This window comes from Colwellia sp. MB02u-6 (assembly GCF_014077095.1).
Taxonomy (GTDB): Bacteria; Pseudomonadota; Gammaproteobacteria; order Enterobacterales; family Alteromonadaceae; genus Cognaticolwellia.
Genome location: NZ_JACGVG010000025.1, coordinates 1 through 57,671, shown reverse-complemented (window position 1 = coordinate 57,671; position 57,671 = coordinate 1). Strand labels below are relative to the sequence as shown.

Genomic DNA, 57,671 nt, shown 5'->3' with positions numbered 1-57,671 from the left:
CGCACTAAATGGAGAACTTACCTTAACAGTATCGTAAAAAAATATAATATGAATTCGATAAACGGAAAGTTTATTCAGTTCAATAACAGCTAAAGGGAAGCTCGCTGCTCTTTGACATCGACGCACAGTGATGTACTCATGCCATGGAGCAATGGATGCCTAGAAACGGCCATGTGATCGCAGCATACCGCTCGTCCTGAGCATCACTGCTCTTTCACATCCATGTGATCGCAGCATACCGCTCGTCCTGAGCATAAAAAAGCCGACTTATGTCGGCTTTTTAAAGATATTTTGTTAATTACATCGCTTAGTGCTGATGACCGCCAGCGCCGTGGGCGTGACCATGCTCGACTTCTTCAGCCGTTGCTTCACGTACGTCAGTAACGTCTAAATCAAAAGTCAGTACTTTACCTGCTAATGGCGGATTAATATCAACGGTAACCATAAATTTACCCGCTTTAACCACAGTCACTTGGCGTTGACCATCGTCAGTGTTAACTACAGCTGTCATGCCCGCTTTCCATTTAGCACTTGGCGAGACTAAACCTTGCATATGTTTTACCGGCACACGTTGAATAGCGTCTTCTTTACGCTCACCATAAGCCTCTTCAGGCTGTAAGGTCACTGAAAATTTATCACCAGTTTCTTTGCCTGTTAAAGCGTTTTCTACGCCGACTAACATATTTTTGTAACCGTGTAGGTAAGCTAGTGGCTCATTAGCATATGAATTTTCTATTTCTACACCCGTTTCATCTTTAAGTATATAGTGAAACTGAACAACGCTTTTATCGGTAATTTTCATTTTATTTCCAAACAAGTATTTAACATTAAACTGCCATCATAAAATGGCAAAAAATTGTGTATGAGTTTTGTCAAAGAGTTTAACAAAATAGTCATACCAATTGAATTAATGAATTGAACACTGAGCGAAAATTATTTCAATGGCTATATTTCAGCTTTGAAATAAGATTACCGTTCACATCTTAGCATTAGGTTAAGCAGACGTTAGAACGGCGACTACGTTGGGATAAATTAATTCAATATTTTCTCTCTAGCGTCATGGTGAATGACAATAACCTTCAGTTTACCGCGAAAAGTTGAATTTTTACTGATAGTTACAGAAAAAGACCACTACATACGGCACATATTTAGCACCCTAGCAAAGCTGTATTAGCACAATCAAATGTGCGTTAAAAATTAAACAGCAAGGGATCAAAAGTAACCAGATACTTTGAAGTAATCACGACAATAGCTAAGGCTGTGGTCCACAGAATAAACGCTCCAGAAAGTAATTCCAGTCTTATAAATCGCTCTTATTTTTAAAAGAAACTGTGTTGATTTACTGATATAATTCAAAGAGTAAATATTTAAATTAACTGGATCTCTATGATTAAGCCTCAATTCCCTAAAAATGAAGCCGAGCGACTACATGCGCTGAGAACGTTAAAAATCCTTGATACATCACATGAAGAGCGATTTGATCGTGTGACTCGTATGGCTAAGCGCATGTTTGGCGTATCCATTTCACTGGTCAGTATAATTGATGAAGACCGTCAGTGGTTTAAGTCTGGCCAAGGACTTGACGCTTCAGAAACGCCTCGTGATATCTCATTTTGTGGACATGCTATTAATCAAGATGGATTATTTATCGTTCCAGATACTTCTGAAGATGAACGGTTTTTTGACAACCCTCTTGTTACTGAAGCGCCAAACATTCGTTTCTACGCCGGTTATCCTTTAAAGCTTAGCCAAGGAATTAATATTGGTACTTTATGTCTTATCGATACTAAACCTAAAAATCTTGACGAAGAAGATCAGCAGTTACTTAAAGATCTAGGCGCTATGATTGAGCAAGAAATTAAATCTATTCAACTCGCTACGTTAGATGAATTAACCCTGATTTCTAACCGACGGGGATTTATGACTATGGTCGAATATAGTTTAAAAGTATGTCGACGTAATCAAATATCCATGTCATTTATATTTTTTGATCTAAATAAATTTAAGAATATTAATGATGAATATGGTCACCATGAAGGCGATTTTGTCTTAATCACCTTTGCACAAATAATGCTGAATTCATTCCGTGACTGTGATTTGATCGGACGCCTAGGTGGGGATGAGTTTATTGCTATGCTGAGTGACACTGACAAAGACAAGGCTGATCTAGCGTTAGAGCGATTTGCTATCGCTATTGATAAAGCCAATGAAGCCTTAAACAAACCGTACAAAATTGAGTACAGTGTCGGTGTAAGAGATTTTAAGCATGACACAGATAGATCGATAGAAGAAATGATCCGAGATGCCGATGCAGCTATGTATGAGCACAAAAAAAGTAAAGTTCGATAGCTCTAACGCTATAATACACACAGTAAATTAAAAAAATAATAAATGAACATAATTTTTTGTGCCTAAGTGAGCTCTTGTACGGCTAACTTTAAACACCAAAAAACCACTACTTTTGATATGTATTGGCTGAGGCACAGGCACCTGAGATATCTTGTATTTTTTGTTGGTATAGTTTCCTTCTACCATTAATTTGACATATTGTAGCTTTTGATTAGGACGGTAACTAATTTCCCCCCTAGTCATTTGAATACCTTTAAGATTTTACTTATTTTAAGCTATAAATCCTTCCAGTTTTATTAAACCATTACAGTTTAACTAAACGATTAAATGCCGGTAATACAGAAAATAAAACAATTTCTCACAGACTGGTCTAACCTGTTGATACTTCATCAATAACAAGGTAGTTTAATAACAACTAAGTCACCATAGTCACTTTTATGCTCAAATTACACTGCTTAAATGGTTATATTCAAAATATTTATCTCGCTGAGTACCCAGATAAGCTGCTATTGCTTGATGGTTGCTGCCGAGCTGATGTTGATATTTTAGAACACTTTATCCTTAACGAACTTAAACGTTCGATGTCGGATATTGCCTTAATTGTTGTTACGCATATGCACCCAGATCACGCAGGAGCGGCAAAGCTATTACGTAAAAAATATGGTTGTAAAATAGCGGCGGCGAATGTGCCAGGGCAATGGTATTCAGGAGTTGACGGTAAGTTAATGCACTTAACCGATATGTTATTGACTTTGTGGGTTGCGGGTCGTCATAAAAAAGCTAAAAAGTTTATCTATTATTCAAGCTCGCTGATACCGAATTATTATCTTATTAATCAGGCAGTTTTACCTGGTTTTGAAGACTGGCAAGTGCACTTTACCCAGGGTCATACTGACCGAGATATATCTTTGCATCATCAAATAAGTGATCAAATTTATGTTGCTGATTTAATGGTTAAAGTCAGGGGGGAATTTATTCCACCCTACCCAGTTTTTTACCCTAATCGCTATCATAAATCTCTGATAAAAATTAAAGCCTTGAAAGTTGAATCTGTACTTTTAGCGCATGGCGCAAAAGTTCAATTAACTGAACAGCAATGGCAACATTTGATAGCGCTAGCACCAACTCAACCTGTTACGCATTGGCGTTCAGTAAAAACAAAACTCAAACGGGTGTTACTAGGTAAGGATAACTCTGGTTAAGTAGGTTTGACTTTCTAGCTTTGGTAAATCCAAGCTAGAAATGATTTTGACTCATTTACGTTGGTAAATGAAATCAGTTTTGTACCGTTTTTATCAGTCACTGCGACATTATTTTTGTTAACAGAAATTGATCGAACGGGTGATGCGATCGAATAGATCGTACCTTGGTATGTATAAGACATAATAAACTCTTTTAAAGTGCGCTTAAACGCATGAACAAAAGCTATATTATTGTATCGTGGAACTTTTTTATTTGAAAAAATAACTACTTTTTGCGATAAAAAACTCGAAAAATCAGACAATAATTTAAGCTTAATAAATTAAGTGATGACTAACTGTGAAAGGGAAAGGCAAAACGCGATTTTATAAACAATCGGTTAAATAGACTAGATGTGAATAATTAACGTTAAGAATATATCTTTAACAATTAGTAAAGTAAAGCTTTATTTTAAATTTTTATGATTACTTTTTATAGTCCCCTAGCTTAACTAGCACCACTGGGAAATACTTTAAGAGGAGCGTTTAAAGTAATAACTTTAGCGGATAGTTGAGCAGATAACACCAAGACCCTAGATGGCCGTTCATAACAAAAGTCGCTAAGCGGTCAATAGCTCTAATGCCAGCTAAATTAGTAGTTAGTCATTAAATCTGTCAATGCCACCGCCAAGTGATGAGTGGCTTTCATAGCGCGAGTACTTAACTTAGTGACTGAAATAAAACCATGCATGCAGTCATCATAATGTTCGTGATAGGTTTTAATACCTGCAGCTTTTAGTCGTTCTGCATAAGAAATACCAGCATCCCTAAGCGGATTATATCCTAGGATTAATATATAACTTGTTGGTGACTCACTAATATTTTTGTTTGCAGGGGGCTAACTAGTGCCAAAGTCACTTCATCTGGGGCATTGACATAATGGCAGATAAAGTAATCCATCAAATCTCGGGTTAACATTAAATCCTTATTAATTTATCTCGTAAGGCTTTATCTTTTATACTCAAGGTTAAGTTAACTTGATACAAAAAATTCAGTACATTTGTTGTATCAAGTGCCCTGTGACTGCTTTGATAAAATATGCTCTAAAAAGAATTTCCCTGCATTATGATGCATTTTTGTCATAACGGGATAGCGAGTCATGAGTTTTTGCATGGTAATTGAAAAATTAAAGTTGGATAAATGCATTATCCATTGTGGTATGCGCTGCAAAACACAAACTTTGGCGCCAGCTTTAATTAGCTCAGAGATGGCTTGCGCCGCCCTTGAGCCAGTGCAGATAACGCCAACACGAGTTGCCTCAGATATATTGACCTTGTGATCCCACTGAGCAGTATGAAACTTAGCACTTTTGAAGTCATCTATGCCGGGGCCGTCTGGACAATTTAGGGTGATGTAGAATACAGGTCGCACAAATAATAAAATTAGCAATATAGCTCTTATCTTTACTGCTTTTGACAGCCTATTTACATTTACTATATTTTCCGTCGGTAACTTCTTCGTTAAAGCGTATGTCACGTTTCACGTCAACTTGTCAGCCACGTGCTCAAAATATTGCTTTATTTCTGGTCGACAAGAAAAAGATCGGCTCCAATTTGGATTCGCTTCAAATGAATAGATATACATATGAGCCGGTATATCACAAGCGGCACCAGGATAGGTTTCCCCCCACCATGTGCCGCCATAGCATCTTTGTTTGCTCAAACAATAATATCGTTAATGTCGGCTTGGCGTAGCTTAATGGTCATTAATATACCAGTCATACCTACGCCAACGATGACAACCGACGGATTTAGTTTCACTTGGCTCACGGGGCACCTAAGCTATTGTTATCTTAGTGGTTCCCCCTAGTTGACAGTACTACTTTAGCTTTAATAACAATACAGTTTTAACCACCAAGATAGCGATAACAATCCGCTAATTCACTCAAACCCAAGCCACTTTGTTTCTTCACTTCTATCTGCACGTCAATGCGTTTTTTTAAGGCATCAACATGGCTTATAACGCCGATCATTTTGCCACTCGCGTTTAATGAATCAAGCGCAGACAGTGCTATTTCTAGGGTGTCGTTATCCAAGGTGCCAAAACCTTCATCAAGAAATAATGAATCAATACTAGTTTTTGCGCTCACCAAATCTGATAAAGCCAGTGCTAACGCTAAACTAACTAAAAAACTTTCACCGCCCGATAAAGTTTTAGTGTCACGCACACTATCGGCTTGCCAAGTATCAAGCACTTCTAATGCTAAGTTGTCAGATTGCTGACGTTGTAATTGGTAGCGACCATGCAAGCGATTAAGCTGCTGGTTGGCTAAATAAACTAGATGAGACAGTGTTAAGCCTTGGGCGAAACGTCTAAATTTAGCACCATCAGCCGCGCCAATTAAACCATTCAGGTGAGCAAGATCGTCAAGCTCATTTTGTTGCTTAAGCATTTCATCAAGTAATGTTTGTTGTTCATAACGCTGTTGTTGGTCTTGGCTGATTTGTTGGCTTAATTGTCCTTGGCGTATTTGTAATTGCTTTAAGGTGTTAGAACAAATAATGGCTTTATTATCAAACTCAGCAACCTCTAAGTCATCGTCTATTACTACGTTTGCACCAAAGATTAAATCTTTTAGTAGTAGCTCATTATTGCAGGCTAAATCTTCACCCATTTCAATAGCGCTGACCAGCTGCTTAGTTTGCGCTTGCAGCTGGTTTTTATCTTCGCCAAGTTGTGATAATTGTTGTTGCACTTGCTGTAGTTGTGCCTTGGCTTGTTGAGTTTGTTGCTCAATAGTTAACGCTTGTGCTTTCAGGGTCTTGCGCTGTTCTTGTGTTAACAATGCCGCTTTAAAGTCGTCTTCAGTGTCAAAATCACTAGCCGCTAATTGCTTTTGCCAAGTTTGCTTGGCCGCTTGCTGTTGTGGCATTAAACGCTTAATCGCTTCAATATTGCCGTTTAGCTTACCCGCAATATTTTGTTGGCGGTTTTTCTGCTCATTAACAGCATTTTGCCACTTAACAAGTAGCTGCTCTTGACCTTGTTGCTGTTGTTTTAATTGTTGGCGTATTTGTTGAACATCTTGCGCGGCGAATAAGCTTTCGCGCTGCACTTTAGCGTCATTATGCTGTTTTTCTAGCAGACTTAAATCCGCTATTATGCTTTGCTTAGACACACTCAGTTGTTCGAATTTACTGTGCATTACCGCCAGTTGTTGTTGTACTTGTTGCAGTTGTTCATGATCTGTCGCCACGGCAGACAAGGCGGCTTGATAAGCATGACTTTGTTGCTCAAGTTCATTTAGCCAAGCTTGTTGTAATGGCACAAGATCAATAAATTTGTCAGGCGTAATAATATGATTGGGTGCGTTAATATCGATAATATCCGTATCTGTATCACTATCTGTATCTACTTGATTAAAAACAGTGAAGCATGCTGGCATAACTAACTGACACCTTTGCATAAACATCGTTAACTTTTGCCACTCTTGCGTTATTTGCGCAAGTTTATCGATAAGGTTTTGCTTATTTTGCACGATTTGTTGTTGAATTTGACTTAACTGCACCGTTTTATTTTGGCTCAAGTTCACTAAGTTGACTAACTGTTTTTCTAGCCTCGAAACTAATTCAGCTTGCTGTTGCTGCCCTTGTTTTAATTGCTGCAATTGGTTATTAACATTATTTAACTGCTCAAAATTTTGTCGCCGTGTTTGTATGTCTGCTGTTATTTGCTCAAATGCTGATAATTCAACAGCCATGTTTAATAACTCACGCTGCGCTAACCACTGCTGAGTTAAATACTGCTGTTCTTGTTGTTTTATTGCTTTATTTTCAGTGACTAAGTTAAACCTTTCTTTTAAGCGCTCTTGCTCTGAAGATAATTTTTTACCTTGCAGTTCAAGTTGTTCTAAGTCAATAGTGAGTTGTTTTAAGCGCTGCTGATGTTCACTTTCCACTGAATCATCATCACTTAGGGCCTGATAATCAGCAATGGCCGGGTGTTGCTCTGAGCCACATAAGGGACAAGCTTCATTGGCATGTAAGTTTGCTCTATGGGCACTAAGTGACATAATAGTTTTTTGTTGATCTACGATTAACTGCACGTCAATCAAGGCTGTTTTTTGCTTTTTATAATGTTCACGCAAAGGCGTTAACTGCTCAGCTAGGTGGGTTAATTTTTGATTATCTGTATTAAGTGTTTTATCAATATCCTGCAATTCAGCGCTTAGAGTTTGATAACGTTGGGCGTTAAGTAGTGCTTGTGCTTGCTCATTAATAGTGGCTTGCATGCCATGTAAATGCTGACTGAGTGCTTGCTCATTTTGACACTGAACTTGCTGTAATAGCTGGGTTATATCGCCCTCTTTCGCACTAAGGCTTACTTGCTGTTGTTTACATTCAGCTTCAAGTTCAACTAATTGCTCTTGCTCTTTAGTCAGTTCATTAGTCAATAAGTTAGCTTGTGTTTGCAAGTTTTTATTTTGCGTGATCAGCTCAAAACTAAGCTGTTTATCATTGACCATTTGAGCCAGTATATTGCGCCATAATGGCAAATGCTCAGGCAATGTTGCCAAATGCCCTTGTTGCTCAATAATGCCTTGCGCGTGGTTGATTTTATCTCGCTGCAATTGCTGTTGTGCGGTTAACTGTGCGCTTTGCTCTGTTGCTTGCGTTAGCACTTCGTTGGCGGCACTTGCTCGTGCACTTTGTTGAATTTTTTGCTCGCTCAGTTGACTGATTTTGCTATCAAGCGGTAGCACTTGCTCAACAATTAATTGCTCAGTTTTATCTTGCTCGGCAAGCAGTTTTTCATGGCATAACAAAAAATCTGTTAGTGACTGCTCAGCATGTTCAACATGGCTTTTACTATCGTTAACATCAACCTCAAGCAAGGTCGCTTGTTCATTGAGCTCAACAAGCTGTTGATTAACATAATTGTGCTGTTGGTAATCAGCCCGTAAATTTTCAGCTGGCTCTGACAAAGCTAACGCTTGTAACTCTGTAGCATGGTGGTGCTGTTTTTGCTGTGCTGATGCTTGTTGTTGCTCAGCAAGTAATTTTTGTTCATTGGTTTGTTGCACGTTTATCAACCAACTGCGAATTTGCTGCCAATGGGCTATTTGTGCTTCAAAAGGTTGCTGCTGCAAAGTTACCATGTTTAGCTCAGCATTAATTTGCTGTTGTTGCTCGACGCTTAATAGTTGCATACCCGTGCTTTTAGCCTGCAATAATTTTAACTCGTTACTGGCCTCTTTATGTTGTTCAAATACCGTTTTTGAAATATCGCCATAAATTTCACTACCCGTTAGCTCTTCTAAAAGATCGGCACGTTCATTCGCCGGTGCATTTAAAAAGGCAGCAAACTCCCCTTGCGATAGCATCATAGATTTTCGAAAGCGAGAAAAATCCAAACCGGTTAATCGCGCTATTTCTGTACGAATATCAGAAACTTTAGTGGCAATAACTTCGGCTTCACCTAAGGTTATACCACTGTTACCTTCGCTATTAAGTTCACCTGTAGTGATTAACTTTGCCAACTCGGCAGTTGGTTTTTGTAGATTGCCTTCGACACTATTTTTGGCTCGGCGCTGACTCCAAAAGGCTCTATAGGCTTGACCTTTAACTTCAAATTCAACCTCAGCTAAACAACTCGCGGTATGGCGGGTCATTAACTGGTTTTGCTTATCTGAAATAGTAAGTCGTGGTGTTTGGTGATATAACGCCAAACACATGGCATCGAGTATGGTGGTTTTACCTGCGCCGGTGGGGCCGATAATGGCAAAAAGCGCACTGGTGTCAAAGGGTGACTGAGTAAAGTCAATTTTCCAATGACCTTTTAAAGAATTGATATTTTCAAAGCGTAGCGATAATATTTTCATTATTTTTGCTCAGTTTTGCTGGTCGAGCTACTATGTGCTTCACTGTGCTCTGAAAGCGATGGCTTGGTTGAGTTAGCCAGTTGTGTTTGTTCTGCAATATTAAGGTATAAACTATTTAAGCGTGTTTTACGTTGTTGCTGCTCGTCACTATCCCAAGGTTCTAGCGCCATCCGCGCGTCAAATACTTCTTGAACACTTAATTCACTTAAGGTGACTTTCTTCTCATGACTAGGCATTTGTTGACGGGACTTTTTGCTGCGTCTGACTAATAACACTTCAACGGGCAATTCTTTGACTATTTGCTCAATGCGCGCGCTTAAATCTTGTAAGTATTCTGCACTTTCAATTTCGATATCGAGCCAGATTTTTTCTTTGGCTGATTTTTCATCATGGGTGATTTTTGCTTCTGCACTGGATGATTCTGTACTTATTGATTCTGTACTTATTGATTCTGCAATGCTTGAGTCTTCATTTTTCAATGCAATGCTTTTCGACTCAACAACACTAGTAATGTCTTCAGACAGTGTTTCTAAATGGGTTTTTACCATCGCCAAAGGTTGAAAGCATGGCACGTTACACAGCACTGTATTGCTAAGCTCGCCATTTTTAAATTCTGCAATAACAATACTTTTTTGGGTATTAGCTTCATCAAAACTTAATGCGATGGGTGAGCCACTATAACGAATATGCTCACTCTTGGTCACTTTTTGTGGTCGATGTATATGGCCTAAAGCTATGTAGTCAGCCGCCGGAAATTCACTAGCGGGAAAGGCTTCTAAGGTGCCAATATAAATATCACGCACAGACTCACTCGTTGATGCACCAATGGTGGTTAAATGCCCGGTAGCAATAATAGGCAAGCGAGTGCCATCATCCTGGTTAAGCTGCGACAAGCTCTGCGCCTGTTCAAATAAGCCTTGATAATGTTCAGTAATAGCTTGCTGCAGTGAACGTTGCTTTTGATTAGCCGATTGCCCAGCGTAGCTTCTAACAATATCGCGTGGCCGAATAAATGGAATAGCGCAAATCACCGCTTGCTGCTCAGTTTTAAGGCTGTTAAGCACAAATACTTGCTCGGCCATATTATCGCTCACGGCAGAAATAACTCGTGTGGACAGCTGCTGTAATATTTTTTGCGACTCAGTGAGCATGGCAACTGAGTCATGATTTCCCGCCAACACCACTAATTGGCAATGTGTTCGATGCAACTTAGCGATAAAATCAAAATATATTTCACGGGCATAACTTGGTGGTGTGCCGGTATCAAAAATATCACCGGCGACAATAATGGCGTCAATCTGCTGGCTCTTTGATTGTTCAATTAACCAATTTAAGAATTGCTGATGTTCAGGTGCGCGACTTTTGCCATAAAAATGTTGGCCTAAGTGCCAGTCAGAAGTGTGAATAATTCGCATAATGTAGTGCACGCCAAAGTCATAAAAACCAAAGCAATTATTCTACCGACTCTCTAACAAGCTTGCTACTAGGCAGTAAAAAAACCTTTAAAAAGTACCATAATAAAATAATTCACGGGGAGAAAAGAAAGAGAACTTCAGGATAAGTAAAATATTAACTATTCTGCTGTTCTTAAATGCTTCTCTACTCATTCTTTTCTCATGCATTTCTCCCTGTAAAAAGTACGATAATTAAATGAACGCTTTCTCAATATGGCTAATTAAATTATTCAACTATACTTATATCAACGTCAAGGCCGTCCTTGTTCGATATAAACACCATAAATAACAAAGGAAAATGTCATGGAAAATCAGATTGTTTGGGTTGATATTCCGGTTATAGATTTAACTCGCGCTATCGAATTTTATAGTGCGCTACTTAACGGTGAGGTAAAAAAAGAAGCCTTTGAGCATTTCACCATTGGTATATTACCTCATGCTCAAACCAATGTTTCAGGCTGCTTAGTGCCATCAGCACCTGAACAAATATTTACCTCTGGACCACTAATTTATTTTAATGTCAATGGCCGACTTGACGACGCAATTAAGCAATCAGAAATGCATGGTGGCCGGCTGGTTGAAGAAAAAATATCTATTGGCGGACATGGTTTTCGCGCTATTATTCATGACTCAGAAGGTAACCGTATTGCGCTGCATAGCAATACGCTTTAACAGTAAAGTGGTTACTCTCAGCGGATAAATTGACTTGAAATCATCAGTCATGTCATAACCTAGCCAAAATCATAGGCGGCTCTCGCCATAAAATATTGATTGCGCTGCACAACTTCGACAGTAGAGATGATGCAAGTTAATTTGCGCAACTGTAATAAAATTACGCCATCAAAATATCAAGTTTGCTTGCTCGATAAAATACTGCAGAAAATGAAAGCAACTCACTGAGAAGTTAATTCCCCCCCTTTATTACCTTGTTACAACTCACATCATGCCTTATTTCCGCTTAATTTTTATTAAGTAAACTCGCCCCAGTACAAATGCAAATGAGTTTAATTATCATTTGCATTTGTACTTGTATGTGATTACACTTCCACCAAATACAATTAGTTATCATTACCATTTAGGTTTATTTATGAAGATCTCAAAAATATTAGTGATGTTTTTAGTAAGCACTGCGGCATTGGCTGATGAACAACAAAGCATAACACCCGCTGCCGAATACTTCTTAGCACAACAACAGAAAATTGCTGACATTGAACTTCAGCTTAAGGCTTTTAAGTCACAATCTGACGCCATGTTAGCAATGAATACAGCAGATCAAACCTTGTCGCTAGATAAAAACTGGCAAATAAAGTCTTATGGCAGTGTGAAATATAAAAACGAGCAAGTATTTAGAAATACCCAAGATTTAGATCCAAGCAGACGTGCGAGTACTGACCTAGAAAGAGTTGTACTTGAATTGGTTTACGATTTCACGCCGCAATGGCAAGTGGAGCTAGAGCTTGAGTATGAACATGGCGGTACCGGTGTAACACTTGAATACGATGGCTTTGAAGAATTTGGCGAATTTGAAAATGAGATAGAGGCTGGCGGTGAAGTGGTCGTTGAAAAGCTACAAGTGCGTTATCAAGCTAATCAATATCTGGCAGTAAAAATGGGTCGCATTTTTGTTCCTGTCGGTTTGGGCACAGACTTACATCAACCGCACCAATATATGACCACCGAGCGTCATTGGAGCGAGGCCACCATGATCCCACAAACTTGGAATGAAACCGGGGTTAATGTCATCACCCATTGGCAGGATTTTACCGCACAAGCGCTATTAACCACGGGGTTAAATTCAGAATATTTTCGAACTTATCAATGGGCGGCTACTGGCCATCAGAAACGCTTTGAACAAGTTAACTCTGATGATTTAGCGCTCACCTTTCGCCTTGATTATGGCGATGTCAAAAAAGATAAGGGCATTGGATTAAGTTATTACACCAGCAATACCACAGATAATCGTAATAACCAGAACAATATTGCCAGCGACGGTAATTTACAAATTTTTGGTGTGAATGGAGCGTGGAGCGCAGGTAACTGGTTAGCAAGAGGACAGTACTTATTTGGCCAGTTAGAAGACAGTGAAGCGATTACTTTAGCAAATAAAACTACGCCAGGCTTAAAGCCAGGAAATTTCTCTCAAGTGGGTAGCGAAGCTGAATCGGCTTTTGTTGAATTAGGTTATAACGCGCAAGGACTTTTAGGTTTGTCATCACCACTGCAAATTTTTGCTGCTTTTGATTATGCTAATCCGATCAAAAAAATGGCTAATAGCATCGCTACTCCTCGCTTTGATAAACAAGAGTTATCAGTCGGCATTAATTATTACCCGATTCCAGAGTTGGTTTTCAAAGTACAAATTTCCGAGCAGCAATATGCTCAAGAAAATCTTGATAACACTCACTCAGTGACTCTATCTCTGGGATATTTCTTCACTATATAAACGCATCATAAGCGCATCGATATCACTCAAATTAAAAGAGTCACATTAAGCAAAAGTCACAGAATAATAATTTTAAACTTTAAAAGGACATAAACATGTACGTAAAAAAATCTTTGGTCGCCGCAACTTTATCCGCAATTATTTTATCGGCTTGTGGTGGTTCATCATCGGAAGCGCTAATAAAAGCGCCGGTAATTAATAACAGCTTTACCTTCAGCGCGACTGAAATGATCACAAATTTAACCAATGAGGTGATTGTGGCGGGTTATTTGTCATTAAGCACTAAAGCCAACGATTACCATTTAGCAACCTTAACCTTATTCAACTCCCCTACTGCTGAAAGTTTGGCTGCAGCACAACAAGCTTGGCGTGATGTCCGAACACCATGGGAACAAGGTGAAGCTCATATTTTTGGTCCCGTAGATGCACTCTCAATCGACCCACATTTAGATACCTGGCCGTTAAATACTAGCGACTTACAAGCGTTATTAGCATCTCAGTCAGGTTTTACTGCCGAGCAAATTAAATTATTTAATGATGACGTACAAGGCTTTCACACCATGGAGTTTTTACTGTTTGGTGATGGTCTAACAGACAATGAAAAAACGATCGATGAAATGACCCCGCTTGAGCGTGAGTATTTAGTGGCAACTGCTGAAGTGTTTAACGAGTATGCTCAGTCTTTAGCGGATGCTTGGACAGTTTCTTATGATCCAAGTGATAGCAACTCACCTGCCTACAAAGAGTTACTCTTAACGGCGAACAATAATCTTTATGCGTCTGAGCTCGGTGTGATAGAGGAATTAATCCAGGGGATGATTGGTATTATTGATGAAGTCGGCAATGGAAAAATAGCCGAGCCTTTTGGCACAAGTCTGAGTACTACGGATACTTCATTAGTAGAATCACAATACAGTTGGAATTCTTTAGCCGATTTTGCCGACAATATTCAAGGCGTTCAAAATATCTTTCGCGGTGAATTTATCAATGGTGCAAATAAACAAGGCATTATCGACTTTATCGCAGCTGCTGACAGTGAATTAGCAAGCAGAATGAATAGCCAAATTAATGATGCCCTCACCGCCATAAAAGCCATTAAAGGAGAACATAACTTACCCTTTAGGCAAGCAATTAACGACGCAGATGCCCGTTTAAGAATACAAAGTGCAATTGAGTCTCTATCGCTAGTTCAAACCTCATTCGAACGTGATGTATTACCGCTGCTGACACAATGGCATGCAAACTAAGCGCTGTACTATTTAAATTGGAAGTAATACAGAGAGTTTTGTTGCCATTTAAAATAGGTCACTTCAGCAAGACTCTCCTGTGTAAAAGCCTTTTCAACCGATTTATCAAACACATTAAAAGTTAACATAAATGATAATAATCAAGCATATAAAAACACTAAATTCGAAATTTATCTTTGTGTGTTTCACGCTATTGTTAGCGCTCTTACTGACCAACTGCGGTGGTGACAGTGCTAAAAGCAGCGCCGCACCCATAACAAAGCCAGAACTTACTTATCCTGATTACGCTCATGTACGTTTGTTAGCTGGTGACGCGACAGCAGAAAACGCTAGTAATTCCGGTCATGGCTTTTCAACGCCTATAGCAAGATTAACCGAGTCTGAATTAGCTAGACACTTGACCGGAGATGCGCATTTTGAAACGTCATTTACCACCGCGCCAAATAATGCTCACCCAGATCTCGATGGGTTAGGACCTGTATTTAATAACCAAGATTGTAACTCTTGCCATCAAAGAGATGGCCGCCCAGCGACATTAACTTTGCCGGTTAAAGCGCAGCGACTACTGCTTGGTGCTAATGCCGGTATATTCCTGCGAATTAGCCTTGAAGATGGTCAATGCAACGCACCATTAGCGGCTAATAATTATTGTAAAAACACTCCCGTTAATGGCTTTGGTAGACAATTATTTCATCGCGGTGTGCTTAAAGCCCGTGATGATTGGCAAGTTAACCCCTTTATTGGACAAGCGAATGTTTTCTTATCATTCGACTATACAACCGTTACTTATGCTGACGGTGAATCGGTAACATTGAAAAAACCTGTGTTTGAAATTGAAGCTCCCTACGATGTTAGTACTGAAAATAGATTCAACAGCGCTCTATTGCAAAGTAATGTTCGCTATAGCCCAAGAAACGGCATGCCTATTTTTGGTTTAGGATTACTTGAGCTCATAGCCCAAGACGATATATTAGCGCTTAGCGATGAGCACGACGTGGATAAAAATGGCATTTCTGGGCGTGCTAACTGGGTTTTCGACGCCATCAAAAGCCAACGTGGTGAACAACGACCGGTTTCCTTAGGACGCTTTGGCTGGAAAGCCAGCACACCGAGTGTTCGCGTACAATCACTTGCAGCACTCCATGGCGATATGGGCATTACCAACCCGTTATTTCCAGAAGAGAGCATCGCCAACTCCATTATGCATGAAAGCTATTTAGCGCGAACAGGCTTTATTGATACCGGTATTGATGAGTTTGGTCAAACCGAAGCATCGGCAAGTTTTTCAGATGACGTGGTATTTTATGCGGAAACCTTAGCCGTGCCCTCGCGACGTAACATTAACAATGAAAGCGTATTAAGCGGCGCAATATTATTTCAACAAGTTAATTGCACGGGTTGTCATACCCCAAAGTTTACCACTCAAGCCGGCGATGTATTGATAGGTGGTCGGGTTGCTCCTGAGGCATTGAAAGGTCAAACTATTTATCCGTTTACCGATATGTTACTTCACGATATGGGCGAAGGACTGGCCGATAATCGACGAGATTTTATGGCTTCAGGTAAAGAGTGGAAAACTCGACCTTTATGGGGCATAGGATTGACTAAAACGGTTAATCCTGCAGCAGGATTTCTGCATGACGGTAGAGCAAATAATATCGAGGAAGCTATTTTATGGCATGGGGGCGAAGCACAATCGAGTAAAAGTGCTTTTATGGCATTAACCGAAGCTGAACGGGTGTCACTTGTTGCTTTTGTGATGTCATTGTAAAAACTAACAGTAGCACCTTAAATAAAGAGTGTTGTTCATGTTAACGATGAACAGCACTCACTTGAGCACACAACTATTGAATTACTCAGGATAACCGGTTATTTTTTTAATATTTTGATAAATAGGTTTTAATTGCCGATACATTTTTCGATAAACCTGCTGATATAATTTATTATACAACACCACATTGGCTTGGTTGGGGAGAAAGCTTTGCTCGAGCCGGGTCATAGCACTAGTCGCTTGTTGGTAGTTTTCAAAATACCCCAGACCTACGGCAACGTTAATGGCGGCGCCTAAACCTGAGGTTTCAAAAGTATGTGGCCGGTGCACAGGTAAATTAAAAATATCAGCGGTAAGTTGTAATGCGGCATCTGACTGCGAGCCACCACCTGAAACCACTAACTTGGTTATTTTACATTTTTGACGTTTTTCTAAGTTTTCTTTGCCTTCTCTGAGTGCGTAAGCTAAGCCTTCTAAAATTGAACGATAAATATGGGCGCGAGTATGCACATCGCCAAAACCAATAATAGCGCCTTTAGCTTCAAGATTTTTTAGCCCTGGCGACCAATAAGGTTGCAACATTAATCCCATCGACCCTGCCGGTACTTGCGCGACTAATTGATCAAATAAGCTCTCAGCGCTGACCCCTAAAGTGTGCGCTTTATCTATTTCATTTTGACCAAATTCTTGTTTAAACCAATTCACCATCCAAAAGCCACGATAGATCATCACTTCGCTATTAAAGTTATCGGGAAGAGCTGAAGGATAAGGCGGGATAAAAGCTTGAGGTTCAACATATTTAGTGTTGTTGGTATTAATTGTTGCCGTCGTGCCATAGCTCAAACTGGCGGTGTCTGGGTTAATACAACCCGACCCTAGTACTTCACAGGCTTTATCAGACGCTGAAGCGATCAATAGGGTGCCTACTTTTAAACCAGTATGAGCGGCGGCATCAGGGGTGATCTCACCCAGCACTTCACCGGGTTTGACTAAAATCGGTAACATTGAGCGTTTCACGGGTAAAGCATGCCATTTCCAGTCCCACGGGTGTGCCCAGTTTTGTTTTTTATAATTAAATGGCAAATACCCCACAACACTGCCAACCGAGTCTTTAAATTGACCGGTTAATTTGTAGCTTAAAAAACCTGACAATAATAATAATTTATCGGTCTGTTGCCACACTTCAGGCTGATATTGCTCAAGCCAATTAGCTTGTGATTTACGACGAAAATAATCAACCACTTTACTTTGACCTATCAGGATAAATCCGACGCGCCAATACCAAGGCATAAGCTTATTTTTTTGGCATAAGCGCTGATCAAGCCACAAAATAGCTGGCCGTAAGGCTTGGCCGTTTTTGTCCAAGTTAATCACGGTGCCACGTTGCGTGGTGACAGTAACGCCAATTACTTTCTCGCGATAGCTGTTTTCAATAACCTCACTTTGCAGCCAGAGTTGCTGACAACATTGCCCTAGCATTTGCCAAAAATAATCAGCCTCTTGCTCAGCCCAACCTGGTTTTTTAGAAAAATAGGCTTGCAGTTCAATACGGCTTTTAGCAACTAGATTACCCTGTAGATCAAATAACAAGGCACGAACACTTTGCGTACCATTGTCTATACTTAAAATCAAATCACTTATCGGGTTTTCTGTTGCGCTACTTTCAGTCATATATCACTTATACCAATATAATTTCAAGATTCAGCAAATTATACAAATTTTGCCCTAGGGTTAAATATCGACTACTTTTGTATTGTTATTTTAATAACAATACAATGAATAAGGCGAACACAGCACGTTAACCTGTGGGAATAGTTCAGGTGAATTTTGCTAGGTCTGTATTTGTTGCTGAATATTGTCACTCGACCAATTTTGCTAACGCTATCAATCAAAAACATAAACCTCTGACTCATAGAAGTCAAACCTATAAGACTAAAAGTAAACTAAACTTTTAGTCAGGCATTATCGACATAGGAGTAAGTATGATGACAGAAAAAATAATGAAATAATGAAATAATCAGTAAAGCAACATCTTGGCAGCAGAAAAATAAAAACAGTACGGCAAAACTCGGCTTTTGGAGCACTGCTTGGGTTTTAAGCGTGACACTGACTCATTTTGGTCTGCGATTTATATGGGACTTAAACATCAGCTTAACGGTGATAGCCGTTTTGCTAAATTTAGCCTTAGGTTTAAAAGTGGTGTTGGCTAATATAGCGCATCTAAAATCTTTAAATGAAATGCAGCAACGTATTCAACTTAATGCAATGGGCATTACCTTAGGGCTTAGTTTAGTGGTTGGCTTAACCTATTCAACTTTCGATGTATTAGACCTAATAACTTTCCACGCTGACATTGCTCATTTGGTTGTTTTTATGGGACTGACCCACATAATTGCCATTTTTATTGGCAATAGAAAATACCAATGAAAAATAAACTGAAAGTACTGCGCGCGAAAGAGACTGGAGACTGGACACAAGCACAACTTGCAGAGGTATTAGATGTGTCTCGCCAAACGGTCAATGCCATAGAAAAAGGTAAGTTTGATCCCAGTTTACCACTGGTTTTTAAAGTCGCCAGGTTATTTAAACTGAGCATTGAAGAAATTTTTCAAGATGAAGGCTAGTCGAAAATATACTGCAGTGCCGCCAGTATAGCCGCGTCACTGCAATGTGCCATTTCAAAATGACGCTAGGCCATAAGATCAAGTTGCAAGACGCGAATAATTATTATTTTCAGCTTGAGTAGATAGTTATGGTTATGGGCTGAATAAAGCGTTTCCGTATCATGAAAAAAAAGCCTTTGGCTGCCTCAATAAATGTCAATTAGCCTAACAGTTTACCTAAACCGTCAGTGAGTATTTTTTTTGCTTGTTGCCCTTGTTCTGTGTCCAAGTAGCTTTGCGCAGTAGCAATAAAATCACTAATCATTTCAGGCTTTAACCCTAAAGCTCCAAATTGTTTTTTAACATGATTAATCGATTTTAACGAATCACTGTACTGTGATGCTTGCTCAAGTAATCCACCTAAGCCATTGCTAGCACCTGAGTTAAGTTTACTCATATCAGGCATTTGACTAACCAACCCTTCAACACCCGGTATTGAGTTAGCCAATTGGCTAAATTGCTCAGTTGAGACATTATCTTTAACATAATTAAAAATAGCACCCATACCTCCAGCGGCTTGGTCTGCATCAACATTTAATGAGCTAGTTAACATATCAACCAATCCATCAGTGCCTTGTATAGCGGGAGTCTTTAACGCTAGACTTTGCTCTGGTGTATCGCTTAATCCAACAAGATTTTTTAAACTTTCAAACCAGCTTGTTTCTTGCGCGATAGCCGAGCTGCTTAACGTTGAAATAGTCAAAAGTACGATTATTTTTTTCATGTCAAATGTCCATTTATAAAGAAGTTAATAAGGCGTTAAAATAATTATACAACATAAAGCAGAACTGCATGTACCGCTTTATGATTGCAATGCCATAACAACTAAAATGACAGTTAAAACCAACAAGGTTTGGCTACAAATCCATCATCAAGTTTACAATGTCAGATTAGGGCTGTTATAGCACTTAACCTTGAGGCTAAGTCTAAAGGAAAGGCTTATTCTCGATAACGACTTGGCGTTACTCTATTTCAGCACATATAACATACATACATACATGGCGCTAAAATTATAAAAACTAATCGGCTGAATATGCATTATTGTGACCCGCCTTGCCTGTGACTTTAAAAGTATTTATCACGCCTTCATTATTTTTACTGCCATACAACAAGACCTAAATGTAGCCTTGCTTAGATAGATGTAGCTACTTAGCTTTTGCAGGGAACTCAAAGCTGTACCTAAATCATTTTTAATTCCCACTGAAACAAGCATCTTGAGGTGATTTGGGTATATAATGGTGATAAGTACGATAAAAATAAGTCAAAATATGAATCAAGAAAACGAACAATTACACAATCCTTTACATGGATTAAAATTAGACACGCTACTAAACGAATTAGTAAGCCACTATGGCTTTGATATTTTGGCTGAATACACGCGCATTAATTGCTTCAAAAGTAATCCAAGCATAGCTTCAAGCTTAAAGTTTTTACGTAAAACTGAGTGGGCAAGAGAGAAGCTTGAACGTTTCTATCTCTATGATTATAAAAACTTACCAGAAGCCGGTGAAGATGAATTCGAAACGCCACCGCGCCAACGCGTTATTCCGTTAAATATCAAGGCTAAAAAACCAAAAGTATTGGTTCGGGGTGAAGCGATTATACCGCTAAGCAAAGATAGTTTTAAAGAGACTCATCGTGCTAAACCTGAAGATAAAAAAGCTTATAAACCTGAGCATAAGCGCGAAAGCAGTCGCCCTAGTGTTAGTGATAAATCAAGTCATAACCGTGCCGAAAGTCGTTCAAATAGTAGTTCAAATAAAAGTTCAAATGAGAACAAATCATTTGACCCTTATTCTGATGCACCTAGATAGTCATCATATATCTATAGCTTAAAAAAAGCCCTAAATAACTCGTGCTATTTAGGGCTTTTTTGTCTTGTTCTTTATCTTGCCTAACCTAAAATCTAAGCCTTAAAGTTTAAATCGTGCTACTGAATCAGTTAACGAACCTGCTAATTTATTTACCTCATCGCTTCGGTTCGATAAATCTTGTGACTCTGCCGCATTATGTGTCGCTGCTTCGGCCGCTGCAGTCATTGTTACTTCAATATCTTGGCTAAAACCAAGTTGTTCATTCGACGCCACGCTAATGCTTTTACTCATTTCATCAATGGTATGCAGTGCTGTGTCAATTTGTTTGATGCCATGGCTTAACTCTTGGCTTTTCGAAGCACATTCAGTCGCCTGACTTTGCCCTTGAAAAATAGCGATTTCCGCTATTTTTGTTTCTTTTTGCAGTGCATTAATCATTTGTTGAATCTCAGCTGTTGATGCCTGTGTACGAGACGCTAATGATCTGACCTCATCTGCTACAACCGCAAAACCTCGACCGTGCTCACCTGCCCTTGCTGCTTCAATTGCCGCATTTAATGCCAATAAATTGGTTTGGTCAGCAATACTACCTATGGTATCTAAAATACCTCCAATGCTATCGCTGTGTTTACTTAAACGTGCCATAACGGCAACTGAGTCACTTAAACTGGTTGACAACAAATCAATACGCTTGCTGTTATCGTCAGCAATATTGTGTACTTCAACACTATGTTTTGAAGCTTCTGAAACGTTGTTGGCCGTCAAATTTGCTTGGTCAGTAACATTTGATGAACTGATAAACATTTTTTCAGCAATTTTTTTGGCCTCATTCACTCGGGTAATTTGTGCTGATGTAGATTGGGCAATGCGGTGGCTTTGCTCACTGGTCACTTTTGCTGATTCATCTAATGAATAAGCATTCAGACTAATATTTTTCAATAATGAGGTTAAATCGTCACTCAGTTTATTGATGTTGTTGAATAAATCACCAAATTCATCTTGGTTCTTAATGGTTAATCTTTGTGTTAAATCTCCCTTTGCAATTAAGGCTAATGATTTATTGGCCTTGGTTAAAGGGCCTAACATCGCACGAGTAGTCGCCACGGCAATAAAAGTGGCTAAAACAACAAAGATAAGCGCCATATATATTGCTAGGCTTTCCCCTGTGGCAACTTTTGCTTTTGTTGTTAGCTGCAATTCATCAAAGCGTGCTTCAGCAAGCGATAACAATAAGGTTAATTTCTGGTAGGTCGCGTTGAAGCTTTCTACTGACAGGTTATAGCTGTCATTTGCATTAATGTAATCGTCAAGCGCCTGTTTTTTATTTTGATATAATGTACCTGGCTCGACCAATAGGTTATTTATAATAGCAAATTCCATGGCAAACTCTTCAAGTAAAGACTGATCATCAATACCGTCAAATAGTTGCACCATAAAGTTATAGTTATTAGTGATGTTGGCTGTTAAAAAACTTACCTCATCTTTATGTTGAGCCAAAATATCGAGCTCAGAAATTTGCTGTAAACCTGACATAGTGCCTTTTAGCGTAAACAACATATCGTCTATGCGCGCACCCGTGCCAATAATTTCTACGAGTAATTGAGCATTATCAGGGAGTTCAAGTAATTCAAGATCAAGCATTTTATTACTGGCTTGATGACGACTTTCAATAAATAATTGCAAGTTAAGCACAAAATATTCATTAGCTGAGGCAACATTTTTTTTCGCTAAATAAAATTTTTCACTTTGGTTAACGTAGTCTTGATAATGATCCTCGGCCTGCTGCAAAGCTTGTAGCATTTTAGGTTGGTCCATTACTTTACTGCGTAAAATCGTAACAGCAGATTGAAACTTTTGATTTAAATTCGCGTATGCTTGCTCACTTTTAAGCAAGTTAACGCTATCTTGTTGGCTGAAACCTGAAGCACCTACTTTGATCATATTAAGTAATTTGATTTGTAAGGCACTACTTTGCTTTTGTACCGGAACAGCTAATAACTCAACATTACTGTTGGCCTTGCTAATTTGTGTTAATGAATGATAAAAAAAAAGGCTTCCTGCAACTAATAAAATTCCTATTGTGCTAAAGCCCATTATTATTTTTTGTTTTATTGTTAATGGTAGGTTGTACATATATACCTCTAGCGTTAGTGATTTTTTTATACTCGGGTAATCGAGGGGTAACCACTTAGATTGATAGTCGATTATAAGGCGCTAAAACCAAATGTAAATAGTGGTCAAACCAGTCAAGAGTAAAAAAAGAATGATTTATTATGCATCTAAAATTTATTTTTTAGCAATTTTTATCTTAATAATTAGTGACTAATTTAAAGCATACACTAATCTAGCGCTTTAAAAAGTTGAACTCTACTGTCTGGTATTAAATCTAATTCAGTGGACATACTTTCAACTGAGGGATTGTTATGCAACAAACGTTGACAATACTCACTGATAAATAAAGCACAATTTTCAACTTTAACGCTATTAGAGCGGAGTAAAATTTCGCGCTATTTTTGCACCTTAATATATAAACTAGTCCGTATCGGGACTACAAATTATGGTTATAACCACTTTAGTTATAAAAGGGCTATCCACTTAGCGCAACCGACCACTACATGTTGTGTTTACTAGATTTAACCTCTTCGATCACTTATGCCACAGGCTGTGTAAAAACTCTCAGAGTAAATTTTTATGCGACGCTACGTGAATTAACAGGTGGTTTTGCCTCAAACGTACTACAAGATTTAGTCTACGGAGCCTTTTTACGTTGATATTATCTTATTACGTAAGTTCGAAATAGTTTTCACATAGGCTAGCCACAAAGCCAACCTAATTTAGATAAATATTTATCACAATAAATAGTCTGCTTAGCCATCATTGCGGTCGCTCATCATCAAATTATTAATGCTAACTTTGTGCGCACAGAAGACATTAGCCTCAAATATTGAACCCTATATTTTCTAATGATTCACTTCCTTTAAATTATAATAAATTAGCTAGATCGTCATCACTCAGATCTATTAATGGGTTAAACAGATACAACGCAATTTCGACCATTACCTTTTGCTAGATAGACGCCTTCGTCAGCCCGAACAAATAAACCATCAAAGTCTTTATCCTGCGGGTTAAATTGAGCAAGACCAAAACTAGCTGTCAGCGTTAAGCCTTCTGGTTTTAATTGTTCTAAGGCTTTTCGCAGCACTTCCGTTTTCTCCAGCGCCTTAGCCAAAGGACAGTAATCGTATAAGATAACGAACTCTTCACCACCAAAGCGAGCGACAATGTCGTTATTACGTACGTGACTAGAGAGAAGCTCAGCAACTTTAGTGAGCATTAAATCGCCCATGGCATGGCCATGTTTGTCATTGAATGACTTAAAAAAATCGATATCAATAACCACCAAACAAAGATCTATGTTGTGTCTTTTTGCGGCACTAATTTTTTTCGATGCGCTATCTAATAGGTAGTGACGATTATAAAGGCCAGTGAGTTGGTCGGTCATCGCCAGCTCTTCTAAACGTTCACGCTGTACTTCGAGTTGTTTAAATAGTTTCCGGTTAAGGATTAAGTTATCGATTCGCGCCAATAGTTCTTCAGCCATTATCGGCTTTGGTACATAGTCATTAACACCAGCTTGAAATAGTGCTAATTTTCGAGAGGAATCGTCAAAACTACTCATGGCCAAGATCGGAATAGGAATAGGACTTTTATGCTTTTTTTCCTTGCCTCGAATATGGCGTACTACAGCTGTACCACTGATTTTTCCAGCAAGTATGATATCAGTCATCACTAGGTCAAAATCTTGTTCTTCATCATCATAGAGCTTGATGGCCTCTTCACCTGTAGTGATATGACTGACTTCATAGCCACGTTTGTTTAATACAGGCACAGTACTATTGGCGATGCTCATTGAATCTTCGACATACAGTATTCTTCCATCGGAAATAAAATTACTATTATCGATGGTTTTACTCAGACTTTGGACATAGTCAGAGAAGGAAGAAATATCATTTTTACTAAAAATTTCAGTAATTCCAGACACCATAAAAGACTCAGGGTCTTGTTCGACCAAGGCAGATAGCATAATGATAGGTGTGGATTGAGTAGCAGGGCTTGCTCGTAATTTTGAGCAAAAAAGACGGCAGTCACTGCTTCCCAGGGTTTTATTCACACAAATAAGTTGGTAGTTATTTTGCTGGATTAAAGCTATTGCATCTTTTTCATCACTGACGCTGTCGGTGAAAAACCCATGACTTTCAAGCGTCACACGGATGATCGTCCGGACGGACTTAGAGGAGGCAATTACAAGAGCTTTCATAAATTAAGCTTGATAAAAAGATAGTTAATTATGACAATAGCCTATCGGCAATCGGCAATCAAACGCGAATGGTAGTTAGCAGGCTAAACAAACAGTACAAACAGTACAAACGAGTTAAGTAATACTGAACCAATGATTTGGCTCAGCGCTTAATTTAAATGGACGTTATCTATAAAAAATCTAATTTGAATTAACATTTAATCCTCGCTCGCTAATTTCCGCTTTGCGCACCAACAAGACCTAAATGACAAAAGAAAGGAACCACAACATATAGTGGTTGGTCGAGCTAAGTGGATAGCAATTAGTTATAACCAGAATAAAAATTACATTTTTACTACAGACTTTCGTTTATTTATATTAATGGTATAGCCAGTGTATATTATTAATATCTGTACTTTTTTAGGTAGCCATTGACTATTTTGACAGATTTACGACTCAGTAGAGGGTGTTAATTTTGCAATTTCACTACCAAGCTCAGGCTTAACTGTTACTAAAGCTAAGGTTAACTCGACTATATGCTCAGGTAAAATATGACTCATCGCTTGAAACATATTTAACACATTTATATTAGGTAGTATTGCCAGTGCTTCCGCTACTTCTATGCCGCGCTCAGCATTGACTTTTGCTACCGCTAAAGACAATGCTACCGCAAGCGCTGGATCGGTTTCTGCCACCATCAATGTTGTTTCTACTTCAGCACAAGGCCGGTATTGTGACTCTTGATACTCGGTACGGGGATCAAGTTCAACAGCAGAAGATATTACCGACCCTTGCATGACAAACTGCTCTTGTTCTTCTATCGGTAATGCCTGGCGCGCCGTCATTCGAAAGACCACAAAGCATGCTAACAGTAACTGAATAAAAGCTAAGAAATAAAATAATGCACCGCCACCAAATTTATCCATCACAAGTGACGCAGAATAAGGCCCTAAAACCCCACCTAAGGCAAAAGCTAAAATCATTGACGACATAGCAGCAACTATCTCACTTTGGCGTAACTTATCCAGTGCTTCAGTAATACTTAATGGATAAGTACAAGCAATAATGCCACAGGTAATAGCCGTAGCTAAAAATACCGCCCATGTGATCCCTAACGGCGCCAGTATAGTCACTGCAATCCCCGCACTAGCAGAGATGAGCAACAGCACCAACAAGACGGTACGACGATCGAAACGATCTGATAAAAAACCGACAGGGAACTGTAGAATAAAGGCGCCAAATATAGCCGCCCCCATATAAAGCGAGAGCTGAAAACCGGTAATATCAAAGGCTTTTGCAAACACAGGTAATAAACTAAAAACAGCAGAATAAAGTATGCCGGATATAAAACAACTGACCACGCCAAGTGGTGAGCGTTTATATAACAAGCGCAGAGACATTGAACTAAACTCTTCAACCACTGGCCCGAAATGGCGACTAAGTACAACAGGAATAATTGCTATACACATTAATATACCGGCAATAACAAAAAGCATATTGTCTTGAGGGTTGGCCACGTTGATAAAAAATTGCCCACCAAAAAGCCCCGCCAGTACAACAGCATTGTAGATGGCTAATATTTGCCCCCGAGTTTCTTTACTTGAACTATCACTAAGCCAGCTCTCCATCGCCGTGAACGCGCAAGCGATACAAAACCCCATCACTATCCGCATTGCGCCCCAAAGCATAGCTTCTGAGTAGAGACTACAAATTAATATACTCACCGCACCTAATGACACGCAGCCAGCAAACATTCGAATATGCCCTGCTCTTTTGATCAAACTCGTGCTGTAAAGCGCGCCTATTAACAAACCGACATAATATAGCGATAAAACAATACCGATTGATTCAGTGCTCAATCCGTCTAAATTCATTCTTACCGGCAATAAAACATTAATTAGGCCAATACCTAACAATAAGATAAAACAACTTAAAAACAGAGAAAAAAGTGATATAAACGTTTGGTGCACAACTATATTCCTTGTAATTACTTTTAAAAATAAAAGTAATTACTGCCGGTTTTACGTGAAAAAAACTGACAATATGTCAGCTTATTCATTGATTTTAGCTTATCAAAAACTAGCATATTTATTGCGGAACCACAGTATAAGCAACAACTTCAACCAGTATTTACCTTCGAGCTAAGCTATAGACAATTGTAACAGTTCTATTAAGATATCGTGCAGCTAAATAGTAAATTATTGTCAACGGTGTCAGTAAACTCTCACACCTTTGTCTTAAAAAACAAACCAATGTAAATGACAACAGATATAGAGTTTTTTTCAGCGTTTTACAGTAACTCAGTGGATGATTAAATGAAGGGTTAAAATGCTTAGTGCTTGAAATAATCTAAACGACAGATCTCAATTGCTAGCGGGCTAATCATCTAATGGTAATTAAACATTTATATTCTCACTGATAATAAAAATTAACATCATAATGCAAGAGCATAGCGATAGTGGTGAGTACAAAATAGAGCTAACTACAATTAAAAAGCTGTTACCCGATTTCAAAGGTATTTTCTGCTTAGGTGATTATACCGGTGTCACTAATGTTATGGATATTACTACTGGTTAAAACAAACCGTTACTGCGTATAAAGTAGAGTAACTAATTACTGAAACTTGGTTTACAGCTGTTTCTTCTCTCTGTTAAGTGACTGCAAAGAAAATCGTTTAGAACGGGATATTGTTAAGCGCATCCAAGCATTATAAGCCTTGAATAAAAAACTCAAAGTGCTAGCGCCAAAAATATTCAACATCTTTTATTTTAATAGTTCTAGATCACTTTAAGAAAACCAACGGTATCTATGGACATTTTATTGGTGACAAAGTACTTATCCATTTCACCCAGACTATTCAAAATTTTTTGAGAAAGTCTGATTTAAAAGGCAAACGCATCGCAACAGGGTCAGGTTAGGATTACAGCTCAATGAATCTCTACCATCAAAATTATATTGATGGGTCAAAGAACTCGAACTTAATTGAAGTGGTTGTGGGTAATAATGCTTTAGTTAAACAAATATTTCTCATGATGGGTGAAAAAAGAGTCGACTTATATGCCGATAATGAACTTGTTCTTCAGCATATGTTAAATAAGCTAAACTTACATGATAAGTTTAAAATTGTGCCCCCAGCTTAGAAAAAAAATCACTTGAAATACCCATTTTCTCAAAAAAATGCCGACTAAAAGAAGACAGGAACTGATAAAAATTTGGCATAAGGGGCGTTTGTCAATAAAAGGCGATAAAGAAGCCCTGTTGCTCAAAAACTATAACGTAACATTATAAGCGCTCGAGACAGCAGCAGCTAAGATATTACAGCTAATGAAATAACAGGTATAATATTGTTTTACTAAAAAACTGGCCATTTCTACTTATCGCTGGCCTTATTAGCTAGGCCTTAACAGTATGAACTTATTGCTAAAGCCACTCGTACATAATTAGATGCATGAGTAACACTCACACAAGCCGACAGTTAGTGGTCCATTCAACACAGAAAACGGGGCTAACCCAGTTTTATTTTTATCATGGTCAGTTGAAACCTTTCCCTTAAGAGGTAATTTACATGTCAAAACCTACAAAAACATCGCCTGCATACTCACCACCGGCTGGTGGCTGGGGTGCACTTAAAAGCTCGGCTAAACATTTGATCCAAAGTGAAAACGCCGCCAAAAACGTAAAAGCCTTATTACGGGCTAATCAACCCGGTGGCTTTGACTGTCCAGGCTGTGCGTGGGGAGATTCTGACACCGCAGGTAAAGTAGATTTTTGTGAAAATGGTGTAAAAGCTATTGCATGGGAGGCGACCAGTAAAAGAGTTAGTCCTGAGTTTTTTAAACAACATTCAATCACCGAGCTACAACAATGGGATGATCATTCCCTAGAAAAAAGTGGTCGCTTAACTCAACCAATGTTTTTTGATGGTAAAAGTGATCGCTACCAAGCTATAAGTTGGGATGATGCCTTTAAAGTTATCGCTGACCAATTACAGCAGTTGCCCTCACCAGATCAGGCACTGTTATATACCTCGGGCCGAGCCAGCAATGAAGCGGCTTATATGTATCAATTATTTGGTCGAGTATTAGGTACTAATAACTTTCCTGACTGTTCCAATATGTGTCATGAAGCTTCTGGCATCGCCATGACTAGCAGCTTAGGCACTAGCAAAGGCACAGTAACAATGGCAGACTTTGATCAAGCTGATGCTATCTTCGTTTTTGGCCAAAACCCCGGTACTAATCACCCACGCATGCTAGGCACTTTAAGAAAAGCAAGTAAGCGAGGCGCGACCATTGTTAGCATTAATAACCTGCAAGAACGTGGCTTACAGCAATTTTTAGATCCACAAAGTCCAAAAGAAATGATCCTTTTCACTGGCACTAATATTAGTCAATATTACTTCACGCCGCGATTAGGTGGCGATATGGCCATTCTACGTGGCGTCGCTAAATCATTACTTGAACGCTTTAAACAAGATGAAACCGTACTAGATGGCGTTTTTATTGCTGAGCATTGTCATAATTTTGCGACATATCAACAAAGTGTTGAGGCAACGTCATGGGAAAGAATAATCAGCCAATCTGGACTGAGTCGACAAGACATTGAGCAAATTACTGATATTTATGCTAGTAAGAAAAAAGTTATTTTTACTTGGGCCATGGGCATCACCCAACATAAACACTCGGTAACCACCATTCAAGAGCTTATTAATGTGCTATTGCTTAGAGGTAATATAGGTAAGCCAGGTGCTGGTGCCTGCCCTGTGCGCGGTCATTCTAATGTACAAGGCAATAGAACCGTTGGCATTAACGAACAGCCACCAATGGAGTTTCTCGACGCTTTAGATCAACATTATGCTTTTAAAACTCCACGCGAACATGGACTCAATACCGTTGATTCGATACATACTATGCTTGCGGGTAAAGCAAAAGTGTTTATTGCCTTAGGAGGTAATTTTGCCGCCGCGACGCCGGATACCACCAGAACTTATCAGGCCTTAAAGCAATGTAATTTAACGGTACAAATTAGTACTAAGCTCAATCGCAGCCATCTTATCACTGGTAAACAGGCGTTAATTCTTCCCTGTTTGGGCCGCACTGAAATTGACCGCCAAGAAAGTGGCGAACAGTGTATTACCGTAGAGGATTCAATGAGTATGGTGCATAGTTCAACCGGGCAAAATGAACCCGCATCAGAAAATTTACGTTCAGAAACCGCCATTGTAGCTTCTATGGCATTGGCTGCAGTGGGCGATAGTGTCGTTGACTGGACAAGTTTAATGAACGATTACGGCTTAATTAGAGCAGACATTAGTAAAGTTTTGCCCGGTTTTCATGATTATAATCAGCGTATTAAAGTAGGTAGGGGCTTTCATTTAGACAATAAAGCCGCGCAGCGCCAATGGAAAACAAGGGCAGAAAAAGCCACTTTTTCAGATACCCAGCTACCTGAAAAGTTAGTCCATGAAGTTGCCGAAGCGTTTACTGACAAGCCTATTTTAACCTTACAAACATTGCGTTCACACGACCAATACAATACCTCAATTTATGGTATGGACGATCGTTATCGCGGCATATATGGCGAACGCCGAGTGATTTTGGTTAATGCAGACGATATGGCGAAACAGCAATTAAAAAATGGTGACAAAGTAAAAATAACCACAGTATCAAGTGACAATATAGTACGTACGATCACTGATTTTAAAGTGGTTCAATACATTATTCCAGCAGGCTGTGCAGCGGCATATTATCCAGAAACTAATCCGCTAGTGCCGTTAGAAAGCACTGCGGATTATTGTGGCACACCCACTTCTAAATCAATCGCCGTTTCTATTGAGAAAATATAGCGCTTAAAAATGTCTTTGCGAGCGTGTGCTTATAGCCACACCCTCGCCTATTTTTTACTTTAGCTTCAGATAATAATGGCATATCCACATAACTACATGTTCAAGCGCTAATTCAGCTCAGCATATAACTGAGCTATCTTTGGATAACAGCCCTATTTTGTATGGCTGTTAGTCAGAATATAAAAATTAAAATTTTAAAATATACATCTAAAACATAAATCTAACGGAAGCTAACCACTCACCCTTTTGCGAGTAAATAATCTAACCAACGTGCTGGTAATAAGCGCTTCAACAAGGCAAAAATTTTCGTTGGCATTGTGATTCTATAACGTAATTTAGGTCGTTTACTTTCTAAGGCATGAATCAAAGCCTGAGTGACATCTAATGGCTCTAAAGTGAAAGGCGCATTTGATTTTTCACTGCTCAAGCGCGCAATTTGCTGTTGATATTGCACTTTGTGAGCGCTGGCCTCGATATCAATATGGGCTTGAATAGCCGCCAACGCATTGGCTCTAAACTGTGTATTAATAGGTCCTGGCTCTAGTAAAATAACCGCAATATTAGCACTTTTCAACTCTAACCTTAAGGTGTCTGTTAAGCCTTCAATAGCATACTTTGACGCATTGTAAGCCCCCCGATAAGCCATAGAAACAAAACCTAATACTGAGCTACATTGAATAATTCGACCATGGCCTTGGCGCTTCATCACTGGAATTATTTGCTTGGTAAGTTCATGCCAGCCAAAAACATTGGTTTCAAACTGCTCTCTTAATGCTTCGGTAGGCAGGTCTTCCAATGCACCTGGCTGACCGTAGGCACCATTATTAAATAAATAGTCCAAGCGTCCACCTGTTATTTCAAGCACTTGGGCAACGGTTTGGTTAATACTTTCACATTTGGTGAGATCTAACTGATAAGCGCTTAGGCCTTTTGCTTGCAGTTCGGTAACGTCTTGCGCTTTTCTCGCCGTAGCAAATACCTGATAACCGCGCGCTGAAAGTGTTAGCGCGGCGTGTAAGCCAATACCGCTTGAGCAACCTGTAATTAAAATAGATTTAGTTGACATAAAAGAACTTAATATATGAAGTATAGATAGCAGCAGCTTACTTGATTACGCTAGCCTTTAAAATTACTGATGACGAAGAATCACAATCGTACCCGCGATTTTGTCATGCCACCCCTGTTTTTTGTCATCCCAAGCAATCCAAAAAAATCCTAAACCTAGTGGAATCAAGGAAACGTAATAAGCAAGATATCGGATGACAGACTGTTTAACTGTCGGTTTATTACCTGTTTTTTCATCAACAATTTTTGCTCGTAGTAAAATTTTACCTGGCGTAGCTGACTTATAAATCCAGAATAAAATAGTCGCAATAATTGGAAATGCATAAGTAATAATAACATCCGAAAAACCTTGAACCGACTCAGCTGAATCAAAGTACTGACCACCATAAATTAAAAATAAAAAAGGGTAAGTGAACATGATGAGTATGATTGAGTCAATAACACTTGCGCCAAACCTTAGCCAAAAACCGACATACTGAACCGTTTGGTTACTGTCTTTTTTTTCGCTGTCGGTCATTTCACTCTCGATCAATTTATTCTCCATAATATTTAAAGTCTCATATCTGTGCAGTTAGCACCCTTTGCATTTGTTGGTTCATCGCACTCATTTGCGCAGGAATACCATTAAGCGCAGCGTTAATGCTCAAAAGCGCCATATATTGGGTAACCTCAGCGTCACTGTTGGCTTTAGCCGAACTAAACGGGCTAAAAATTGTGCTCAGTAAAAATAAAGTAGTATAAAGTGAATTTTTTTATCATCAAGCCTTTAGCTAAATAGTATAAATTAATAGTATGACTTAATGTTAGTCACCAGTTTTTAGCGCTAAAAGTCATAATACAGCGTAATGTAAGTTTACAAAAATTATTTATTTTTATCACGATGATGTTCTCACAGGCTATAGTGTAACTTATTTTTATTACTGGAAATTAATTCTATAAATGCCAAGCTACAGGCGATAAATATAACACCATGATCTAAGTAAATAAGTAGGCTTATTTAAATTTGCGTAACTAGATCATAATTAGCATTAACTAAAGTCAGCTGCTGGACAATAACCAGAAATATCAGCTCAAAATGCGCTAGTAAATTAAGCTAGTAATGAGATGCCATTAAATAGCCAGAGCTCAGAGGATAATTAATAACATGGGGAGTCAAATCAAATCTAAACCTTGCCACTTTTTTTTAAACATTGCTTTTGCAGCCATAGCTTTTAGTGGCTGTTTTATTAATAATGCTAGCGCTATGGTTTTAACGCAGCCACTACCTATAAAGCCAAACACTCATAGTAGGGTAACATTACCTAAGATCAAGTTTGCCAAAGATATTCCAGAGCATAAAAAAACGCTACTTACCGATTGGGTTATTCATGCCAACCAGGCTTTGAGGCTAGTTTATGGTGCATTACCGTTTGAGAATTTTCTAACTGTTATTAAAGCCAGCAACCAAGGCACTAGTGCCGTACCTTGGGGAGAAGTAAATCGCTCGTCACCGCCAACGGTTACTTTAGTGGTCAACCTCAATACTAGTCTCGACACTTTAAAAGCTGATTGGACCATTTATCACGAATTTAGCCATTTACTGATCCCTTATGACGCCACTGATGCTAGATGGTTTTCTGAAGGATTAGCCAGTTATTATCAAAATATTACCCAAGCTAGAATTGGCATGTTTGACGAACAAACTATGTGGCAAAAACTTTATGAGGGCTTTGAACGCGGTAATAAACAGCAAAACTATGCGCATCAAAGATTAGCTTATGTCAGTGATCACATCAGTCAAAACCAAAACTATATGCGCATTTACTGGAGTGGCGCACTTTATTGGCTCAAAGCTGATATTGCCTTAAGAGCGTTATCAAAAAACGCAGCTAAACCTTATTCATTAGATTTAGCTTTAAAAGAACTCCAAGCTTGCTGCTTTAATCAATATCTAAGCGCGGCAGAAATAACACAAAAATTAGATAAATTGAGCCAAAGTAAAATTTTTAGCGCGTTACTAACTCAGTTTTCAGCCAGTTACGCTATTCCCAATTATTTAACACTATTAAGTTCATTAGGCGTAGAAGTCAGTGATGGTGATATCAAATTAAATAACCGTGCTAAATTAAGTTTGCAACGGGAAGCTATTTTTACTGACGTGGGGTTATTGCCTAAATAAGCGATTAAAATCATAAAATTACAATTGCTCAGCCGTGAAGAATTAACTAATCTATCGCCTAATATTACAAATTGCCTGATATAAAGGAAGCAGTTACATGCTAAAAATTCATTTTTCATTACTAAAAAGAAGCTTAATCTCGTTATTATTAATAGCATTGTCTGGTTGTTTTAACTCAGATCCCGCCGTAAAATCGGTTAAGGCTTATCTTGAAAAGCAAAAAATAGATAAAACTCAAAGTGATTGGAAAACCACACTAGAAAAACCTGAAATAGTAACATTTGACCCAGAAGCACAATATTTTTGGGAGTTAGACACTACTGAAGGAAAGTTGGTAATTAAGTTATTCCCAGAAACCACACCAATGCATGCAACAAGCACCATTTACTTAACTAAACTTGGCTTTTATGATGATTTGGTTTTTCATCGTGTGATCAATAACTTTATGACACAAGGTGGCGACCCCTTAGGTAATGGTAGCGGTAACCCAGGTTATAAATATGCTGGGGAATTTAGCGGCACATTAAGTCACGATAAGCCGGGATTACTGAGCATGGCCAACTCTGGACCAAACACTGACGGCAGTCAGTTTTTTATTACCTTTGCCGCCACACCTTGGTTAGATGGTAAACATACCATTTTCGGTGAGGTGGTTGAGGGCTTAGAGACAACACTGCCTGCCATTGAAAATTTAGGTAGTCGCTCTGGTCAAACAAAACAAGCAGTGAAAATTATTAAAGCAACAATTTGGGTCGAGTAAATTACTTATACAAACCAGGTCTAACTAATAGCCAACATTTATAGCGAAAACTAGCAAAAAGCTTACTGGTCATTTATCGCTATAATTTGCCGGTATAACTTGACGCTATAGTTTAACGCTATAGTTTACAAAAGGCTGAAGTCACTATCAGCCTATTGTTAGCAAGATTAATCATATGACTAATCTTGCTGGTATAACTAGTTTTCTTTAGTTAAAGTCGCTTTGGCTGCTTCAACTTTCGAAAAATCTAACCCTAGCTCATTTACCGCTTCTTCAATCAGTCCAGGATTTTGCATTAGCATCATCATCAAGGCTTGTAACTTTTCTTGTGGAATACCCAATTGTTGTACTGTCGCCATGGCCATTATGGGGTTTTCTGTTAGCGCTTGAAATACCGCTTTAATTTGCTCGTCGCTTACATCATGTTCTTTTAAAATTGCAATAATTGGGTTCATTAAGTTTCCTACTTTCTGACTTGTTTATGATTACTTATTTATGGTTGTTTTTCACTAAGTTCAACTGCGAACAGTGTCGTTATTATATCATCGCTACATTTAATGTAAAAAGTCATTATTGGCCATTGAAATTAGTGCTTTTTTTTGATTTAACACTTAATTTAAATCTAACTTAATTCTTAACTTAACTCTGATTTAACTACGCTTATGCTTTGGGACATAATTCAAAATAGACTCGGGCACTACTTTTTTAACTGGGAATTCATCAAACTCTCTGCGTTCAATAACATGTCCTAAGTCACTTTCAATAGCGCAAAGGTTTCTAAAGTTATCTTTAGCAACAAAAGATACCGCTTCGCCATTTTTACCCGCACGACCTGTACGGCCAATACGGTGAGTATAATCGTCTACTTTATCAGGTAAATCGTAATTAACCACACGAGTCAGTTCGCCAATATCAATACCGCGCGCTGCAATAGCGGTGGCGACTAAAAACTCTATTTCACCGGCTTTAAAGTCATTAAGAATTTGCTCTCGTATTGCTTGAGTTCGACCACTGTGAATAGACTCAGCTTTAATACCACGCTTTTCTAATTGGCTAACCAGTTTTGCTGCGCCGTGCTTGGTTTCAATAAAAATTAGTGCTTGCTGCCATTGCTGCTGTTTAATTAAATAGCTTAATAATGCTGACTTATTGGTTTTATCTACCGTGACCAGCCATTGGGATATTTTAGGTTTTGAGGCACTATTTTTAGCGATTGAAATTTCACTGGCATGGTAAAGTGTTCTTTTTGCTAGTGCTCTAACATCGTCAGAAATAGTGGCTGAGAATAATAAATTTTGACGTTTTTCTGGCAAACGCTCAATAATTTTATTAATGTCATCAATAAAACCCATATCCAACATTCTATCGGCTTCATCAAGCACAAAAGCTTCAAGTTGATCAAAGTACACCGCCCGCTGATGCGCCATATCAAGTAATCGGCCTGGGGTAGCCACCAAAATATCAATGCCCCAAATCAAACGTTGTTTCTGCGGCTCTATTTCTGTACCACCATACATCGCCATAGAGCTTATATTTAAATATTTACCATATTGAGCAATATTAGCTTCAACCTGCACGGCTAGTTCACGCGTTGGCGTTACGATTAACACCCGAATGCGTTTGCCACGAAGATTACGCGCTTCATCTTTATCAGCAGCACTGAGTTTTTCTAGTAAAGGTAAAACAAAACTAGCGGTTTTTCCAGTACCTGTTTGCGCTGCGGCAATAACATCTTTACCCGATAAAATAATCGGTATGGCCTGCTTTTGAATATCAGTGGGTTGACGATAATTTAAATCAGCTATCGCATTGACTATCGGGTTTGACAACCCAAGTTGGGAAAATGGCATTAAAAATCTCTTTAGCTTTATAGCTAGCATGAAGGCTAACAACAAGCCCACTCAAAATTGGCCGCGATTATAACATTCACTTTCATTTAATGTCATTTTTTAAGCGCTAAGCTATATAGCTATTTTACTTAAAACACAATTTCAGCACCAAATTTGCACAAGCAAATGGGGATGAATATTGTTTGTCAGAAAATTATGGCTATAATTACTTATTTATTGGCAGATACTGTGACTTGTAATAGGTTTTATTAAAACAGTTATATGGATTGTTAACTTAGGTTATTGATGTAATGGAAATTACCGAACAACACACGAGCAGCGATGCAATTTCTTACGGCAATGTTTACGTGATGACACATTCTTTTTTTAGTGATGTCGTCAGAATTGGCTGTACTCCTACAGATCCCATTGAGTATGCCATAACATTATCGGCAAAAACGTTCGGCGACTATACGGTGGTGTTTTCACTAAAATGTCAAAACCCATGTAAAGTCAAAAAGCAAATTCGACAATATTTAAATGCAAAGACCTACGTTAACGACTTTTATCAAATACCTGCTGACGTTGCAGCGGGTATTTTAAAACGTGAGGCCTTAAGAATCCCAGTATGTAGTGCTGATTGAACCCTCAACATGCCCCAATAATTAACGCTAATTTCATCCTCTCTAAGAGCGTTTAAAAACGCTTATCCCCTAAGCTAACGGTATTAACATTAACTGAGCTTAATTGACCATTGAATCCACAGAATTAATGCGCTAAAAAATAACCGTTATAAATATAGACCTGCCTTTTTTATTGCTCAACTTTCATCGCTTGGCATTGCTGATCACCATAATAATTATTCGTGTAGTTACATTCAATTTGTTGCCGCTTATTTAACTCAACATTATGCTGATGAACTGAGTTCAGTAAGGCTTGAATATTTTTAATTATTTTTTTCATCATTTATTTCCTTTTCATTAGTTAGTTATCGGCTTTACTCCAAGATGCAGATATAAGCTTGCAGTAAAACGCTATGTATTCATTATTACTGGCTTATACGAGCCAGTAAATTTGATAAAATCAATAAAGTAATTCTAAAAAACAGATAAACAGCAAAGCTAACTGGCTTGGTTAACACTAATTGGCTTAGTTAAAACGGCAAATATTAAAGCCCTATTAACACTTTTCAGTTAGCTCTTGATTAAATATATCCCTTAACATGGTTAGCTCGTTAGTTCTGACATAGTTAGGACGAATAATGAGTGCAATAGTGCGATGTGGGCCAGGTTCATTTAAATGTATGGCTCTAATTTCTGACTCGTTGTAAATCAACTGATCTAGCGCCATTTGTGGCACTAAAGTTGTGCCCAACTTACCTGCTACCATTTGAATTAAGGTATGCAAACTCGCTGAATCAAAATCAGACTTTTGTTTGTCACTTTTCATACTGCAAGCCGCTAATGCGTGATCTTTTAAACAGTGACCATCTTTTAATAGCATAAGTTTGTCAATTTCTAATTCTGCACTGGTAATTTCTTTTAGCTGACTCGGGCATTCATCTTTATGGCTGACCCAATAAAAGTCTTCTTGCCAAAAATCAAAATTCATTAAACCATCTATAGGAAATGGCAGCGCTAGCACAGCAGCGTCAATATCACCTCGCCTGACCATATCGACCAATACTTGTGATTGCTCTTCAATTATTTTCAATTTAAAGTCCGGATATTGTCGTCTAACCTCGGGTAGTACTTTAGGCAGAAGGTAAGGCCCAATAGTCGGAATAACACCTAGGGTCATCGGATGCATAAATGGCTGGTTATTCGATTGAGAAATTTGTAAGAGTTCATCAACTTCGAGCTTAACCGTTCTCGCTTTATTTAAAATGAGTTGGCCATAACTGGTAATTAACACTTGCTTATTGTTTCGCTCAAAAATGGTGGTACCTAATTGCTTTTCAAGTTCAATAATGGCGGTACTTAATGCTGATTGTGAAACATTACAAGCGTCTGCTGCCTTTTTGAAATGTAAGGTTTTTTCAACGGCAAGCGCATAATGTAATTGTTTTAATGAGATCATAGTTTTCCATGCTAGTTGCCTGTAAGAGCGCTAAATTAAAATTAATAGTTATTATTGAACATAAAACCTAGTTTAATCAGTTTTTATCACCTTGTTAAACTTAATTTTTATCCCTACAAATATTTACAACAAAAAAGACATACAAGCCACTGATTTAAAGTAGTAAAATTTCAAATCCAAAAAACAGAACACTATCTTCTAATCAATCAATTATCAAAATCAATTGTTCAGTTCTACACTCAGGCTATATTTATTTACACAAACAAATCAACAGTCAGAGAGTATTGAGGAGCTAAAATGCTTAAAAAAACATTATCATTAGCCGCTGCTATTTCAGTGGCACTTACAACAATAACCTTATCAACTTCAGCACTAAGTGCTGATGCCGCTAAAACCAACCAATTTTGGTGGCCAAAGCAGCTAAATTTAAGTCCACTACGCCAACACGGTGCTGAGTCGAATCCTTATGGCGAGAAATTTAATTATGCTAAAGAATTTGCAACTGTAGATATAAATAAGTTAAAACAAGATATTGAAACAACATTAACTGACTCAAAAACTTGGTGGCCTGCAGATTGGGGCCATTATGGTCCATTGATGATCAGAATGGCATGGCACAGCGCCGGCGTTTATCGTGTAGGTGATGGTCGAGGCGGCTCTTCAGGTGGACAACAACGTTTTGACCCTTTAAATAGTTGGCCTGATAATGCCAACCTAGATAAAGCTCGACGCTTATTATGGCCAGTAAAGCAAAAATATGGCCGTAAAGTTTCATGGGCTGACTTAATGGTGCTTTCTGGCAATGTGGCATTAGAATCAATGGGCTTTAAAACCTTTGGTTTTGCCGGTGGCAGAAGTGACGATTGGGAGCCTGATTTAGTTTATTGGGGCCCAGAAACCATCATGCTTGATGACAAGCGACGTGACAGTAAAGGTAAATTAAAAGGTCCACTTGCCGCAGTAGAAATGGGCTTAATTTATGTTAATCCTGTTGGGCCACATGGCAACCCAGACCCGCTATTAGCAGCTAACGATATTAGAATGTCGTTTGGTCGTATGGCGATGAATGATGAAGAAATAGTAGCGCTAAGTGCTGGTGGTCATACGCTAGGTAAAGCTCACGGCGCCAAAAAACCTGATAAGTGTGTTGGTGCAGAACCTGCAGCCGCTGCTATAGAAGAGCAAGGTTTAGGCTGGAAAAATAAATGTGGTACCGGTGCTGGTGCTGATGCAACTACCAGTGGTTTAGAAGGTGCTTGGACAGTTACACCAACAAAATGGTCTTCTAACTATTTAGATAACTTAATGAATTTTACCTGGGTAAAAACTACCAGCCCAGCTGGTGCCATTCAGTGGACTCCTAGCGATCCAGCTGCGGCTAATTTAGTGCCTGATGCACACATTGCCAATAAACGTAATGCCCCCATTATGTTCACGACTGATTTAGCATTGAAAAAAGATCCAGAGTTTCTTAAAATTGTCGAACGCTTTAGAGCTAATCCAAAGGAATTCGATAAAGCATTCGCCAGAGCTTGGTTTAAACTAACCCATCGTGATATGGGGCCACGTGCTAGATATGTCGGCTCAGAAATACCGAGTGAAATATTATCATGGCAAGACCCGATCCCTGCGGTTGAGCATCCTTTAGTTTCAGCAGCTGAGATCAGCGAATTAAAACAACAACTACTTGATTCTGGCCTAACCACATCAACATTAGTAAGAACAGCATGGGCGTCAGCGGCCAGTCATCGTGTTACTGATATGCGTGGCGGTGCTAACGGAGCACGAATTCAACTTGAGCCACAGAAAAATTGGCCTGTAAACAACCCTGCTGAATTAAGTAAAGTGTTAGCTAAACTTAAGTCAATTCAAAGTGACTTTAATCAACGTTCAACAAGCAGCAAAGTCTCGTTGGCTGACTTAATTGTTTTAGGTGGTGCAGCGGCGATTGAACAAGCAGCAAAAGCAGCAGGACATACTATTGTCGTGCCTTTTGATGCCGGTCGTACTGATACTACTCAAGCCCAAACTGATGTGAAGTCATTTAATAATTTAAAACCCAATGCTGACGGATTCCGTAATTATTACGATGAAGAAAGTTACATGTCGCCAACCGCAATGCTGGTCGACAAAGCAAATTTACTGAGCTTAAATGTACCCGAAATGACCGTATTAGTCGGTGGTATGCGCGTACTTAATGCCAATTTTGATGGCTCAGATTTAGGTGTACTAACCAAAACACCTGGGTTATTAACGAATGACTTCTTTGTCAATTTACTTGATATGTCAACCACATGGCGCAAAGACAACGATCAAGCTGGGGTATATCAAGGTTATGATCGCATGTCAGATGAACTAAAATGGCAAGCAACGCCTGTTGATTTAATTTTTGGCTCTAGCTCTGAATTACGCGCTATTGCGGAAGTTTATGCTTCTGACGATGCTGAGAATAAGTTTGTTACTGACTTTGTCAATGCTTGGGTTAAGGTCATGCAACTTGATCGCTTCGACCTAAGGTAGGTCTACAATAAGCTTAATATAAGACTAATATAAACTAGTCTTATATTAAGCGAGTATTACCAAAGGGTGATACTCGCTTTTTGCTTTAAAGTTCAGTATTACCAGTACAGCGGATCAACTTTATAATACTGAGTGAGTTGTTGATAAAGCTTAGGATGCTGTTGGCTAAATTGTTTAGACTGCTCAAAAAAAACTTCGCTGGCAACAGCGAAAAATTCTGCAGGATTTGTTGAACCATAATAATCAAACAGTGATGGTGCACCTGTATTTGCTTGTTTTTTTAAAACTTCAAACTGTGATGAAAAAATTTCTGACCAACTCTGATAACTTTGTCCTGCCGCTAATATAGGGGCACCATTGGCTCTACCATTTTCTTGATCAAGTTGGTGAGCAAACTCATGAATCACAACATTATGTCCATCATCAGGAGTTTTTGCGCCTACTAAGGTATCTTGCCACGACAATACCACTTTACCAAAATCCCAAGACTCACCAGCCAAGACCCTTTTTTGGGTAAACTCTACACCGTCACCATTTCGCGTTTGCTGCTTTTTCACAAAAGCGCTTGGGTAGACTAATATCGACTGTAACTTTGGATAATAATTAGTTTTTCGATTGAGTAATAACAAGCATGCTTGCGCTGCTATAGTAATTTTTATTTCATCAGTAATCACTACCCCGTTACAACCGACAAATTCTTTTTCTGCCAAAAACACCTGAATATGTTGTTTTAATTGCAACTGCAAATCTGCTGGCATTTGTCTAAAGTATGGCATTCTTTGCTGAATTATTTTTCGCCATTCTTTCTTAAAGGGTTTAGCTTTTATCAATCGACGTTTATATGCCAACCAATAAGGCTTTCCAGCCAAATAAGCCATAAGTAATAAAGCAATGAACACAGGTAAAAAGTAAGAAAACATAATAAATCATACGCAATGAGCTTTATTATTAAGTGCGGACGAGTTGGGGAAATATCAAATTATTTTTCTAATAATAAAAATAAATAAATTAATTTAAACAAAATTTGAACTTACATCTAAACAACCACTCTTACCATATGAGAGACTTACTTCCCTAAGTGTTTTATGTTTTTATAATGCGTTTACTTTATTAGGTAAACGCTTTTTTTTGTCAGAAATTTAGTAAAAACTTAACCACTATAACCGCTACTAAATGACTATAGTCTCTTACTACACATGATTTTCTAACTGTTCCATCACAGATTAGATTGGCTTTGAGCTCTAAAGTACGATAATTTTTAATAACACACGGTCAGCTTAATTATGCGAATTAACGCCACCAAACAATCACTTTGCTAGGAAAGTTGATATTACATAATAACAATGTATGCAAAAAAAATTTACTTTTTACCTTACCGCGACAACTTGAGTTAAGCAAAAGAGACGATATCCACCTTTAATAACATCAAAAATAAAGTATTAGACAGTATAGATTCCTTTATTGATACCAAAGACTTATCTGAAAAATATACCTATGCAAACCAAGCTATTTTAGACTTATTTGAAAAAATTTGACTGATGTTATTGGCTATAATGATGGTCATTTCTAGACAATTAAAAATAAATGATGACTTAGTGGTGAACAAAGGCATTAGAGTAGAAAGTGAAGAAAAAGAATATCACCGTGCAAGGTGTTACTCATTACCTCTAACACTTTTCACCATTGGTATTGACCACTTTAAAAGTATAAATGATAAATTTGCTCATCCTGCTGGCGATCAAGTATTAATCGAGGTCACCAAAAAGCTTAAAGCTAGCCTAAGATAAGCCGAAATTTTAGCCCGTATTGGTGATGAAGTGTTCTCTATTCTTTTACCTGAAACATCAACACAAGCCGCTATGGTTCTTGCAGAGCCTATAAAGAAAGAGCAAAATAAGTTAACCATAGTTGGTGACTAGCAGGGTGAGGTAAAGCTTTCGGTCAGTATTGGTGTTTCAAGCTTTCTTCTTGATGACAAGTTATTTTGCACTATATTTTATCGCGCTGACAAAGCCTTATATCAAGCAAAAAACTATCGTCAAGATAAGGTGATGTACTTATAAAAACTGCCCATGTTTTATTAATTAAACTTTAACATTTTAAAGCTATAACGTCTTTTATCGCACTGATTACAGTTATTATGCACAGATACACTCTTCCTTTGCGGCTGTAGCATCAACTAAACATCAATAACAAAAAAGCCAATACCTATCGTTAGGTATTGGCTTTTAAATTTTATAAAATCAAATAAAACAATTCGCTAAAAAACTAGCTGATATTGGCTAGGGTTATTTAACTTGCAGCTTGTTCTTTTCGTGCTTGATGAAGTTTTTTATAGCTGTCAATTAATCTCAAATGCTTGTCTAATCCGTCTAAGTTCATTCCGGTTTTAGTCAGTCCAAAAAACTTCACTTCGCCCATCGCTGAATCGATGACATTATTCATGGTATGTTCACCAAACATTCTATTGAGGTTGCCAATAAAACTTTCAAGTTCCATGTCTTCATCTAAGGTAATTTCAAGTACAGCCTGCATCGCTTGATAAAACAAGCCACGTTCAACCGTATTGTCATTAAACTGTAAAAACGCTTCAACCAACTCCTGCGCGTCTTCCAATGCGCCTAAAGCCAAATAAATCAGTATTTTAAGTTCTAAAATTGTTAACTGACCCCAAACAGTATTTTCATCAAATTCAATACCGATTAAGGTTCTAATATCAATATAATTATCTAGCTGGCTATCTTCTAAACGTGTGACTAAAATTTCTAGCGCGTCGTCATCTAGCCGATGAATATTAAGAATATCTTCGCGGTAACTTAGTGCTTTATTAGTATTATCCCAAACCAAGTCTTCTACTGGATAAATTTCTGAATAATCCGGGACTAAAATACGACATGCCGTAGCGCCAAGTTGGTCAAATACCGCAACATAAGCTTCTTTACCTAAGTCTTGTAAAATAGAAAACAAACGAGTATTTTCTTCCTCACTGGTGCCAGAGAAATCCCATTCACAAAATTCATAATCATGTTTATCACTAAAGAAACGCCACGAAATTACGCCGGTTGAATCAATAAAGTGTTCGACAAAGTTTTCTGGCTCAGATACCGCAAGACTATTAAAGGTTGGCCTTGGCACATCATTTAAACCTTCAAAACTACGACCTTGCAATAATTCAGTTAAGCTGCGTTCTAACGCTACTTCAAAACTTGGATGCGCACCAAAAGAAGCAAATACACCACCGGTTTTTGGGTTCATTAACGTCACACAGATAACAGGAAATTGACCACCTAACGAGGCGTCTTTAATCACCACCGGAAAGCCTTGATCTTCAAGTGCTTCAATGCCAGCAAGAATACTTGGATACTGTTCAAGCACGCTTTTAGGCACATCAGGTAAAACAATTTCTTGTTCTATTATTTGTCTTTTTACTGCCCGTTCAAAAATTTCAGACAAACACTGTACTTGCGCTTCTGCCAAGTTATTACCAGCGCTCATGCCATTACTTAAGAATAGGTTCTCAATCAAATTTGATGGAAAATATACCGTTTCACCGTCTGATTGACGTAGATAAGGAATCGCACAAATACCACGTTCAAGGTTGCCTGAATTGGTATCAATAAGATTTGAGCCACGTAGCTCGTCGTCAGGATTGTAAATATCAAGACAGTAATCATCTAAAATACCGCTAGGTAAATCATCACTTTCATTTAATTTAAACCACTTTTCATTGGGATAATGTACAAAGTCACTATTAGCAATATCTTGACCCAAATATTGATCGTTATAAAAGAAGTTACAATTAAGGCGCTCAATAAACTCACCTAAGGCTGAACAAAGTGCACTTTCTTTCGTTGCGCCTTTACCATTGGTAAAACACATCGGCGATGCCGCATCACGAATATGTAATGACCAAACATTGGGCACAATATTGCGCCATGAGGCAATTTCTATCTTCATGCCAAGACCTGCCAATATCGCGGTCATGTTGGTTATAGTTTCTTCAAGGGGTAAGTCTTTGCCTAAAATAAAGGTACTGGCTTGTTCAGCCGAATGCCCCATTAACATGGCCTGCGCGTCGTCCTCAAGACTGTCAACGAGTTCCACAACAAATTCTGGCCCCGTTTGTACTACTTTTTTAACCGTACAACGATCAATTGAACGAATAATGCCCAAGCGATGTTTTTCAGAGATACTTTCAGGGAGTTCGACCTGAATTTTGAATATTTGCTTATAGCGATCTTCAGGGTCAACAATATTATTTTGTGACAGACGAATATTTTCGGTTGGAATATCGCGAGAGTTACAATACACCCTAACAAAATAAGCCGCACACATAGCCGAAGAAGCTAAGAAGTAATCAAATGGTCCTGGCGCAGCGCCATCACCTTTATAACGAATAGGTTGATCCGCGACGACGCTAAAGTCATCAAACTTAGCTTCTACTTTTAGGTTATCGAGAAAGTTAACTTTAATTTCCATTGAATGGGGTCCCACAATTGATTGCTGTCATAGCCAAGATTTCAGCTTGAAATGTTGCCAAAGAGTATATTGTTCTTAATGTCGTGAATTATCGTTTTTTTTGCCCAGATAGTCTTGGGTTAATTGCATAAAGTGACAAATTAGCTATTTTAACCGCTGAATAACGCCACTAAAACAGTGAGCAAGTCGAGCTAGCATTACTGCCAAGTTAATAAGTTGCCCATCATGACACAGCCCTGATCATAAGTAAGGTATTTAACCGCTGTCACTTTGCAAATTCACTGCTGTTGATTTCGCCAAAAAAGCTAATTTAAAAGCTTCGAATGAACACTTCAGTGTCAACATAAAAAATATCGTAAAGTGTTATCACTATGAAAACCTCACTTTCTAAATTAACCTTGCATTTAATTAGACGATCGGTCTAATATAGTTATATGAATAAAAACAATACAACACCTCAACGTGGTAGGCCCGCTAAATCAGGTCGAGATAGCAGCCAAACCAAACAAGCGCTAGTGCAAAGTGGCGTTCAATATTTTACTGAATTTGGCTTTGCCTCTTCTGGCATAGATCAAATTTTAAAGAAAGTGTCTGTACCAAAAGGTTCTTTTTATCATTACTTTGCAAGTAAGGAAGCTTTTGGAATAGCGGTTATTGAAGAATACAGTCATTATTTTGCTAAAAAATTAGATTTACACCTGCTTAATGAAACAAATAAACCGCTAATGCGTATTGTGAATTTTGCTAACGACGCTAAAGAAGGCATGGCAAGATATAATTTTAAACGCGGTTGCTTAATTGGCAATCTCGAACAAGAAGTTGGCCTGTTACCAGAAAGTCACCGGCTACAACTATTAGATACTTTTGCAGTTTGGCAACAAAAAATGACCTGTTGTCTACAATTAGCACAACAAGAGAATACCATTCCAGCGTCACTTGATTGCACAGCCTTAGCGAGTTTTTTTTGGATGGGATGGGAAGGCTCTATCGCTAAAAGTAAATTAACAAAAAACTTAACGCCCATCGATACTTTTATCGATGTATTTTTGCAGTTAATTGCAAAGTAATTTTTTAACTATTTAAAGACCAGTGGTCTATTTTGGAGCAGGCAATGTTTAACAGTTTAGTGATCAATAAAGATGATAGCCAAGGCTACCACGCCGACATTAAAGCACTTAGTGAAGCAGACCTAACTGATGGCGATGTGCTCATTAAGGTGCTTTACAGCACAATTAATTACAAAGATGCCTTAGCCATTTCAGGCAAAGCCCCAGTAATAAGACGTTTCCCTATGATACCCGGTATAGATTTAGTGGGTGTTGTTGAGCAATGTGATAATGATAAATTTAACGTGGGCGATCATGTGCTACTTAATGGCTACGGTGTCGGTGAAAAGTACTTGGGCGGTTTATCGCAAAAAGCCCGTATTAATAGTGAATTTCTCATTCCATTACCTAAAGGAATAACGCCATTTAATGCCATGGCAATAGGTACCGCAGGTTACACCGCAATGCTATGTGTCATAGCGTTAGAAAAACAAGGTATTACACCAAAAAGTGGCAATATTTTAGTGACTGGCGCAACTGGTGGCGTTGGCAGTTTTGCCATTCGCATTTTAGCAGAACTTGGCTACACAATAACCGCATCAACAGGTAGTGAGAAACAGGTTGCGTATTTAAAAGAGTTAGGTGCGAATGAAATTATTGACCGTACAGAGTTATCTGCCCCAGGTAAGCCACTAATGAAAGAGCGTTGGGCTGCAGCTATTGATTCTGTTGGCAGTACAACACTGGCCAATGTTTGTGCCAGCATCAACTACGGTGGTTGTGTCGCCGCCTGTGGTTTAGCACAAGGCATGGATTTTCCATCAACGGTAGCACCTTTTATCTTAAGAGGTGTCTCTTTACTCGGTATCGACAGTGTTATGCGCCCAGAGCAAGATAGATTAGACGCCTGGCATCGACTTGAGCAAACGCAGTTGGCTGATAAAATATCACAAATATCAACCACAGTTGGCTTACATGACGCTATTGCTGTGGCCAACAAGTTACTTGATGGTGAAGTTACCGGTCGAGTGGTTGTTGATGTAAACGCGTAAATGACTCAACGCTAGAGATTAATAATAATCTCTAGCGAACTTCACCCAAAAATTTTTGATGATCACCAAGCAGTATTAATTATTAGCCTAGTCTTAGGTCACTTTACTTAGACCGACTTGAGCTTAGTTCAATTTAGGCTTAGTTCAATTTAGGCTTAGTTCAACTTGAGCTTAACGTCCTTTAACTTAGCTAAACGACACTAGACTACATATTAATGGCTCTAATAAGAAAGTAGCTTGGCCAAATTTCTCGCACTTGCCGCTCCCAGTTTGGATCCACTTTGCCATTAGGTAATTCTAGCAGCCAAAATTTTGCCCACCTTTGAACATTTTTACCTGACTTACTGAGTTTTAATGGCGAAAATCGGCGCTTATATTGCTTGCCTTGATATTCAAAAACAGCATTGCTTCTGGCTCTTTTATGCAAAATGTCTAACTCAGCAGTAATAAGTTCTACCTCTGATACCGGCAAAAGTTGCTGATTTTTCAAGCAAACCAATATCTCAGCTTTTTTTATGCTCACCTGCATATACACATCGATATGTGGGGTGTACACCATTCCAGTTAAACCATAAATAGAGGCTAATTCTCTATCGGCTAATGCCTTCAAAGGCAGTAACTCTTGGTTAATATCACTTAGTTCACTCATTACATGTAGCTTTTTCTTCAATTTTGGCAATTACAATTCCTCATAACCTTATATTACATGACTTTATTTTTTACATTAGCTTGGCGGATCAATGTTATTAGCGATACTGGTATTTAATCGAAACCATCTTGCAATAGCATAACGACCGCGTAAAGCTGGTAACACTTCATGAAGAAACTCTCCACTTAAAAATAAAACAATAGTACCAACATGGGGTATTACCGTTATTTTATTGCCGGCAATCATACCAGAGTCAAAGTCTTGCTCAGGGTAAATGATCAATTCACCACCATCTTCAAGTGACCAATCTTGATTAAGATACACCACCACAGATAGCACACGATTATCTTCACCTTTAAAAGCATCTTTGTGTAGCTTGTAAAAGTCGCCTTTACCGTAATGGGGAAAATGACTTTCAAAAGAAAACAAGCCTAAAAAAAAATGCTTGTTTAAATAATTTTGCAGTGACCCTGCCCATTTAATCCAAGCACCGCTAGCTTGGGTATTACCCGTTATCCAACAAACTTCATTCGTGCGAATAGCATCATTAATAACATGATCTTTAGCTCGGCCAATACCCACACGTTTAAAATTTTCATCCGCTAATTCGTTGATCTGTTGCAATAGCGAAGTGGTCAAATTTTTAGGTAAAGCATCAAGACTGATACTGTAACCTTTATCAACAAGCTTATTCGCGATTGATTCAAATAGTGACAAGTCATCATCGAGCAGAATCGATTGAACTAAGCTCAACGATATTCTGCTATAGGAGGGCAAGCTAACATTATGCTGTATCAAATAAAATATGCCTGATAATAACACTATGCGTTAGCATTAGCGTCGGCTTTCAGAGTCACAAGACAATTAAAAAAATCGGATAGGCATTAACATGAAGCTGCTAGATAACTTGTTGAGGTAGTTTTTAAGAACTTGTTAAGATGCTTTTAAAAAAGTAACTGGCACTTTCTAAGCTAATGTAAATTAGACTAGTTGCAATAATAACGCTGACCGTAGGCTAACAAAAATTTATTCATTAAATTGACCGGTTTTTAAACTAAGAAGCAAGGTACATTCGCTGCACCTTGCTCTAATCAACTAGCTGTTAATAAAAGTATTTTTACTTACATTCGCTAATTCTTTATCACTAAGCGATTTTTTTCACTTGAACTTGGCTATCAAGGTATTCATCTAATGAGCCCTGAAAATCAACTAATTTTTTATCTTTAATATCAATAATACGGGTCGCTAAGCTTGAAACAAATTCACGGTCATGGCTGACGAAAATTAATGTACCTTCGAAATCTTTCAAAGCATTATTTAACGCATCAATCGCTTCGATGTCCATATGGTTAGTTGGCTCATCCATGATCAATACATTGATATCAGCCATCATTAACATGCCGAATAACAAGCGGTTCTTTTCACCACCTGAACAGTTACGGGCTTTTTTATTAGCATCGTCGTCAGTAAATAGCATACGACCTAACATGCCACGAACACTTAAGTCGTTGTGACAAGGTCTACGCCATTGTGACATCCATTCCATTAGCGTTAAGTCATTATCGAAAAATGAACCACTGTCTTGTGGGCAATAACCCACAGATGCATTTTCAGACCACTTAACCACACCTTCAACGTGCTCTAACTCGTTCATTAGACAGCGTAACAAGGTAGTTTTACCTGCGCCATTTTCACCAATAATAGCTAACTTAGCGCCGGCTTCTAGTAATAAGTCACCTTTTTCAAATAATAGCTCGCCATCAAAACCGTGACTTAAGTTTTCAAGCTCTAAAGCTTGACGGTGCATTTTTTTACCTGGAGCAAAAGCAATTTTAGGTGTAATACGACTTGATGACTTAACATCATCCAGTTTAATTTTGTCCATTTTCTTAGCTCGAGAACTGGCTTGTTTCGCTTTTGAAGCATTAGCACCAAAACGGTTAACAAAGTCTTGTAGTTCAGCAATTTCAGCCACTTTTTTATCATTACCCGCTAATAACTGTTCACGTAATAAACCAGATTGTGCCAAATAAAACTCGTAGTTACCTGGATAAACACGTAGTTCGCCATAGTCAATATCAGCCATATGTGTACAGACAGAGTTAAGAAAATGTCTATCATGCGAAATAATAATCATGGTGCATTTACGCTTGTTCAACTCACCTTCTAACCAACTGATAGTATGAATATCCAAGTTGTTGGTCGGCTCATCAAGTAATAAAATGTCTGGGTTAGCAAATAAGGCTTGTGCAAGTAGCACACGTAATTTCCAACCTGGCGCAACTTGCTGCATTGAACCGTAATGAAAAGACTCATCAATACCAGCTTCTAATAAGATTTCACCGGCGCGACTTTCTGCCGTGTAGCCATCCATTTCTGCAAATTGGCTTTCTAAGTCACCAACACGCATACCATCGTCTTCGCTCATCTCAGTTTGTGCGTAAATAGCATCTCTTTCTTGCTTAACTTTCCATAACGGCATATCACCCATGATCACAGTATCAATAACATTATGTTTTTCAAAAGCAAACTGATCTTGGCCCAAAGTACTAACTTTATTACCTGTACTTACCGATACATTACCTGAGCTTGGCACCAAGTCGCCACTAAGTATCTTCATAAATGTAGACTTGCCACAGCCATTTGCGCCGATCAAACCGTAGCGGTGACCGTTGCCAAATTTAGCCGAAATGTTTTCAAATAACGGCTCTGCGCCAAATTGCATTGTAATGTTCGATGTAGTGATCAAAAGATATTCCTATTTTCCGTTAACTAGACTCATTAACTAGTAAGTGCTAACAGATGGTTTTAAAGTGATAGTTAATACTGTAATTTTGGATAACCAAGCTAAATGTATCAATAGACAAATGCTTAGCCACCATAATAAAGCCGCGCATTATACAGTATTAATGCTCAGACCCCCATCGAAATCTCACTTTTAAGTGATTATTTTATAAACAACGCGTGATCGTTTAGTTTTATAGCGATTGGCTTAGTGTGATCTTAGTAGGGTAAGAGTTAACAACATAAAGCATCTGCCATATAAGTAGCTTACAACCTGCCTTTGACTGATATAAATTTACGCTGATAAATAGCAACAAAGTACTTAAGCCATAATTTGTTGTTTTCACTTTAACAAGTATCCAAGAGTATTAGCTTTCTTACTCAGCTAGGCTATTACTTTATTCATTGATTTTTTAGTTGTTTGAAATATATGAATAACTTATAACCTAATATGATTTTTAGCAAAAAGTTATGTCTAATACTCATGACTAAAAGTTCTCGCTTAAAGCAGCACGAAACAACACAGCGTAAAGCTTATATTTGCTAGCAGTGTCATATTACTGACATTCGTACATTTCATTTGTTATTATAATGAATCTATCAGATTGGCTTAGCTAAAATTAATTGTGGGTTATTTTAACCTTGGATTGATACTCAGCGACTTTATCTACTAAAATTATTTATCAAAGCTAACTTAAAAAATTATCTGCAAATACCATATATGCAGGAGGTCAGTGTGAATTATAAAGATTATTATAAAATTATGGGCGTTGATAAAACCGCGTCCCAAGACGAAATTAAAACATCATATCGCAAATTAGCCCGCAAGTTTCACCCTGATGTCAGTAAAGAAAAAAATGCTGAGACTCGTTTTAAAGACATCAATGAAGCTTATGAAGTATTACGCGATAAAGAAAAACGCGCCGCATATGATCAACTGGGCAGTAATTGGAAGGCTGGCCAATCAGGATTTACACCACCGCCTAGTTGGCAAGACCAATATCATCAAGGCCAGGGTAATACTGGCGAACAAGGTGATTTTAGCGACTTTTTTGAATCCTTATTTGGTGGCGGTTTTGGTGCGGGTCAACAGGCCTCGCGAGGTCGTCAATCAATGCAAGGGCAAGATAGCAATGCAAAGATATTGATTGATTTGCAAGATGCTTACACCGGCGCAACCCGTAATTTTACATTACAAGATCAAGTTGTTAATCAACATGGAAGGATGCAAAATAAAGATCGGACCTTAAAAGTTAGCATTCCAAAAGGCATCAAACCAGGTCAAAAAATTCGTTTGCAAAAGCAAGGTCAGGCAGGTACTGGTGGTGCAAAAAATGGTGATTTGTATCTTGAAATTGGCTTTAACCCAAACCCTTTATATGTGGTTGAAGGCGCTGATATAACCACTGAACTTAGTATTAGCCCATGGCAGGCAGCTTTAGGTGAAAAAGTGAAAGTGCCAACACCTAGCGGCCCTATTGATTTAACCTTACCAAAACTGATCAGTAGCGGCAGCAAAATGCGTTTAAAAGGCCGTGGCTTACCCAGTAAAATTGCTGGAGACTTTTTTGTAAAGTTAAAGATTATTTTTCCAAAAATCTTGTCAGCAGAAGAAGAAACGCTTTATCAATCTTTAAAAGCGCTAGCAACTAATAACAATGAGAATGATAATGTTAAACAAAAAGTGGATGCTTAATCAGCCTACTGACCAAGTTGATTAATTATCGCCTCACTTTTAAGGACTAAAATGAAAAAAAAAGCTTACAAAATTTATAAATAGAATAACTACTGACTAAATTTCATGTCTTATATTGATTCATTTTCCCTCATGAAAAAGTACAACACTTAATGAGTCAAATTGGTCAACTAAACTCAATTATCCTATTGACTTAAAAAATGGACTGTTCATATGTTACCTGCATGGATGCAGGTTCAGCTAGACTAATAACACTCTCATTAAACTTATGATTTTGTGGTGTACAGCGAAAATAAATCAGAGTAAATATTGATTTTCCAGACTAGATGTAAGTAGCGATATTAATATTAGCGAGTCGCTCGATGGCTGCCGGCGTTAGCGAGTCGCTCGACGGCTGCCGGCGTCACCGTCCCTAGCTATCTGGTTAATTTTTTCTGCATTATACTAATGAATTACATCTATTTAAGAATACAACTTCAAGGTATTAGTAAACCCGTCCCCGTATACGTAGATGTAATCCGTAGAACTACGTAGCAGCATATTATTAAGCAATAATTGGTTATTTTTAACCCGTGGTAATGATCATAAAGTTAGTGAGATTGATTTCTGACTGACTTAACAGCACATAAAACAGCACATAAAAATGGTCCACTTTTGCGTACCATTTTTCATCTATCTCAGTAACAACATACATCAGGTTGACAAAATTTTATTGCTATCTATTAAAAAAATTCTAACTCGAGTATGTGGTTACTATGTTTGAAATGCTAAAAAACTTTGACATAAGATACAGCATCCTTAATCGGCATTGGCCGGCCAAGTAAATATCCTTGTACGCTATCGACACCTAATTCTCTGAGTGAATTCAACTCTTCCACCGTTTCTACACCCTCGGCAATAATACTGCAATTTATCGATTTAGAGAATGCGCATAGTGCGGTTGCTAGCAAATATTTTCTATGGTTGGAGTTAATGTTTTGGGTCAGTGTAATGTCTAGTTTAATAATGTCAGCTTCAAGCTCCAGAACATGCTGGAAACTAGAGTAGCCAGAACCCGCATCATCGATAGCAATGCGTAGTCCCTGCTTACGAAGCGGTTCCAATGCCTTACGAAAATCAGGGTAGTTTTTAATCGGTGCATGTTCGGTAATCTCTAGAATAATGCGTTCCAAATTTATCCCCTGTAAGGCACGGGCTACCGCTCCATTTAACACATATGCCGGTGAGGCATTTATAGCAATATATGTATCTAGATTAAATTCATTAATGCCTTTAATTGCACTTTTAATCGCCAAGATTTCAAGCTCTTCACCTAAATTAACTTGGGATGCGTCTGCAAACCAAATATCAGGTGATTCATAAGGGATCGTGTTAAATCTAGAAAGCGATTCGTAACCTATAATTTTGTTACTCTGAAGATTAAAAATAGGCTGGTAGTGAATATTAATTTTGTTTTGCTTTAGCACCGAAGTAATCTTTGCTTTCATTTCGTTATGACTGAACTCTGTTTCAACATTTTTCTCAATTAATTCACTGGCAATATCGGCAATAGCGTTTAAAAAAGACAGATCCCGTTGATTCAGTGTGTCATCTGGTGACTTTTTATAACAACAAAAGGTACCGTAAATTTCACCTGTAGATAATTTTATTGGCACACCTATGTATGAGCCAATCGACAACTTGTCAGTAATTGGCAACTTACTAGTTATATCATTTTTTTTTGTGTTGTGAATAATATTTGGCAGTACATTATCGACTATTTTTGCACAATAGGTTTCTTCTATTGGGTCTGAATCACTAACATTTATCGGCAACATCTCATTTTTAGTATCAACAATGTCGAATACGCGGTCTTTGTTGATAAACTTTGAAATAAAGGCAACTTCCATATCGAGATGTTTGCGAACAATTGACAGTAGTTTATTCAACTTATTCTTAACGCTGTCACAATCATCTATTTCTTTTGTCGATACAAGGCATTGAAACAGCCCGTCGACAGGCTCACTTTTCATCGTATTTACTCTCCGTATTGAACGATTTGACCTCACTATAATAATGAGATTAGTGCAAATTATTCTTAGTAACGTTTAATCCTTTAACTGAATAAATTGTAACTGAATAAATTGTAACTGAATAAATTGTAACTGAATAAACTAAGATATATCAGACTAACATAGACATAGCAACATGAAAAACTAAGACCTGTACCAAAAAAACACCCGAAAACCATAAATAATATATTATTTTCAGATAGTTAATTAACATCGCTATATTTAAGACGTAATTGAAGGAGTATATTTAAAAACAGTGACTCTGAAAAAACAGAAGTGAGTATTAATATTAATTTGTATGAAAATGTGTATGAGAATTTGTGCACATGTGATTAAGCTTGTAATAACCCCTTAGGTAAGGGGGTATATTTATATGTTAATACTTAGCAGTAAACAATTAACAATCAGTACCTAACAATCAATAATTCATGATATGTTTTTTTCTTGTGATATATGACTAACAATTAATTCAAAAAGTTTATCTAACGACAATAATTCATCGGTTATTTCGCTGTCTTCAAGCAGGTAAGTAAATTGCGCTTTTTCAACGGTATCAGGGCCTTCATATGCCATAGACCACTTAGTAAATGTTCGGCTTGCTATGGGTTCACAACACAAAGCCACACAGTCTATATGCCGAGTATCCCCCTGAATTTTCTCAAAAAGTTCTTCTATTGCCGCCAAAGACCCCTCTAACACTTGCGTAAAATAGCTACCATTAAATAATAATGCGCCTGTTATATTGTTTTTTGCATTATATTCATTAGCAATATTGAGAATGGCTTTAACTTCGTCATCAAATATTTCTGTCGGTATATTATTGCTGCTCACGTATACCAATCTGCTTAATTCAATTGAGTTTTTGATTAGTGTTTTCCTATTTTAATAGCTTAATATGGGAAGTAAAAAAATTTCGTAATTGTTTTACATTCAATAATGGGCTGGGGGAAAAACCTTCAATATTAGGACAGACATCATCTTTTAGCTTCGACAATTCATCTGCAGTTTTTACATCCTGTGCCACAACAGGAATACCTAGCATTTCACCAATATTCGCTATTGTTCTGATCATTTCTAAGCTATCTGAACTTTTATCACTTGCGTATATAAATTCTCTGTGCACCCACATACGAGAAATGGGCAACCTTTTTAAAAAGCGCAGTGACTCATATCCAGTGATAGAATCACTTATTGAGATTAATATTCCTAATAATGACAATGCGTTAGCTACTTCACGGCCACGAACGTCTAAAAACTCTTGTTCAGGAATGATCAATTCAACATGGGTTGGTTTTATTTTATATTTTAATAGTAGTTCGTTAAAACAAGCTACAAAGTTGGTGGCTAATAGTTCTCCACCAAGCAAATTAAAAGATAAAATAGCTGTGTTGAGCAAAGTTTTTGTTTCTTTAAAAGCTTGCTCAAAAACCCAGAAAGTAATTTTATTTATCTCCCCAATATCCTTAGCCACAGGATAAAAATCTCTCGTATCTACCTTGCCTAATTCATCACTATGCCATTCTACTATCGCATCAATACTGACAACTTTATTACTGGTTACATTAATTTTTGGTTGATATACAACGCGAAATTCTTTTTTAACCAAACCTCGTCGCAGGCCATTTTCTATCACACGGCGATACTGTGCACTCACTTCAAGATCAGTTGTAAATAATGATACTTTCGATCCTCCATTACTTTTTGACGCATAGAGGGCTAGATCTGCATGACGATAAAGCTCTTTATAATTTGAATAACTATCATCAACCATTGCAATGCCGATACTCGCGCCAATATTTATTTGATGCATTTGCAAAATGAAAGTTTTACTCACTGATGTAATAATTCTTTCAGCTAAGGATACCAAGGTGTCTTTTGTCATTTTATTACTAAAAATTAGAGCGAATTCATCACCCCCTATCCTGATCAATCTATCATCAGAACCTAATAATTTACGAAAACGTTTCGCAACCAACTTAAGTAATTTATCTCCAACAGGATGACCTAGCGTGTCATTAACCTGCTTGAATCTGTCTAGGTCAACTAGCATGATTGAGCAATCTAATTGAACATTTAATGTGATTGCTGTGTTTAAAAAGTCTTCAAAAACAGAACGATTAAGTAACCCCGTTAGCGCATCGGTTTCCAGCTCAATCAATTTTTTAGCATTATCATGATGTGCAGACAACACCATAATACGATGCTCAGCCGTGAGCTCTCCTAAATGAATGCTTAAACCTAATCCATTCAATCGAGTAGGTTCACAGAATATAGTTTGAGAATGTTGAGCGGTTATTGCGGTTTTAAATTCTTGACAATTTATATCAACAAAAAACAAGTCTGCAATGTCTATATCACCGGCATTATTGTCTTCTTCTGCATTGATTTTAGTCAATGTGCTAAAATGTTCGCTTACCCAAGTAATAGTGCCTTTGGCATTTAAAAAAGCGATGGCTAATTGGCTTTTTTTTACCGCATTTTCTAGTATTGTACTATCCATAATCTATTGTACTATCCATGACCTATTGTACTATCCATGGCCTATTGTACTATCCATGACC

At 38.1% G+C, this 57,671-nt stretch carries 45 protein-coding genes; 21 read left to right on the top strand and 24 right to left on the bottom strand.

All coding sequences use genetic code 11. From position 1 onward, the window contains the following. Positions 1 to 307 precede the first annotated feature (307 nt). A complete protein-coding gene (locus tag H4J46_RS01635; RefSeq protein WP_182231844.1) occupies positions 308 to 802 on the bottom strand; it encodes a peptidylprolyl isomerase in 495 nt (164 codons plus the stop codon). 584 nt (positions 803 to 1,386) lie between these two features. Here H4J46_RS01635 and H4J46_RS01630 point away from each other — a divergent pair. Continuing rightward, on the top strand, positions 1,387 to 2,349 hold the full coding sequence (locus tag H4J46_RS01630; protein ID WP_182231843.1) for a sensor domain-containing diguanylate cyclase: 963 nt from the start codon (positions 1,387 to 1,389) through the stop codon (positions 2,347 to 2,349). A gap of 437 nt (positions 2,350 to 2,786) precedes the next feature. After that, positions 2,787 to 3,551, top strand: coding sequence for an MBL fold metallo-hydrolase (locus H4J46_RS01625; RefSeq protein WP_182231842.1), 765 nt, complete (start codon positions 2,787 to 2,789; stop codon positions 3,549 to 3,551). 628 nt (positions 3,552 to 4,179) lie between these two features. Here the strand turns inward: H4J46_RS01625 and H4J46_RS17030 are convergent. The 4 genes from H4J46_RS17030 to sbcD all read right to left on the bottom strand — a co-directional run bounded on the left by H4J46_RS17030 (position 4,180) and on the right by sbcD (position 10,823). Continuing rightward, entirely contained in the window at positions 4,180 to 4,377 is a 198-nt protein-coding gene (locus H4J46_RS17030) for a hypothetical protein (RefSeq protein WP_310650192.1), read from the bottom strand. A 218-nt stretch (positions 4,378 to 4,595) separates the two neighbouring features. After that, positions 4,596 to 4,976 (bottom strand): hypothetical protein, encoded by a 381-nt coding sequence (locus H4J46_RS17025; protein ID WP_259365643.1) that lies wholly within the window; start codon positions 4,974 to 4,976, stop codon positions 4,596 to 4,598. Between the two features lie 457 nt (positions 4,977 to 5,433). Then, positions 5,434 to 9,408: an AAA family ATPase gene (locus tag H4J46_RS01610; protein ID WP_182231841.1), complete on the bottom strand. Its 3,975-nt coding sequence runs from the start codon at positions 9,406 to 9,408 to the stop codon at positions 5,434 to 5,436. After that, entirely contained in the window at positions 9,408 to 10,823 is a 1,416-nt protein-coding gene (gene sbcD, locus H4J46_RS01605; protein ID WP_182231840.1) for an exonuclease subunit SbcD, read from the bottom strand. Before sbcD ends, H4J46_RS01610 begins: the two co-directional genes overlap by 1 nt. 342 nt (positions 10,824 to 11,165) lie before the next feature. Between sbcD and H4J46_RS01600 the strand changes: the two genes are divergently transcribed. From H4J46_RS01600 to H4J46_RS01585, 4 genes are all read left to right on the top strand, one after another. Next, on the top strand, positions 11,166 to 11,534 hold the full coding sequence (locus tag H4J46_RS01600) for a VOC family protein (RefSeq protein ID WP_182231839.1): 369 nt from the start codon (positions 11,166 to 11,168) through the stop codon (positions 11,532 to 11,534). A 415-nt stretch (positions 11,535 to 11,949) separates the two neighbouring features. Further along, a complete protein-coding gene (locus tag H4J46_RS01595; protein WP_182231838.1) occupies positions 11,950 to 13,305 on the top strand; it encodes a hypothetical protein in 1,356 nt (451 codons plus the stop codon). Between the two features lie 95 nt (positions 13,306 to 13,400). Then, positions 13,401 to 14,552, top strand: coding sequence for an imelysin family protein (locus H4J46_RS01590; protein ID WP_182231837.1), 1,152 nt, complete (start codon positions 13,401 to 13,403; stop codon positions 14,550 to 14,552). A gap of 130 nt (positions 14,553 to 14,682) precedes the next feature. Then, entirely contained in the window at positions 14,683 to 16,323 is a 1,641-nt protein-coding gene (locus H4J46_RS01585) for a di-heme oxidoredictase family protein (protein WP_182231836.1), read from the top strand. A gap of 81 nt (positions 16,324 to 16,404) precedes the next feature. Here H4J46_RS01585 and H4J46_RS01580 read toward each other — a convergent pair whose 3' ends face one another. After that, entirely contained in the window at positions 16,405 to 17,994 is a 1,590-nt protein-coding gene (locus tag H4J46_RS01580) for an FGGY-family carbohydrate kinase (RefSeq protein ID WP_182231835.1), read from the bottom strand. Positions 17,995 to 18,423: 429 nt separating this feature from the next. Here H4J46_RS01580 and H4J46_RS01575 point away from each other — a divergent pair, with 429 nt between their 5' ends. After that, positions 18,424 to 18,750, top strand: coding sequence for a hypothetical protein (locus H4J46_RS01575; protein ID WP_220462902.1), 327 nt, complete (start codon positions 18,424 to 18,426; stop codon positions 18,748 to 18,750). Continuing rightward, positions 18,747 to 18,947, top strand: coding sequence for a helix-turn-helix transcriptional regulator (locus H4J46_RS01570; protein ID WP_182231834.1), 201 nt, complete (start codon positions 18,747 to 18,749; stop codon positions 18,945 to 18,947). The genes H4J46_RS01575 and H4J46_RS01570 overlap by 4 nt, the downstream gene beginning before the upstream one ends. A 199-nt stretch (positions 18,948 to 19,146) precedes the next feature. Here the strand turns inward: H4J46_RS01570 and H4J46_RS01565 are convergent, their stop codons facing one another. Beyond that, the gene (locus H4J46_RS01565) at positions 19,147 to 19,710 is read right to left on the bottom strand and encodes a DUF2780 domain-containing protein (RefSeq protein WP_182231833.1); all 564 of its coding nucleotides are present in this window, start codon (positions 19,708 to 19,710) and stop codon (positions 19,147 to 19,149) included. A 544-nt stretch (positions 19,711 to 20,254) separates the two neighbouring features. Here H4J46_RS01565 and H4J46_RS01560 point away from each other — a divergent pair. After that, entirely contained in the window at positions 20,255 to 20,800 is a 546-nt protein-coding gene (locus H4J46_RS01560) for a VF530 family DNA-binding protein (protein WP_182231832.1), read from the top strand. A gap of 99 nt (positions 20,801 to 20,899) precedes the next feature. Here H4J46_RS01560 and H4J46_RS01555 read toward each other — a convergent pair whose 3' ends face one another. The 3 genes from H4J46_RS01555 to H4J46_RS01545 form a co-directional block, all read right to left on the bottom strand. Continuing rightward, positions 20,900 to 22,933, bottom strand: a complete 2,034-nt coding sequence (locus tag H4J46_RS01555; RefSeq protein WP_182231831.1) for a methyl-accepting chemotaxis protein — start codon at positions 22,931 to 22,933, stop codon at positions 20,900 to 20,902. A gap of 895 nt (positions 22,934 to 23,828) precedes the next feature. After that, a complete protein-coding gene (locus H4J46_RS01550) occupies positions 23,829 to 25,118 on the bottom strand; it encodes a diguanylate cyclase (protein ID WP_182231830.1) in 1,290 nt (429 codons plus the stop codon). A gap of 428 nt (positions 25,119 to 25,546) precedes the next feature. Continuing rightward, a complete protein-coding gene (locus tag H4J46_RS01545) occupies positions 25,547 to 27,067 on the bottom strand; it encodes an MFS transporter (protein WP_182231829.1) in 1,521 nt (506 codons plus the stop codon). Positions 27,068 to 27,536: 469 nt separating this feature from the next. Here H4J46_RS01545 and H4J46_RS01540 point away from each other — a divergent pair, with 469 nt between their 5' ends. The 4 genes from H4J46_RS01540 (at position 27,537) to H4J46_RS01525 (ending at position 30,942) form a co-directional block, all read left to right on the top strand. Continuing rightward, on the top strand, positions 27,537 to 27,674 hold the full coding sequence (locus tag H4J46_RS01540) for a hypothetical protein (RefSeq protein WP_182231828.1): 138 nt from the start codon (positions 27,537 to 27,539) through the stop codon (positions 27,672 to 27,674). A gap of 188 nt (positions 27,675 to 27,862) precedes the next feature. Next, complete coding sequence (locus tag H4J46_RS17020; protein ID WP_310650191.1) at positions 27,863 to 28,015, top strand: diguanylate cyclase; 153 nt, start codon at positions 27,863 to 27,865, stop codon at positions 28,013 to 28,015. Between the two features lie 12 nt (positions 28,016 to 28,027). Then, positions 28,028 to 28,237, top strand: a complete 210-nt coding sequence (locus H4J46_RS01530; protein WP_182231827.1) for a hypothetical protein — start codon at positions 28,028 to 28,030, stop codon at positions 28,235 to 28,237. A gap of 425 nt (positions 28,238 to 28,662) precedes the next feature. Then, a complete protein-coding gene (locus tag H4J46_RS01525; protein WP_182231826.1) occupies positions 28,663 to 30,942 on the top strand; it encodes an FdhF/YdeP family oxidoreductase in 2,280 nt (759 codons plus the stop codon). A gap of 238 nt (positions 30,943 to 31,180) precedes the next feature. On the opposite strand, the gene H4J46_RS01520 is transcribed toward H4J46_RS01525, so the two are convergent. After that, positions 31,181 to 32,008 carry an SDR family oxidoreductase gene (locus H4J46_RS01520; protein ID WP_182231825.1) on the bottom strand — a complete coding sequence of 276 codons (828 nt, stop codon included), beginning with the start codon at positions 32,006 to 32,008 and terminating at the stop codon, positions 31,181 to 31,183. A 63-nt stretch (positions 32,009 to 32,071) separates the two neighbouring features. Continuing rightward, positions 32,072 to 32,539 carry an RDD family protein gene (locus H4J46_RS01515; RefSeq protein WP_259365641.1) on the bottom strand — a complete coding sequence of 156 codons (468 nt, stop codon included), beginning with the start codon at positions 32,537 to 32,539 and terminating at the stop codon, positions 32,072 to 32,074. A 612-nt stretch (positions 32,540 to 33,151) separates the two neighbouring features. Between H4J46_RS01515 and H4J46_RS01510 the strand changes: the two genes are divergently transcribed. Together H4J46_RS01510 and H4J46_RS01505 are read left to right on the top strand one after the other, a co-directional pair. Next, the gene (locus H4J46_RS01510) at positions 33,152 to 34,165 is read left to right on the top strand and encodes a hypothetical protein (RefSeq protein ID WP_182231824.1); all 1,014 of its coding nucleotides are present in this window, start codon (positions 33,152 to 33,154) and stop codon (positions 34,163 to 34,165) included. Positions 34,166 to 34,262: 97 nt separating this feature from the next. Further along, positions 34,263 to 34,925: a peptidylprolyl isomerase gene (locus H4J46_RS01505; protein ID WP_182231823.1), complete on the top strand. Its 663-nt coding sequence runs from the start codon at positions 34,263 to 34,265 to the stop codon at positions 34,923 to 34,925. Positions 34,926 to 35,122: 197 nt separating this feature from the next. Here the strand turns inward: H4J46_RS01505 and H4J46_RS01500 are convergent, their stop codons facing one another. Then, positions 35,123 to 35,380: a DUF2999 family protein gene (locus H4J46_RS01500; protein ID WP_182136263.1), complete on the bottom strand. Its 258-nt coding sequence runs from the start codon at positions 35,378 to 35,380 to the stop codon at positions 35,123 to 35,125. A 195-nt stretch (positions 35,381 to 35,575) separates the two neighbouring features. Then, positions 35,576 to 36,775, bottom strand: a complete 1,200-nt coding sequence (locus H4J46_RS01495) for a DEAD/DEAH box helicase (protein WP_182231822.1) — start codon at positions 36,773 to 36,775, stop codon at positions 35,576 to 35,578. Positions 36,776 to 37,065: 290 nt separating this feature from the next. Between H4J46_RS01495 and H4J46_RS01490 the strand changes: the two genes are divergently transcribed. Then, positions 37,066 to 37,398, top strand: a complete 333-nt coding sequence (locus H4J46_RS01490) for a GIY-YIG nuclease family protein (RefSeq protein ID WP_182231821.1) — start codon at positions 37,066 to 37,068, stop codon at positions 37,396 to 37,398. 169 nt (positions 37,399 to 37,567) lie between these two features. On the opposite strand, the gene H4J46_RS01485 is transcribed toward H4J46_RS01490, so the two are convergent. Then, positions 37,568 to 37,720: a hypothetical protein gene (locus tag H4J46_RS01485; RefSeq protein ID WP_182231820.1), complete on the bottom strand. Its 153-nt coding sequence runs from the start codon at positions 37,718 to 37,720 to the stop codon at positions 37,568 to 37,570. Between the two features lie 213 nt (positions 37,721 to 37,933). After that, entirely contained in the window at positions 37,934 to 38,833 is a 900-nt protein-coding gene (locus H4J46_RS01480; RefSeq protein WP_182231819.1) for a hydrogen peroxide-inducible genes activator, read from the bottom strand. A gap of 297 nt (positions 38,834 to 39,130) precedes the next feature. Between H4J46_RS01480 and katG the strand changes: the two genes are divergently transcribed. After that, positions 39,131 to 41,353, top strand: coding sequence for a catalase/peroxidase HPI (gene katG, locus H4J46_RS01475; protein WP_182231818.1), 2,223 nt, complete (start codon positions 39,131 to 39,133; stop codon positions 41,351 to 41,353). A 98-nt stretch (positions 41,354 to 41,451) separates the two neighbouring features. On the opposite strand, the gene H4J46_RS01470 is transcribed toward katG, so the two are convergent. After that, positions 41,452 to 42,273 carry a zinc-dependent peptidase gene (locus tag H4J46_RS01470; RefSeq protein ID WP_182231817.1) on the bottom strand — a complete coding sequence of 274 codons (822 nt, stop codon included), beginning with the start codon at positions 42,271 to 42,273 and terminating at the stop codon, positions 41,452 to 41,454. A gap of 633 nt (positions 42,274 to 42,906) precedes the next feature. Between H4J46_RS01470 and H4J46_RS01465 the strand changes: the two genes are divergently transcribed. Further along, positions 42,907 to 43,140, top strand: coding sequence for a diguanylate cyclase (locus H4J46_RS01465; protein ID WP_182231816.1), 234 nt, complete (start codon positions 42,907 to 42,909; stop codon positions 43,138 to 43,140). A 505-nt stretch (positions 43,141 to 43,645) separates the two neighbouring features. Here the strand turns inward: H4J46_RS01465 and H4J46_RS01460 are convergent. After that, on the bottom strand, positions 43,646 to 45,832 hold the full coding sequence (locus H4J46_RS01460; RefSeq protein WP_182231815.1) for an OsmC domain/YcaO domain-containing protein: 2,187 nt from the start codon (positions 45,830 to 45,832) through the stop codon (positions 43,646 to 43,648). A gap of 434 nt (positions 45,833 to 46,266) precedes the next feature. Between H4J46_RS01460 and H4J46_RS01455 the strand changes: the two genes are divergently transcribed. After that, positions 46,267 to 46,899, top strand: coding sequence for a TetR family transcriptional regulator C-terminal domain-containing protein (locus tag H4J46_RS01455; RefSeq protein ID WP_182231814.1), 633 nt, complete (start codon positions 46,267 to 46,269; stop codon positions 46,897 to 46,899). A 44-nt stretch (positions 46,900 to 46,943) separates the two neighbouring features. Beyond that, a complete protein-coding gene (locus tag H4J46_RS01450; RefSeq protein WP_182231813.1) occupies positions 46,944 to 47,930 on the top strand; it encodes an MDR family oxidoreductase in 987 nt (328 codons plus the stop codon). Positions 47,931 to 48,135: 205 nt separating this feature from the next. On the opposite strand, the gene H4J46_RS01445 is transcribed toward H4J46_RS01450, so the two are convergent. From H4J46_RS01445 to H4J46_RS01435, 3 genes are all read right to left on the bottom strand, one after another. Beyond that, the gene (locus tag H4J46_RS01445) at positions 48,136 to 48,579 is read right to left on the bottom strand and encodes a hypothetical protein (protein WP_182231812.1); all 444 of its coding nucleotides are present in this window, start codon (positions 48,577 to 48,579) and stop codon (positions 48,136 to 48,138) included. A 75-nt stretch (positions 48,580 to 48,654) separates the two neighbouring features. Then, positions 48,655 to 49,332 carry a 2OG-Fe(II) oxygenase gene (locus H4J46_RS01440; protein WP_220462901.1) on the bottom strand — a complete coding sequence of 226 codons (678 nt, stop codon included), beginning with the start codon at positions 49,330 to 49,332 and terminating at the stop codon, positions 48,655 to 48,657. A gap of 391 nt (positions 49,333 to 49,723) precedes the next feature. Next, complete coding sequence (locus H4J46_RS01435) at positions 49,724 to 51,328, bottom strand: ABC-F family ATPase (RefSeq protein ID WP_182231811.1); 1,605 nt, start codon at positions 51,326 to 51,328, stop codon at positions 49,724 to 49,726. 771 nt (positions 51,329 to 52,099) lie between these two features. Here H4J46_RS01435 and H4J46_RS01430 point away from each other — a divergent pair. Then, entirely contained in the window at positions 52,100 to 53,059 is a 960-nt protein-coding gene (locus H4J46_RS01430) for a DnaJ C-terminal domain-containing protein (protein WP_182231810.1), read from the top strand. Positions 53,060 to 53,826: 767 nt separating this feature from the next. Here the strand turns inward: H4J46_RS01430 and H4J46_RS01425 are convergent. The 3 genes from H4J46_RS01425 to H4J46_RS01415 all read right to left on the bottom strand — a co-directional run bounded on the left by H4J46_RS01425 (position 53,827) and on the right by H4J46_RS01415 (position 57,610). Continuing rightward, on the bottom strand, positions 53,827 to 55,071 hold the full coding sequence (locus H4J46_RS01425) for an EAL domain-containing protein (RefSeq protein WP_182231809.1): 1,245 nt from the start codon (positions 55,069 to 55,071) through the stop codon (positions 53,827 to 53,829). 465 nt (positions 55,072 to 55,536) lie between these two features. Next, the gene (locus H4J46_RS01420) at positions 55,537 to 55,950 is read right to left on the bottom strand and encodes a BLUF domain-containing protein (protein WP_259365639.1); all 414 of its coding nucleotides are present in this window, start codon (positions 55,948 to 55,950) and stop codon (positions 55,537 to 55,539) included. A gap of 37 nt (positions 55,951 to 55,987) precedes the next feature. Continuing rightward, entirely contained in the window at positions 55,988 to 57,610 is a 1,623-nt protein-coding gene (locus tag H4J46_RS01415; protein ID WP_182231807.1) for a bifunctional diguanylate cyclase/phosphodiesterase, read from the bottom strand. Positions 57,611 to 57,671: the final 61 nt, after the last annotated feature.

Bases quoted from the DNA above. Each gene is read 5' to 3' on its own strand.
- H4J46_RS01635 (WP_182231844.1), bottom strand. From the start codon at position 802: ATGAAAATTACCGATAAAAGCGTTGTTCAGTTTCACTATATACTTAAA.
- H4J46_RS01630 (WP_182231843.1), top strand. From the start codon at position 1,387: ATGATTAAGCCTCAATTCCCTAAAAATGAAGCCGAGCGACTACATGCG.
- H4J46_RS01625 (WP_182231842.1), top strand. From the start codon at position 2,787: ATGCTCAAATTACACTGCTTAAATGGTTATATTCAAAATATTTATCTC.
- H4J46_RS01610 (WP_182231841.1), bottom strand. From the start codon at position 9,408: ATGAAAATATTATCGCTACGCTTTGAAAATATCAATTCTTTAAAAGGT.
- sbcD (WP_182231840.1), bottom strand. From the start codon at position 10,823: ATGCGAATTATTCACACTTCTGACTGGCACTTAGGCCAACATTTTTAT.
- H4J46_RS01600 (WP_182231839.1), top strand. From the start codon at position 11,166: ATGGAAAATCAGATTGTTTGGGTTGATATTCCGGTTATAGATTTAACT.
- H4J46_RS01595 (WP_182231838.1), top strand. From the start codon at position 11,950: ATGAAGATCTCAAAAATATTAGTGATGTTTTTAGTAAGCACTGCGGCA.
- H4J46_RS01590 (WP_182231837.1), top strand. From the start codon at position 13,401: ATGTACGTAAAAAAATCTTTGGTCGCCGCAACTTTATCCGCAATTATT.
- H4J46_RS01585 (WP_182231836.1), top strand. From the start codon at position 14,683: ATGATAATAATCAAGCATATAAAAACACTAAATTCGAAATTTATCTTT.
- H4J46_RS01580 (WP_182231835.1), bottom strand. From the start codon at position 17,994: ATGACTGAAAGTAGCGCAACAGAAAACCCGATAAGTGATTTGATTTTA.
- H4J46_RS01570 (WP_182231834.1), top strand. From the start codon at position 18,747: ATGAAAAATAAACTGAAAGTACTGCGCGCGAAAGAGACTGGAGACTGG.
- H4J46_RS01565 (WP_182231833.1), bottom strand. From the start codon at position 19,710: ATGAAAAAAATAATCGTACTTTTGACTATTTCAACGTTAAGCAGCTCG.
- H4J46_RS01560 (WP_182231832.1), top strand. From the start codon at position 20,255: ATGAATCAAGAAAACGAACAATTACACAATCCTTTACATGGATTAAAA.
- H4J46_RS01555 (WP_182231831.1), bottom strand. From the start codon at position 22,933: ATGTACAACCTACCATTAACAATAAAACAAAAAATAATAATGGGCTTT.
- H4J46_RS01550 (WP_182231830.1), bottom strand. From the start codon at position 25,118: ATGAAAGCTCTTGTAATTGCCTCCTCTAAGTCCGTCCGGACGATCATC.
- H4J46_RS01540 (WP_182231828.1), top strand. From the start codon at position 27,537: ATGCAAGAGCATAGCGATAGTGGTGAGTACAAAATAGAGCTAACTACA.
- H4J46_RS01530 (WP_182231827.1), top strand. From the start codon at position 28,028: ATGAATCTCTACCATCAAAATTATATTGATGGGTCAAAGAACTCGAAC.
- H4J46_RS01525 (WP_182231826.1), top strand. From the start codon at position 28,663: ATGTCAAAACCTACAAAAACATCGCCTGCATACTCACCACCGGCTGGT.
- H4J46_RS01520 (WP_182231825.1), bottom strand. From the start codon at position 32,008: ATGTCAACTAAATCTATTTTAATTACAGGTTGCTCAAGCGGTATTGGC.
- H4J46_RS01510 (WP_182231824.1), top strand. From the start codon at position 33,152: ATGGGGAGTCAAATCAAATCTAAACCTTGCCACTTTTTTTTAAACATT.
- H4J46_RS01505 (WP_182231823.1), top strand. From the start codon at position 34,263: ATGCTAAAAATTCATTTTTCATTACTAAAAAGAAGCTTAATCTCGTTA.
- H4J46_RS01500 (WP_182136263.1), bottom strand. From the start codon at position 35,380: ATGAACCCAATTATTGCAATTTTAAAAGAACATGATGTAAGCGACGAG.
- H4J46_RS01495 (WP_182231822.1), bottom strand. From the start codon at position 36,775: ATGCCATTTTCCCAACTTGGGTTGTCAAACCCGATAGTCAATGCGATA.
- H4J46_RS01490 (WP_182231821.1), top strand. From the start codon at position 37,066: ATGGAAATTACCGAACAACACACGAGCAGCGATGCAATTTCTTACGGC.
- H4J46_RS01485 (WP_182231820.1), bottom strand. From the start codon at position 37,720: ATGATGAAAAAAATAATTAAAAATATTCAAGCCTTACTGAACTCAGTT.
- H4J46_RS01480 (WP_182231819.1), bottom strand. From the start codon at position 38,833: ATGATCTCATTAAAACAATTACATTATGCGCTTGCCGTTGAAAAAACC.
- katG (WP_182231818.1), top strand. From the start codon at position 39,131: ATGCTTAAAAAAACATTATCATTAGCCGCTGCTATTTCAGTGGCACTT.
- H4J46_RS01470 (WP_182231817.1), bottom strand. From the start codon at position 42,273: ATGTTTTCTTACTTTTTACCTGTGTTCATTGCTTTATTACTTATGGCT.
- H4J46_RS01465 (WP_182231816.1), top strand. From the start codon at position 42,907: ATGATGGTCATTTCTAGACAATTAAAAATAAATGATGACTTAGTGGTG.
- H4J46_RS01460 (WP_182231815.1), bottom strand. From the start codon at position 45,832: ATGGAAATTAAAGTTAACTTTCTCGATAACCTAAAAGTAGAAGCTAAG.
- H4J46_RS01455 (WP_182231814.1), top strand. From the start codon at position 46,267: ATGAATAAAAACAATACAACACCTCAACGTGGTAGGCCCGCTAAATCA.
- H4J46_RS01450 (WP_182231813.1), top strand. From the start codon at position 46,944: ATGTTTAACAGTTTAGTGATCAATAAAGATGATAGCCAAGGCTACCAC.
- H4J46_RS01445 (WP_182231812.1), bottom strand. From the start codon at position 48,579: ATGAGTGAACTAAGTGATATTAACCAAGAGTTACTGCCTTTGAAGGCA.
- H4J46_RS01425 (WP_182231809.1), bottom strand. From the start codon at position 55,071: ATGAAAAGTGAGCCTGTCGACGGGCTGTTTCAATGCCTTGTATCGACA.
- H4J46_RS01415 (WP_182231807.1), bottom strand. From the start codon at position 57,610: ATGGATAGTACAATACTAGAAAATGCGGTAAAAAAAAGCCAATTAGCC.